Raw genomic sequence first — 41,677 nt, 5'->3', positions numbered from 1 at the left:
ACTCTGTTTGGATGGGGGAGATGTTTATGGTACACTTCACCTTATGGGTGCTCCTTTCTTTGTGGGTGATGTTCTCGTCAAACACCATTCTACCAAAGATTTGGAGCACTTTTTCGTTTGGTTAAGGAATGTTACTTTCGAAATTCAGGATTATTCTTTCTTTAGAGCAGGCAGAAGCCGAAAGAGATCGGATTATTGAGAGATTATTATTGCTTTCGTTCTCAAGCATTCCTAACTTTGCAGATACATTTGGCCGTACCTTTTTGGAGGCTGCTGCAGCACGTCAGACATCTTCACAAAAACTACCGCTTTCCGAATGGGTTTTGAATGAAGGTGAAATGCTTTGGGTGGTTTCGGTTTTAGATGCTTCGATTCCATCTATGCGCTCTGAAAGAAATAATTGACCAGGCTGGTCAATAAAATTTTCTATATTACACCTAGATACCTCTTCGGGAATAGGTGGACCACGCTCTAGAGTTAGCACCTATTCCTTTAATCATCTTTTAAAAAAATTGCCCTCCCGTTTATCCTTGCTTTGTATGCGGGAGGGTAATCTTATTTAATACTGATATAACACTTAAAACAAGCGAAGCTGTTTCATTCGTTTTTCGCTTTTGAGTTCATCCATCTCTTTGACTTCATATCCCATCACTCTATAACCTTTCAAGCGCTTTTCAAACATTTTTTGCAGGATAGGCACATGCGAATCCACATAATCATAAATGTGAACATCTGTTTTACGCTCATGCAAACGATGGAGCCGGCCGGCGTATTGCTGTAGAGTGCCATTCCAGGATATTGGCATAGTGAGAAACAGTGTATCCAGCCTAGGGTCATCAAAGCCTTCTCCAATAAAACGTCCTGTAGCGATCAACACTCGTTCCTCATCGTCAGGTATGGAGGAAAGAGTATGAAGTACGGAATGCATCCGTTTTTTACCCATCCCACCTTGCAGCACAATCACATTTTTGGCGAAACCCTTCAAACGTTTGGCAAAATACTCGACATGGCTGGTTCGCTCCGTTAATAGAAGTGGAGAACGCCCCGCTTCCAAGGCGAGAAGTACATCATCGAAAATCTGGTCATTACGCAGTTCATCTGTAACTATAGCAGCATAGAACTCCTGAATGCTTTTCTCATTAGAATCGGAATCCACCTGGAAGTCGGTATATCTGGGAATAACGATGTAATCAAAAGGGCTAATAGCTGCTTGTTCCTTTGGATTAACTCGATAGCGGATGGGGCCACACTGCATCGTAATGATTGGGTGGTGACCATCTTTTCTTGTTGGGGTGGCAGTTAACCCACATACAAATTTTGCGTTCACTTCTTTCAGCACTTGTTCAAATCCGAAAGCGGATACATGGTGGCATTCATCTACAATCACTTGACCGTAATCCTTTACAAAATCCTTTATCTGTCCTTTATTCCCAATACTTTGGAGGATGGCGATATCGATGATTCCTGTTCGTTTGTTCTTTCCCCCGCCGATTACGCCAATTGAAGTAACGGGAATATCCAGAAAGGCCGACAACTTTTCCTTCCATTGTTCAAGTAACTGCTTGCGATGAACAAGGATAAGCGTGTTCACTTTACGCTCTGCGATCAGATACGCGGCCAACACCGTTTTTCCAAAGGCAGTAGTCGCGAATAATACACCATGATCATGGGTCAGAAGAGCATTTGCTGCTTCTTGCTGCAGTGGCCTAAGTTCTCCTTGAAAGTTTACATGGATCGGGATACCCGAATTTCGTTCATCAACAACTTCAATCTGGATTTCATAGGATTTTACGAGATCAAGAATGTCGTTGAAACATCCTCGAGGGAGCGCAATATAATCCTCATATTCCTCTGCACATTCGATCATCCGTGGTTTTCCTGATGTAGATAGGCGCATCCGTTGTGCTTTATAATATTCAGGATTTGGAAATGCAGCAAGCTGTTTCATTTTTTGAATCAATGCGGGCTGTAATCCATGTTTTCGTAATAACAGCATGTTTCTTTGATGTATTGTTACACGTGAAGGAATTGGATTGGCAGAAGAAATACCTTGGATCATTCTGTTTTGCAAAGGCAGTGTTTCGTAATCAGCTCTTTGGATGAAATACTCTACATCATGCAGCTTCAACTTTTTTACGGTTGAGAGAAGATACCATTGGTCATCATAAGGTTCCAAGTTGTGATCGATAAAAACAGTATTGCCATTTTTCCGGGATAACCCTTGTAAGGGGAGGGAGATCAGGTTGCCAAAGCCACCCTTCGGCATGGCATCTTGATTCGGAAAAAAGCGATCATACGAATCAAAGTCAATCGCGTGCATTTTTTTCTTGGCTTGCTGCAAGATCACGAATCCAAGCCTACGTGCAACATATGCAGCGATTGGTTCTTCGAAGAATATCCAAACATGTGCACCGTTTCCTGAGCGGGATCTTTCTAAGATGGCAGGTATTCCAAGTTCCATACAAGTATTGAGGAATGATACTGAATCGGATCTCCACTTATGTCCATCGAAATCCGCTGCCAGGAACCAGCAAGTTTCATCGAGAAGCATCGGATAGACACCGATCGTATGCTTACCCGCCAAATGGTCGTAGATGACTTGGTCTGTCAGCGGTAAAAATGCATGATTTGCACAAGCGGGAGCATAGCCTGATTTACCGTTCTTTCCTTCCCAGCGAATGGCATAGACATCATCTCTACCTTTGAAGAGTGAACGAAACAATGCTATTTTTTCATCTGGAGTGGAGGTATTACTAACGATCCGGCTTGATGGTGCAGTTTGGTGAAGCAATCCAAGCTGATTACGCAATTGCTCATTTTCCTTTTTTAGCCGCTCACATTCAAGCAAAGCTTTTTTTAGCTCCATGTGCAGTTTTTCAAAATCCAGTGAACTTTTGTCCATGTTATCCCTTCTTGTATCAGAAAAAAGACTGATGGTTGAATTTCTCATATCCACCCCATATTGTTAAGTATAAGACGACAAACAAACTCTTGGAGATGATTTTTATGGAAGAGAAAATCAAAGAGTTAACGTTACTGTTACTGTACCTAACCTCTTGGGAGGAAGATGTGGGGTTGGGCAAACTGAATCGAAGCTGGAAAGGCTACCCTTTTGAAGTCTTGAATGAGTTGACTGAAGAGGGGTGCATTTCCGGCAGTATTCGAGCGAAATCCGTCTATTTTACTGAAAAGGGCATAGAAAGAGCAAAGGAACTTGTAAAGCGGTATGCGTAGCCTTCGATGCTCAAAGCGGCCATTCTTCGTCCTCTGGATTTTCAATGATGCTGTATAAATCATCTTGGCGATTGGCGTTTTTCCCACATCGCGGGCAGGCGATAAACTCTTCGTGGAAATATTCATAACCAACGTATCCATGTGTGCATTCTTGCAAATCGAAAATGATTTGCCAAGGTACTGAAAAAGTGTGGTCGCAATTTGGGCAGTAAGATTTCATACTCCCAAACTCTTCGAGGATTTGTTTTTGTTTCTTTTTTTTCATACGCATAGTCTAGTCTCCACAGATGAAAAAGTAGTGAATACCGTAATTTCAATATGAATCAACTATATAGTATAATGCGCTTTTGGTACACTCGTAGTAAAAAATGAGGGGGAAAGAAAATGATTTTTGAAGAGATTGATCAACTGAAGAAAACATTGGACTCGAAAAGACCCTTTCCTGCTCACATCATGCGAAACATAAGAGACCATCTGATCGTCGAGTGGACTTACCATTCCAACTCCATTGAGGGGAATACCTTGACACTGACGGAAACCAAGGTTGTTTTGGAAGATGGAATTACGATCGGGGAAAATCAGTGATAGAACATCTGGAAGCGATTTATTTACTCGAAGACATCGTGAAAGCAAACGAGCCCATCTCTGAAAGAATCATCCAAAGAATTGCACGGGATCATCTTGCGCGGAATTCACCAGGAACACGCGGGAACATATCGAAAAAACAACGTTTTGATCAGTGGTGCCGTTCATATTCCACCTAAAAGCGATTTGGGAAGGATTCCAAAGATGATTGTTCTTCGAGGAACAAGTCAGCAAGTTGATAGAGAGATGTCGGGGGGATTCGTAAAAAGAAGATTACGCTGTGCCGTTGCTGATGCCTGCCCCCGCCATGAATTCCACACGATTCCACGATCGTCATCTGTAATTTGTGCGGTATAATGAGAGAAAGTGAAATTTTCTGAAAAGGTGAAACCCTTGACGATCTTAAGTATTCTCCACCGGGATTACAAACTGTTGTTCGAAACAGAATGGAAGCGTAAGTCACTCCCTTTTGAATTCATGGAAAAAGGGATCTTGTTCATATGCAGTGCAGATGAAAAGGTGATGGGAGCAGTAACGAGAGAAAACCAAGCGAGGATGATTCCGGTTGGGTTCGCCACTGTCGAAATGTTTGAACATCAGGATTCGGAATGGGACGATTATTCCATCTGGATCGTTACGGATCGCGAAGGACGAATGATGGGCTGGATCGAACGTGATGCGATCTATCGTTACCTCTATCGCGCATCCCGGAAAAAGCAGAAGTTCTACGAGGCGATTCTGGCTTCACTCCCTCATCAGGTGACCGTGATTGATTCGGAATCGTGTATCTTTTTTATGAATCAACAAGCCTTGGACTCAAGCGGTGTACAGAAGGAACAGATCGTGGGACGGCATATCCAGGACGTGGATAAAGAAACTTCGCTTGAACAACTGCTGTTTTTTCAAGAAAAAAAGACGGTTGTCAAGGTAACGGATAATAAGCAGGGAATTGTGACACAAACCAATATCCTGGATCAGGGCAAGTCAATCGGTGCGATTCAGATCTATTGGGAAGCGGAAGAAATTGAGAAAATTGCCATGAAACTCGACAGCTATACCAACCTGGCCCTTGACCTAAAGGCAGTGTTTGACACCAGTTACGACGTGATCTACGTTTCCGATGGACAAGGGATCACGCTGCGGGTTAGTTCTGCATGTGAAAGACTCTTTGGATACAAACCGGAGGACATCATTGGAAAAAGCATTTATGAATTGGAGAAAAAAGGGGTATTTAAGCCGTCCATTACGCGTTTGGTACTGGAAAAGAAGGAAAAGGTTCAGGTTATCCAGACAACCAAGACGGGAAGAAGATTATTGGTGGTGGGAACGCCAATCAAGGATGAGAACGGCAACATCGTTCGCGTCGTAAACGCCTCGCGTGACATTACGCAGGAAAGCCGGCTTCAGATGGAGTTGGAGGATGCGAAAACGCTGATGGAAGGGTACAAGCGGGAACTGGAACGGCTCCGTCAATTGACAATGAACGATGAGCAATTTATCTACAAAAGCGAACAGATGCGTAATGTGGTTACTCTGGCCAGCAAGGTCGCAGAGGTAGACTCTACGGTGCTGATCCTGGGAGAATCAGGCGTCGGTAAAGAAGTGATCGCCTCATACATTCACCAAAACAGCGCAAGGAAGGACAAGCCTTTTATCAAAGTGAACTGCGGTGCCATACCAGAAAATCTGCTGGAATCAGAACTGTTTGGGTACGAAAAAGGGGCCTTTACGGGTGCATCCAAAGAAGGCAAGCTGGGCTTGTTTGAATTGGCCAACGAAGGAACGCTCTTTTTAGACGAAATTGGCGAAATTCCTCTCAACCTTCAGGTTAAACTTCTGCGGGTGCTGCAAGAGAACGAGTTGGTACGGATTGGAGGAATCAAGCCCGTTCGGATCAATGTACGCATTATCGCCGCGACGAATCGAAACCTGCAGGAGGAGACAAAAAAAGGAAATTTCCGGGAGGATCTGTACTATCGACTGAATGTCGTTCCCCTTTACGTCCCCCCGTTGCGTGAACGCAAGGAAGATATTTTGCCTTTGGTACTTCATTTCATTCAAAAATACAATGAAAAATATCAAAAGTATAAGACATTCTCTCAGGAAGCGCTGGAGTGCTTGCAAGCTTACCAATGGCCAGGCAATGTGAGAGAGTTGCAGAACATCGTGGAGCGGCTGATTGTGATTACTGACCAAAATATCCTTGAGGCTCACCACTTGCCCGATTCGCTGGTCAGTGCGAAACAAATGTTAACAGGGGTTAGCGTAACTGACATTATGCCGCTGAAAGACGCGATCGAAATCCTGGAAAAACAACTGTTGATTCTGGCTAAGCAAAAATATGTGACGACGACGAAAATGGCTGAGGTACTAGGGGTTAACCAATCGACGATTAGCAGAAAACTTAGCAAAATAGACGGTGTATAGAGTGGGGCATCCACTCTGTTTTTTTGGCATGACACTTGCTAGTGTGGTAATAGCAAAACACGATCAAGGTTATTGGTGGGAGGGTATCATGGGCAAAATCGTCGTGTTGACAACGGGAGGCACCATATCAAGCGCGCCGAACCAGACAAACGGCCTGCTGACAACAGGATCAATCAACGGTAAAGACCTGGTAAGGCTATGTGAAATTGATGAACGGATACAAGTAGATGTGGAGGAAGTATTTCGGATCCCAAGCAACCAGTTTACACAGAATGAAATTCTATGCTTGAAGCAAAAAGTTGAATCAGTTATTCAGAGAGAAGGGGTAGACGGAGTCGTCATCACGCATGGTACGGACACCCTGGAAGAAACCGCTTATTTTTTGGACTTGGTGATGGACGTAGCGAAGCCGATCGTGATCACCGGTTCGCAAAGAAGTTCAGCCCAAACAGGTTCCGACGCACAGGTTAATGTAAGACAAGCGGTTCAGGTGGCGGCATCCCAAAAAAGCAGGGGGATGGGCGTGCTTGTTCTTTTCAACGAGGAGATTTACACTGCTCGCGAGGCGGTAAAAATTCATGCCAGCAATGTTGTCGGTTTTCGTGCACTCGGTTACGGAAAACTGGGGATAGTGGACCGTGATGACGTCATTTATTACCGAAAGCCATACGATAGGAAAACCTATGCCTTATCCGGATCTTTAAGCCATGTCGACATGATTGCCTGTTACCAGGGCAGTGATGATAGATTCCTCGATTGTTCCATCAAGTCTGGCGTCAAGGGAATTGTCATCGAAGGGTTTGGCAGAGGTCACGTTCCGCCCGGGATTGTTCCGAAAGTGAGAGAGGCGGTTGAAAGCGGAATTGTCGTTGTCATTACCTCTCGAACCTTGGAGGGGCGGGTCTTCCCAGTTTACGACTTCCCCGGAGGAGCTCAGGATTTGCTCAACCAAGGTGTCATTCTGGGCGGCAGCCTCAGCGGTTGCAAAGCGAGAGTGAAACTGGCTGTTTTGTTGTCAGTGTTTGGGAACGATCGGCACAGGATCGCAGCGGAATTTTCAGAGTAAGAAAGTATTGAGGAGAATGGAAATGAATTTCCTGCATCTTAGAGTAGAAGAACACATCAATCACTTGGCGACCTTCACATCCACCCCGGGCCATGGAGTAACAAGACTGGTATACAGCGAAGAGGACAGACAGGCAAAATCGTACATCAAACAGGAAATGAGGAAGCTGGGTCTCGATGTGGAGGAAGATGAAATCGGCAATATCATGGGGATTTGGCATGGTAAAAATCCCGAACTCCCACAAGTGTGGACCGGCTCCCATGTAGATGCTCCTTTGCACGGCGGGAAGTACGACGGTGTAGTCGGAGTGATTGGGGGATTGGAAGCGATCCGAATTCTAAAGGAAAGAGGCGTACAACCGAAATGCGACGTGGTGTTGGCGGTGTTTTCGTCCGAGGAGCCAACCCGTTTTGGAGTTGGCTGTTTAGGCAGCCGGGCTCTGACCGGCATGATCCGGGAAGAAGACCTTGACCGGTGGTGCGACGATCATGGCCAATCGCTTAGACAAGTGCTTGAATCAAATGGAAAACAGCCGGAAAAAGTCCTGCGTCAACAAATCAATCCCGCCAAAGTGAAGCAGTTTATTGAACTCCATATTGAACAGGGGGATGTTCTCGAAAACAAGGGGATTCCCATTGGAATCGTCGATCGTATTGCCGCTCCCTCTGAGATACAGCTTACGATTTGGGGGGAGCAGCGTCACGCCGGAAGCACGCCGATGGACCTGCGCAAAGACCCAATGCCTGCGGCGGCTGAGGTGATCCTCTTGGTTGAGCGGTTGAACACCAGCGGTATTAGCTCATCAAGTGTTGGGACCGTGGGAAAACTTCACGTTACCCCTGGAGCAAGCAATGTCATACCAGGAATGGTCGAGCTGACCGTTGACATCCGTGACGTTGACAAAGCAAAAAAAGACGAGCTCATCATGGAATTGGAGAAAAGCGTGAATGACATTTGTGAACGAAGGGACTTGTCCTGGAAATGGAAAATCAACGGAAATGACTCTCCGGCAGTCATGGACGTGGAGACTCTGCATGTCATTAAGCAGTGTGCCAAGGAGCTGAATTACCCTTATTTGCTCATGCCAAGCGGAGCCTACCACGATGCCATGATCCTCTCTCGCAAGGTTCCCTCCAACATGATCTTCGTTCCCAGCCAGGACGGCATCAGTCACGCACCGGAAGAATTTACGTCCACTTTTTACATCGTGAAGGGGATTGAATTACTGGCTTTGACTTTGCAAAAAATAACCGCTTGACATTGCGCGTAGGGCATTCCCATTCACACTCCGTTTTCTGTCATGCATGACTGCATAACAGATTATGCGTGAATGCAAAGGCTCGATAATACAGTCATTTCATTTTTCTTTTATGAAAAGATTGAGAATCTTTGCTGATATGAATATGCATAAATGCATAAAATGCGGCTATTCAGACTTGGTACAGTAGTTGCATCTATATCATGCTGTGAAATGACCATATTTTGTGGAGGTGCTTTTTCATGATTAGTCAGACAGATAAATTCAATACACTGTTCTCTAAAGCAAGCATGGGTAACCTGCAGATCAAAAACCGAATAGGCCTGGCGCCAATGACACGAATTTCTGCCTCAGATACCGGTGAAGCAACCGATCTGATGGTAAAATACTATGCTAAATTTGCTAGAGGTGGATTTGGTTTTTTAATAACAGAAGGAACATTTCCAGATGAGGAATACAGCCAAGCTTATTTAAACGAACCAGGAATTGCAAACCAAAATCATGTTGAAGCATGGAAAAAGGTTACAAAGGCAGTACACAAGGAAGGCATCCCGATTTTTCTTCAACTTATGCATGCAGGTTCACAGTCTCAGGGAAACATTTTTCGAGACGAAACGATTGCTCCTTCCAGTGTAAGACCGAAAGGGGAACAACTTCCCATATATCGAGGAGATGGACCTTTTGCCGTACCGAGAGAAATGACAAAGGACGAGATTCATAGAGTCATTTGTTCCTTTGCTGATTCTGCATTACGAGCGAAAGAAGCTGGATTTGACGGAGTCGAAATCCATGGGGCAAATGGATATTTGCTGGATCAATTTTTAACAGACTATATGAATCAACGCCCTGACGAATATGGGGGTTCCACGGAAAATCGTGTCCGTTTGCTAATGGAAATCTGTGAAGCCGTCCGTAAAAAAGTAGGGGAAAATTATATCGTAGGCATTCGGATCTCTCAAGGAAAAGTAAGCGATCACAACCACAAATGGGCGGGGAAAGAGAAAGATGCAGAAATCATTTTTTCCGGTTTAGCGAAAACGGGAATCGATTATATTCACGTTACGGAGTATGATGCAACAAAACCTGCATTCGAAGGTACAGAACATACACTTGCCGCACTTGCAAAGAAGTTTGGGAAAATTACAGTCATTGCAAACGGAAATCTTGAAGACCCAAAAAAGGCTGAAGAACTGTTGCAAAAAGGTGAAGCTGATTTTATTACCCTTGGAAAAGGAGCGCTTGCCAATCAAGATTACCCGAATCGGGTGTTGAATGGGGAACAGATTCGAGATTTTGAGTTCTCATTGCTTCAACCTCTTGCCAATATAAAAGATATGGAAACGTAAAATATTGCAGCAGAAATACGGCACTGCGGCCAAGCTGAAAATCCGCAGTGTTTTTCTTTTTTCATACCATCTATCCATGCGTGTATGCATAATGGATTATGCACAAATGCATAGTTTCGTAAATTCCGGCATTTCATTTTGGTTTTTTGCTCATTTTATGAAGATTAGCCTATCATAATATGCGTTACTGCATAATTTCTCTTGAACTTTCTCCATGATGCCGTCTCCATTATTTTAAAAAATGTGTTTAATCAGACTTGGCACAGTAGTTGCAATATTTATGATGCAGAAATACCAGACAGAGGGGAGGGAAGACATGTCTGACGCAGTTACCCTTCATGTTTCTGCCATCCAGATGAATTGTATCTTGGGTAACAAGCAGAAAAACCTGCACAAGGCAAAAATGCTGATCGACGAGGCTGCCCGGAAAGGAGCAAAACTAATCGTTCTTCCAGAATTATTCAACACGGGATACCGTGTCGAAGAAAACGACGTAGAGTTGGCGGAATGGATTCCCGGAGAGACGACGGACTGGATGACGAAAATCTGTAAGGATAAGCAGGTATATCTCATCGGCTGCATCTTGGAAAAGAGCATAACCAACGGAATTGTGTACGACACTGCCGTGGTGGTGGGGCCAAAGGGACTGATTGGCTCCTATCGTAAAATTCACCTGTGGGATACAGAAAACACCAGATTTGCCAAAGGGGAAGAATACCCCGTCTTTGATCTGGGGTTTGTGCGTCTTGGGGTACAGATTTGTTACGAGGTTGGGTTCCCGGAAGGTTCACGCATACTCAGTCTGAAAGGTGCTGACCTGGTGGTGTATCCGTCCGCCTTTGGCAAGGCGCGTCTGTACGCTTGGGATCTCGCTACCCGCTCAAGAGCCTTGGAAAACGGTGTGTACGTAATTGCAGCCAACCGGACGGGGACAGAAAAAGGGGAAACCACGTTTGGAGGGACAAGCCGCATCGTCGATCCACAGGGAAAAGTGCTCGCCGAGGCGCTTGAGGAGAACGAAGTGATTACGGCGGAAATACGGCTTGATCTGGTTGCCAAACAGCGACGTACCATTCCGTACTTGCGTGATTTGAACAAAGGTCTTGTCGTTCAAGCATTTGTTGCCAAATAACAAGTGAGTGCAGATAGAAAAAAGGGGGCACATTCATGCAAAAAAATAAACTGGTTTCCAAAGATATCATCCCCGTCCAAGGAAAAGACCGGGTAATTACCGGGATCGGTTTCTTCAACATCTGGGTAGGAATGGCGGTCATTATCGCTACATTCATGATCGGTGGTAACGGGATTGACTCGATGTCCCTGTGGGAAGTAGCTGGCGCCATCTTCATTGCGAACCTGGTGATTGCACTCATTGGGAGTCTTAGCGGAGATATCGGGATTGAACATGGCTTATCGTTTGCCGCCTATTTGCGGGCACCGTTCGGAACGGCGGGTGTCCATCTGCCTGCGGTAAGCCGCGGGATCGTCGCAGCGATCTGGTTTGGTATCCAAACGTATCTAGGGGCGCTGGCGATCAATACGCTTGTGGCGAAAATGACTGGTTTTGACTCATGGTTTATCTGGTACGTGCTCTTCGCCGCCGTTCAAATCATCAACACGGCGATGGGGATCAAAGCGATTGACCGATTTGCCGTGATCGCCGCTCCGTCCATTATCGTCATTTCGTTCTGGATCTTGTTCAAAATGACTGGGATGGCGGAAGCCAAAGGAATCAATGTCTTGACTTATGAAGGAACCGCAAATACAACAAGCTGGTTCTTGATCATGGTTGCCAACATGGGATTCTGGTCTGCACTCGCGATCGACATTCCGAATATCACCCGCTACATCAAGGCTCCCAAAGGGGAAAAAAGCTGGATGAAACGCAATTGGAGCAGCTTTTGGCCGCACGTTACGGCATTGCCGTTTGTGCAGACGTTCATGGGCATTATCGGCGCCGTGAGTATTCTGGGTGCCGGCAACTGGAATCCGATTGAAGTCATTCAAGGTACGGCTTCCGGCTGGACGTATGTCATTCTTCTTCTAATGGTTATACTGGCACAGTGGTCTACCAATACTGCTGCGAACCTGATTCCCGCTGCGCTGACTTTTGTCAATGCCGGTGCCGGCATTCGGATGTCGATGGTGACGGGAATTGTGCTGGCCGGGGTGATCGGAACGATCGTTCAGCCTTGGGCCATTCTGAATGAGCTGTTTACCTATCTCGGCTATTACGGGGCAATCCTTTCAGCGGTAGCGGGAATTATCGTCTGTGACTACTACGTGATCCGCAAACGCCGCCTTAATGTAAAAGACCTTTTCCGTGAAGAAGGCCAGTTCAAATATGATGGCGGTTGGAATTTGGCCGGCCTGATCGCATGGGTGATCGGCGGAGGAATGGCGCTGTATTTTATGGAGTACATGTACCTTGTCGGCTTCCCGGTTGGCTTCATCGCCTACTATGCCTTGATGAAAGGCTGGTATTTAAACAAGCACAAACAAGCAGAGGTAGAATCGAACTACTCCGATGAATACCTCGGAACAACCGTAGGTCGCGATTGGGTGATTCCGTTGGAAGGGGATTCGGTTCACACTGGCAAAACAGCGTAAAAGGCTGCCATCCAGCGTAAAATCGTGCACCATTCCCATGATCATAAAGAAACATGAAAAGGAGATGTTGGAAATGACAAAGAAAAAAGAGATTCTCGTCGCTTACGGGGTTGACGTCGATGCCGTTGCCGGTTGGTTGGGCTCTTACGGGGGAGAAGATTCTCCTGACGATATCTCCCGCGGTCTGTTCGCAGGAGAAATCGGTACGCCTCGCCTGTTAAAGCTGTTTGACAAGTACAACCTGAAGACGACCTGGTTCATTCCCGGCCATTCGATAGAGACGTTCCCGGAACAAACCAAAATGGTGGTGGAAGCCGGTCACGAAATCGGCTTACACGGGTACTCCCATGAAAACCCGATAGCGATGACTCCTCATCAAGAAGAGACTGTACTGCTTACGTGTATCGATCTGATTGAAAAGGTTTCTGGCAAACGTCCGACCGGTTACGTTGCGCCTTGGTGGGAGTTCTCCAATGTTACCAATGAACTTCTCTTAAAACATGGCATTAAGTACGACCACAGTTTGATGCATAACGACTTCCATCCTTACTACGTCCGCGTTGGAGACAGTTGGACCAACATTGATTACGAAAAGCCCGCAACAGAATGGATGAAACCGTTGGTTCGCGGTGAAGAGACAGATTTGATTGAAATTCCGGCGAACTGGTACTTGGATGACCTGCCTCCGATGATGTTTATCAAGAAGTCGCCGAACAGCCACGGTTTTGTCAACCCGCGCGACATTGAGCAGATGTGGCGTGACCAGTTTGACTGGGTATATCGGGAACACGACTACGCAGTCTTTACGATGACCATTCATCCGGATGTAAGCGGCAGACCACAAGTGCTCCTGATGCACGAACGATTAATCGAGTACATCAACAGTCACGAAGGAGTGCGTTGGGTTACTTTCGACGAGATCGCTGATGACTTCAGACAACGTTTCCCCCGTAACAAGTAAACATCTGGAAGCGGTTTCAACGACCGATTTCGTGCTCGTGCGGGAAAAGGACAACCATCCTTTTCCTTGCACGGGTACAGCCAAATTTTTTTACCTTTTTCTGTCGGAAAATTCCAAAGAGTTGAGATTTAGAAGCAAAGTAAGGAGAGTTGAACGATGAGTTTAGCAGCCCAAGGCTATACGTTAGTAATTGCATCGGGGATTGGTCTGATCCTGCTGGCGATTTGGACAAACCGTTATTTTTCTGTAAACAATTCCGAATCATTCATGGTTGCCGGACGCTCTGTGCCAGCTGGAATCATCGCGGCATCGATTATCGCTACCGAGTTGTGGGCGGGAACGATCATGGCTTCAGCGGAAGGGGTATACAATTGGGGGGTAGCGGGCATCTGGATGTACGCCCTGCCCACCGGACTAAGCTACACGGTATTTGCCTTCATTGCACCGCGAGTACGAGACTTACTGCCAAGCGGGATGACGATCGGGGGATGGATTAAAACGAGATTTGACAGCAAAGCCCACATTACATTTACACTCGTCGCACTCTATATTTTAATCGTGTTTGCGCTGTTCCAAGTCGTAGGCGGAGCCATTATGTTGAACTCTTTATTTGGTGTTAACTATCAACTGGCTGCCGTTCTTGTGGCGCTCGTTTTTACTTTAAACGTGATTATTGGCGGTTTGTGGAGTTCCGTAGTAACGGATTACGTGCAGTACGTTGCGGTAGGGTTAATCGTCATCTTCATGGTTCCCTGGCTGTTCGTCGAAGCAGGCGGACCGGCCCAAGTGTATTCCGGCATCAGCCAGCTGGCCGATTCCGCGCTGAAAATGGATTTCTTCCGGGCAGACGCCTTCCTCGGCTACTTTGCTGTCACTCTTGGGGGATGGGGAGTGATTGCGACGTTAAGCAACAGTTCCTGGCAGCGCGTGTACGCTGTTGAGAAGAAGGGACTGCGTAAAGCACTCCTGTTCGGCGGTTGGGGTTGGGTTCCGATTGCTCTTACCTGCAGCCTGGTTGGCTTGATTGGGCTTTCCCTCGATCTCGATCTGAAAAACACGTCGGAAGTTTTTCCGCAAGTTGTTCAGCAACTGCTTCCGCAGTGGGCGATGGTGTTTTTCGCGACAGCTGTTTTGCTCGCCGTCTATTCTTCCGGTGACACCTATTTGAACGGCATCGCATCGATGATCACCAACGATCTGTACAAGGAATACATCAACAAGAATGTCACGGACAAACAAATGTTAAAGGTTGCCAGGATTACAGCTCTTGTGGTTGCGGTCGTCATAGTACTCTCTTCGATAAAACAGGTCTCCCTGCTGCAATTGATGCTTTCTACCGGGGTGATGATTTCAGCGCCGTTTTTCCCGTTGGTATTGTCGCTTTGGTGGAAAAAGACCAGTTCGTGGGCGGTCACCCTCGCCAATCTGGTCACCATTGGAACGGCTACCTATATGCTGTTGTTTACACAACTCCCGCTCTATGTAACCTACATCAGCAGCTATATCATTTCATTTGTGGTCACGGTGGTTGTCAGCCTGCTGGCACCGGATCAGTTTGACTTTGATCAGCTAAAAGAAGCAGCAATGCGTCAATCTGCTTAACAGGAAAGGAGTGGGCCCTTTGTTATCCCAGTCAGCTTTTACGTATATCATCTACTTTTGTTTCATTTACTTGTTTTTGACCATGGTCTTGTGTACCGGTTGGGTGATTCGCGACCGCAACAAATTGAAACGAAAACAACCAAACGCTTATGAATTACAGCAGGCGCAGGAGGTAAAAGCGCAATGAAACTGAAAGAAAAAGTTGCGATTATTACTGGAGCAGGGCAGGGCATCGGAAAAGCAATTGCCCTCGCGTATGCCAAGGAAGGAGCGCATCTGTCGCTCAATTGCTACGGACAGACCCCGCAGCAAATCGATGATCTGGTTCGCGATCTGTCTGCTTACGGTGGAAAGGTGATTGTGACAGAAGGGGATATCACGGATGTAAATCTCGTCAACAACCTCGTAGACAAGACGCTCGAAACATTCGGCCGTATCGATATCTTGGTGAACAATGCCGGTATACTGACACAAAGCCTGATACAAGACATGAGCATTGAGATGTGGGATCGGATGATCGAAGTGGACTTGAAAAGTGTCTTTCTGACGACAAGATTTGTTGTCCCACACATGATCGAGCAGCGCTCAGGCCGAATCATCAACATCGCATCTCAACTGGGACAAAAGGGCGGGATCGAGCTCAGTCACTACGCTGCGGCAAAAGCGGGCGTAATCGGCTTCACCAAATCGATTGCCTTGGAGTTGGGGAAGTACGGCATAACCGCAAATTGCATCGCACCGGGTCCAATCGAGACAGAAATGGTCGCCTCCATCGATGAGGATTGGAAAAAATGGAAAAAAGATCAATTGGCACTTCCCCGTTTCGGGCGAGTGGAAGAAGTTGCACCGACAGCCGTTTTCCTGGCTTCCGATCCCGATGGCAATATCTACACCGGACAAACGCTTGGGCCAAACAGCGGCGATGTCATGCTGTAATAAAAGAGAGAATCGGGGGGCATTGAGATGAGCTCAACCGCTATCGTAGTAGCACTGTACTTTCTGGCTCTGTTAGGCTGGGGGCTTTACAACTTTATTCAAAACAATAGGAAGGGCGGAGGTACGGTAGAAAGTCAGTTCGTCGGGTCCCGCTCCTACAGCGCCAGCCATCTGTTGGCCACCCTGGTAGCTGTGTGGGCGTCTAACTACACGCTTCTGGCTGCTGCTCAATCCGGATTTGCCAACGGAATTTCGGGCCCGATCTGGTATGCGATTGGGGTAGGACTGCCGCTCTTCCTGTTTGTCTGGCCGCTCAACATCGCTACGCGGATCCGTGAATTAATGCCAAATGGCGTAACGATGATTGAACTGATTGGCAAACGCTATGATGAAAAATCTCGTCTGGCGGCACTTGCCATTATTATTGTCTCCAATATTCTGTTTATTGTTTCCGTTGTTCTGGCAATCGGCATTGTGCTTAAAGCCCTGCTGGGCACAAGTCTGACGACCGCGATTATCATTGGCGGCGTGGTTATGGTTCTGTACACCGCTCTCGGTGGCTTTGAAGCTTTGATGTACTCGCACGTATTTCAGTTGGCATTAGCTGGCGGCGCGGTTGTGGTTTCCCTGATTCTCGCTCTCAGCAATTTTTCGCTATCGGAGATCATTGCAAGAGTATCCGCAGACAGCGACCGGATGCTGAATGTTTTGGCGTGGGGCCCCAACAGTATGCTTGACTTCTTCCTTGCTCTTACCGGATTTACAATCGCTGCCCCGGTTCTGTATCAAATCGCCTTTTCAGGCAAATCAGACAAGGATGTTACCCGCGCATTCAAGTGGTTTGGGCTCACCTGGGCACCCTTTGCCGTTGGTACAGGAATTATGGGGATGATTTGCTACTTGCTCTATCCCAGTACAGCCGCGCAAGATGCTGCGCCAACATTGGTTATGAATCTGTTCCCGGAATGGGCGGCGGTATTGTTCTTTCTCGGGGGAATGGCGCTTGTGTTTTCTTCTGCTGATGCGACCGTGAACAATGTCGCTTCGATCTTGATTTTTGACATCTACAAACAATACAGCAAGTCCGAACTGACGCCAAAGAAAGCGTTCCGCCTCAGCATCGTTTCCCAAATTGTGCTGGGTACGCTGGGAATTCTCGGGGCATTAAGCTTTGGCGACGGAATCCTTCAGTTACTCGTTGTCAACAGCATGGTAAACATCCCGCTGATTTTTACGATTATTTTCGGATTGTTCTGGAAGCGGACACACCCGACAGCGGCTTTCTGGGCGATGATTGTTGGCTTGGCGGCCGAATTCGTTCTCTACTACGGATTTGACAAGGCGTATGTCATGTACACCAACTTTGCCGGATTGATTCTGTCCGTTGCCATTTTGGTGATTGGAACTCTGGTTGCCACTCGTCAAAGTACCGATTATATCAGTTCGATGATCAAGCAAAATGTTGTAAGAGGTGAGGACGTTGCCTAAAGCTGTCGTAGGTTCAATAGCCATCGTCGTCGCATACGCGATTCTGTTCTTCGTGACCAAGGACAATAAAGGAGTGCTTCTTCTTCCCGCCGAAACCTTGTATCTCCTGTTGGCGTATGCCTTTATCGGCTGCTTGGGTCTCGTGTTTGTTTTGCCGTACATCCTGATTCGAGAAGAGAGGAGAAAAGATGACGCTCTTCAGACTCCGAATGCTTCTGCGCCAGGTGGCAAGAGATGAAGATACTGGTTTCCGGGTTTGAACCGTTTAGTAATTATCCGGTCAATCCGACAGGAGAACTGATCGCTTCACTAGCCGGGTTTGCCCTGGAAGGGGTCGAAATCATCACCGTTCTGCTTCCTGTAAATTACGACGAGTGTGTCGAGTTGATCGTCGAGCAAATGGATCGACATCGTCCTGACGTTGTCATCTGCAACGGACTGTACGCGGGAAGAACAACGATCAGCGTCGAGCGTGTTGCCATCAACATCAAAGACACGGTGGCGGAAGAGCCGATTCCCGACAACAAAGGGCGAAAACCGCGCGACGAGAAGATCGACCCGCACGGTCCCGACGGGCTGTTCGCTACTCTTCCCGTACGAGCGATCGTCAATCGCCTTTTGGAACAGCATATTCCTGCGACGATCTCCAACACGGCGGGTACCTACATCTGCAACAATACCATGTATGGGGTACTGCGATACATTCAACAAAAACAACTTTCAGCCTGGGCAGGTTTTATCCATTATCCGGCTTCGACCCGAATGTCCATATGGAATCCGACCTGGCCCAGCATGGAGCAGGAGAAAATGAACATGGCGCTTCAGTTAGCAATCGAAACGATTGTTTCGGAATGGAAAACCTATTATTCGAGGGAGGTTACCGTACGATGAGTGTAAATCTTGACACGGTTCTGGCCCAAAAAGGTGTACCGGCGCCGGAAGGATATATGAAGGCTGCTGTTTTCAGAGGCATCGGAAAACTTCAACTGGAATACAAGCCCATTCCCAAAGCCGGACCGGGCGAAGTCGTGATCCGGACTACGGCCACCACAATATGCGGTACAGACATTCACATTTTGCATGGTGAACATCCGGTCGAGATTGGACGGGTACTGGGGCACGAGCACGTCGGGGTGGTCCATGAAATCGGTGAAGGGGTAAAAGGCGTTAAAGTAGGCGACCGAGTGATGTGCGGATCTTGCACGCCGTGCGGGAATTGCTATTACTGTCAAAAAAATTTGCCTGCACAATGCGTAGGTCCGGAGGGGAACTTTAGCAAACCGGGTGGATGGCGGCTTGGAAACACAGTGGATGGAACTCATGCTGAATATTTCAAAATGCCGTTCCCGACCTATAATTTAACAAAAATTCCGGACGGATTGAGTGATGAAGAAGTTCTGTTGGTAGCCGATATCGGTTCGACCGGCATAGCCGCGGCGGAAAAGGCGAACATACAAATCGGGGATATTGTCGTGGTCTTTGCATGCGGTCCGGTTGGCTTGTGTGCCATTGCCGGTGCCCGCCTCAAAGGAGCGAGCCTAATTATCGGTGTGGACGGTAATCCGGCGCGTTTGGAACTGGCCAGAAAGATGGGTGCTGATATCACGCTAAACTTTAAGGAGACGGACGTCATCGCTGAAATCATGAGAGTGACCAACGGACGCGGAGCCGATGCAGCGATCGAGGCTTTGGGAAGCGAGCAAACATTTCAAAACTGCTTAAAAGTGATTCGAAGAGGCGGTACAGTGTCCAGCGTCGGTATTTATTCCGGCCACATTGAAATTCCGATCGAAAGTTTTGCAGGAGGGATGGGTGACCATCACATCGTAACCACGCTGTGCCCGGGCGGCCGTGAGCGCATGGCCCAACTAATCAACCTGGTTAAAACCAACCGGCTGAACTTAACCCCGATGGTGACTCACCGGTTTCATATTGACGAAATTGTTGAAGCTTATGATCTGTTTGAGCACGCCGGCGATGGCATTATCAAAGCGATGATCACGTTTTAACGAAAGGAGACATTCGACTCTCAGGCAGCCGAATGTCTTATCGTCTTTTCGTCGGGTTGCCTGCATTTCGATTCGAACTTGCAAACATCAAGGATTGCTGATACAACCGAACCAAGAAGGAATGTCACCTGGGGGAGGCGGAAAGCATGTGTGTACTGTGTGGGGAATACGTAATGAACGTCCATTGGACGGATCGTAAAAGCGATCGCAATGAAGATAACCGTAAAGTGGTGGCGGGTGAAAACCAGCGTTCACGAGTCCGCGACCGCCGCCATCGATCGCGATTGACAAATCAAATCTTGCGTTACTACGGACTGCGAGTCGAGGATTGGACCGGAAGCAAATATGTACTTTACGATAAAAAAGGGCGTTCCGTCATTGTTCAAGATCTGGGGGGGTTATGGCCTGCTGCCGAAAAGCTGATCAACCGTCCGTTAGACCCGTTGGACCCTGCACTGCTGGAAACCTTGGCGTCTGGAAAAAGTGGAGCAGGGAGGGATAGCCGATGAGCGTGCAGTCAACAAAACGGCCGGTCACGGTAATCACCGGATTTCTCGGCAGCGGCAAAACGACGCTGCTCTCCCGGGTTTTAGCCAATCCCGAGATGAAGAGAACGGCGGTCTTGGTAAATGAATTTGGCAAAGTCGGCCTTGACCATCACCTTCTTCAAAGGATTGACGAACAGACGATTCTGCTTGGCGGCGGCTGCCTTTGCTGTACCGTTCGCGATGATCTGGTCAAGGCGATCACCGGCTTGTTGAATCTGGATCAACGCGGGGAGATTGAACGGTTGGAGCGAGTTGTCATTGAAACTAGCGGTCTGGCTGATCCCGCTCCCATTCTTTTTACCATTCTCAGCAATCCGGTGCTTCAGCATCATTTTTATATTGATTGCGTCGTTGTCACCGTCGATGCCGTAAACGGTGAATTGCACCTGGACCGTCAACCGGAATCGCTGAAACAAGTGGCTGTTGCCGACAAAATTATCATCACCAAAACGGATATCGCGACACCTGAACAAGTGTCTCATCTGGTGGAACGGCTGAGTCGCATCAATCCCTCCGCAGAAATCAGGGAAGTCATATTTGGTGAGATCAAGCCGGATACGCTCTTTACTTCTGACAGGCAGACCGACCCTAATCCGGTTCTAGTTACGCAATCTGCAGAGGACCGGACACACTTTTCCGACACCCGCTCGATCTCACTAACATTTAACGATCCGCTCGATTGGACTGCCTTTGGTCTCTGGTTAAGCATGCTGCTGCATGCGCGCGGGCAGGACGTGTTGCGAGTAAAGGGAATCATCGACGTCGGCGAAGCAGGACCGGTTGTGCTCAATGGCGTGCAGCACATCATTCACCCGCCTGAACACCTCGACAGTTGGCCGAGTGAAGACCACCGCTCCCATCTTGTATTTATCATGAGGTCGATTGAACCACAGCAAGTGCTTCGTTCGTTAGATGCATTTCAACATATCATCGGCGCTAAGCCGAGTCTGCTTGAAATCAAAGAAAGTGTATTGTCGTAGCGAGCCTTGGCCTTATGCACACTGCAGCCAAAAAGCCGTCAGGAAAGTTTCCCTGACGGTTTTTTATTCCAGGCTGTTTCCAGCACCTTTATTGGTTCTCAGGTGTATCAGTATGTTTGGAACGACGAATTTTATGCTGGAGAGCAGGTGCCAATTAGTGTCAGATATCCCCAACCTACCTCTATTGAATTTTACCACCCCGCATACTGCCTGACCGCATCCATGTTAATTCTTTTCTCGGCCAGATCCGAGAAGGCCTGATCCAAAACCTCCACAGCCAGATCAATCTCTTCCCTGGAAATCACGAGCGGTGGGGTAATCTCGATCACATTGCTGTGAATCCCCACGTAAAACACAAGCAGCCCCAGTTCAAAGCAGCGGTAGCAGACGGCCGCCGTTTTTTCTGCCGCCGGCGCTTTGGTCACTCGGTCTTCCACCAGTTCTACGCCGATCGCCAGCCCTCGTCCCCTGACATCCCCGATCCATTCAACTTTCGCTTGAAGCTCTTTGAGCCGCTTCAGAAAATATTCCCCGCTCACCCGCGCCCGCTCGATCAACCCTTCCTCCTGGATGATCCGGATGTTTTCCAGGGCCGCGGAGCAGCTGACCGGATTTCCGCTGGCGGTAAACATATGGATGCCTGTACCGACGTCGAGAATCTCCTGCTTTGCCACAACAGCGCTGATGGGCAGGCCTGCGCCCAGGGATTTGCCCAGGACCACCACATCTGGCACGAGATTCCCATGATCAAAGGAAAACCATTTTCCTGTCCGCCCCAAACCGACCTTCACCTCATCAAAGATCAGTTCCATGTCATAGCGGCGGCACAGCTCCTGGAGGCCGGGCAAAAAATCGTCAGGAGGCACAATCAGCCCCCCGTCGCTTTGAATGCCTTCTACGATGATCCCGGCCGTATCTTCGGGAGGACAGATCGTCCGGAAGACTTCCTGTTCCACATATTGCAGAATCTGTTCCGTCAAGCGGGGCGTTTCACCAAACGGCGGTCGATAGGGATTGGGGTAAGGGATCTTGACCACATTCCCGCTTCCGATGAAACGGGTCTGCGCCGGATGCCCGGACAGGGAAAGGGAACCCATCGTCTGTCCGTGATAGGAGCCCATAAAAGAAATCATACGCGCGCGTTTTTTGGCGAGGGGAACCAGCTTGGCGACACAGTCATTGGCATCAGACCCGGAGTGGCCGAACCACACTTTCTTCGGAAAAGAGCCCGGAGTCATGTTCACCAGCTCTTGCGCCAGGGAAAGCATCGTGGGCTCAGGGGCCGACAGCTGGGAAGTAAACGACAGCCTTTCATAGGAAATCTTGATTTTGGAGCTGATGCGCGGGTGTCCGTAGCCGATGCCTGCCACGGCCCAACCTGCGGTCAAGTCCAGGTAACTCTTGCCATCCTGATCGGTGATGCGGGTCCCTTTGGCGGATTGGACGGCGATCGGATAAAAACGGATTTTCAGTGCATTGGCAATCAACTGATCTTCGGCGGCGAGAAACGGATGAGACATGGGGGATCCTCCTTTTCCTTACCCAAAAAATTTATATTTTTTCAGCTTGTAATTGAGATTCTGTCGGGAAATGCCCAGCTGTTCACTGGCTTTCGTGATATTGCCTCCGGATTCTTTCAAGGCCTGCTCGATCATCAGGCGTTCCAGTTTTTCAATCTGTTCAGGCAAGCTGCCGTCCAGTCTCGACAGCTGTTCTTCCGCAGGGGGTATCGCCCGCTGCAGCATTTTTTGCTTGAGGATCGGGGGCAGGTGGTCAAAGCAGATGGTCCGCTCGTCATACACCAGATTCAGGCACCCCTCAATCACATGCTCCAACTGGCGCACGTTTCCTGGCCACGGAAAGTTCATGAAAAACTGAAAGACATCCGGTTCGATTCCCTCCACCGTCACATCCAGGGCTTTGGCATGCTTTTCAATAAAGTGGCGGATCAATACGGGAATGTCGTCCTTCCGTTTCCGCAAGGGGGGAATCACCAGATTCACGACGCCCAACCGGTAGTACAAATCCTCCCGAAGCCGGCCGTTGGCGATCGCCTCCAGGGGATCTTCATTAATCGTCGCAACGACCCGGACATCAACATCCACCGTTTTTGATGAACCCAATCGCTGAATTTTCCGTTCCTGCAGCACGCGAAGCAGCTTCGCCTGCAGATCGATGCCCATCGAGTTGACCTCATCCAGCAAAAGGGTTCCCCCATGGGCCTGTTCAAACAGACCGGCGCGGTCCACTGCTCCCGTAAAACTTCCCACCGTCGTACCGAACAGCAATCCTTCCAGCAGTGTTTCCGGCAAGGCGGCACAGTTTTGGGCGATGAACGGCTTATGTTTCCGGGGGCTCTCATTATGGATGCTTTGGGCAAACAATTCTTTTCCGGTACCCGTTTCCCCTACGATCAAGATGTTTGATCCGGACCGTGCCGCCCTGCGGGCCTGTTCGACGGTTTGCCTCATATCCCGGCTGGAAAAGATAATGCTGGTAAAATGAAACCGCGTATTGTTCTTCGCCTGCAGGGAGGAGGGAGCGGCGGATTCGCCGGGATTCTGTTTCTGCAACTGCATGATCGTTTCCGTCAGCTGCTTTTGCTCAGAAATATCTTTGCAAATTTCCATCGCTCCGCTTTTCCGCGCCCCCATGTATAAAGGAACGGTTTTCGTCAGCGTGGTTACCGCCTTTCCGTTCGTGGCAAAATGCGTTTCCCGCTGGCTGAGAGTCCGTCCCGTCCTAAGAGCGGTCAACAGGGTGCTGGTCGTTTCATCTACGTTCCAGACATCCTGTACCCGCCTGTTGCGGACAGACTCCGGTTCCAAGAGATCGACTTCGCCCATTTTCCGGTTGTAGAAAAGGATTTTTCCGTGCTGGTCAATGACGCAGACCCCCTCATCCAGCTGATCCAGGATGAGATCGAACCTTTGCATGACCTCGTGCAGCTCCTGAATCTGATGCTGAAGCTGCTGGGTTTGGGTAATATTTTTCAGCGCGAGCAGATAGCATCCGCTCTCTTCCAGGAACGAAATATTCCCGACCAGCTGCTGGGTGCCTAAAGAGATGGGAACCCCCGTTTTTCCTTTCCTGTTCTGCAGGCTCTTTTTAAATTCTTCGGACGGAATCAACTCAAACACGGAAGAGCCGATGAGTGTATGAGGGCTCCCGGAAAACAGGCGGGCGGCAGGTCGATTGAGATCCAGGATGCTGCCCTCCTCATTGACGAGCAGGAGGCAGTCAAAAAACGTGTTCCAAACATTTTGCAGCAGAAGGTCCATTTGAATCACCTCCATACGAAAAAATGTGAACTGAAAAATATTTTTCGGTTACCAAGGGGATGCGGTTGAATCGACGATCTTTTTGAAAAGATCATATCAAATCAAAAACCAAATTTACATAATTCAAAATATTTTTACCTGACATTTCTCTGCCTCGTTGTGCAAGTGAAAAATATCTTTCAGCAAAATCTTTTTCGAATGCAAAATATTTTGCGAATTCAATTTCCTTCTCGTCTCAAAAACATGTCGAAATAACAACGATTTTTTAGAAAAGTAAATCATCTTCATGACTGGCACAATCCTTGCGTTCGGAAACAAACAAATACAAAGACGGGAGGGGTTTCATGTCAAACGTATCTTTAAAACAAAGCCCGGCCATCGATGTCCATGCACATCCGTATGTCGCCAATCGGGAACCGTACACGCCGGAGGAGTTCGTCCGCAAACTTTCCCTGGCGGTCATCCCGAACCGGATTCCGGAACATTACGTGAGGGTAAGCAAACAGCCTTTCCCCGGGAGCAATATGTGGGTGCAAATCCTGATCCAGCGCCTGGCCCGCTATTTTTCCTGTGAGTCGACTCTGGAGGCGGTCGTGGAGCACCGCAATGCCCGTGCCGCCAAGTTTCAGGACTATACCCGGGGGTTGTTCCGGGATGCGAACATCACGGGGATTGTCGCCGATTTCGGCTATCCGACCCCCATGTTGAGCAAAAAGGATTATGCCGAGCTGTGCGGGACGCGAATCTGGGAAGTTTACCGGATTGAACCGGTGATGGTCCGCCTGCGCCAGGAATGCGCCAGCTTTGGGGAGTTTACGGAGAGATACCGCGCCGATCTGGCCGCCGCGTTAAAACGGGAAGGGGTAGTCGGCTTAAAGACGATTATTGCCTACCGCAGCGGTTTGGAGATACTGCCGATGGATGAACAGGCTGCAGCGGAAGACTATCCCGCCTTCCAGGCCGATGAGCGCGCCAAGGCGAAGGCCTTGCGGGATTACTGCCTTCATATCGCCATGGAAGAATGCACGAAAGCGGAAAAAGTCATGCATATTCACACCGGTATCGGCGATGGAGATGTGGTTCTTCCGAAGGCCAGCCCGAGTTTTCTCTTGGATCTCTTAAGGGACAAAAAGTATCTCGATACGAAAGTCCATCTCGTTCACGGGGGCTATCCGTGGGTGGAGGAAGCGGCATTTATCGTGAGTATCCTTCCCAACGTCTATATGGATATTTCGCTGCAGAATCCGTTCAGCGGCCATGGGGTGAAGCGGATTCTCTCCCAGGTTTTCGAGTTCGCGCCGTTTGACAAGGTCATGTACGGATCCGACGCCTTTACTGTGCCGGAAATGAATTGGCTGGGGGTTCATCTGTTCAAGGAATGCTTCGAACAGGTGCTCAACACGTGGGTACAGGCCGATTACATGGACGCGGAGACCGCGCAGGTGATCGGAGAAATGGTGCTGTATCGCAATTTTGAAAATATGTATCAAAAGCAAATAAAGGAGGCTTATGTATGAGCAAACCCAATGCACTGGAGCTTTCTGTGGAACGGAAGCTGGGGTACTGGCAGATTTGGGCCCTCGGCGTGGGTGCAGTGATCGGGGACGGGGTATTCCTGTTGATGGGTCAGGGAATCGCCACGGCCGGTCCGGGGGCCATTTTGGCTTATCTGGTCGCCGGGCTGTCACAATTGTTTCTGATGGTTGCCCTCGGGGAGTTGGCAGTCGGCATGCCCAATGCCGGTGCGATGTCCCTGTGGGTTGAGCGGTTCATGGGAAAATGGTGGGGATTCCTGGCCGGATTCACTTTTGCGGCCGGGTGGGTGATTGCCGGCGGGAGCGTCGGTTTGGCCCTGGGGCAAATCACGATGTGGTTCTTTCCGCAGCTGGAAGGGGGCTTTTGGCCGGTATTATTCGCTATTTTCTTTCTATCGGTGTTTGCTGTCCTCAACATTTTGGGAACAGAGATTGCCGCAAAGACCCAGCTTTACCTGGTCCTGATCATGACGGGCGTGATGGCTCTGTTCTCTCTGATTGGTCTGAAGGAGATCAATCCAAGCCATTTCACGCCGTTTCTTCCCAATGGCATGGAAGGCTTCTGGGCCGCCATTCCGCTTGGCACCTACGCCTATTTGGGAGCGGTTACACTGGCCACAGCCGGCGGGGAGTGCAAAGATCCAAAGGATTTGCCGAAAGCCTTGGTCTGGTCGAGCATTACGTTTCTTGTTCTTTATACGTTGGCGCAGGCCGTACTGCAGGGCTTGATTCCTTGGGACAAGATGACCATGGACAGCTCTCCGTTTACGGCTGCCTCCGAGATGGTGTTCGGCTTTGCCGGCGCCTTCATCATGAACATGACCGCGTGGATCGCGGCAGCCACTTGTATTTTGATGGGGACGCTCTATTCCGCTTCCCGCATTTTCTATGCGCAGGCGCGTAAAGGATTTTTGCCTTCTTTCTTCGGCTACATTCATCCGAAGACCGGAACCCCGGTTTATGGCATTTTGGCCGTATGGGCTTGCTCGGTCGGCTTGGTGATCCTCGGTTCGATCAATCCCGATCTGCTCTATGTGGAGCTGTCGACGCAATTGGTGTTGGCCTGGATGGTTTCCTGGACCCTGGCTTTGATTGCTGCTGTGCTGTACCGGAAGCATCACATGCAGGAAATCCGGCAGCTCCCGTGGAAGCAGCCGCTCTATCCTCTGTTTCCGATCCTCGGTTTCATCGGGATCGGCATCGTCTGCTATGGAACGTTTGTCGGCTCTCCGATGACGCTGGTGAGGGGAGCCATCTGGATGGGAATCCTTTATGTTCTATTTAAAGTTTCCGGGAAGTCCAAGTCGCCGGGTACCGCTTCCCATGAACAAACAACGGTGTAGGAGGGTGCCAGATCGATGGGAACGTTCACGGTAGCGGATGTGGAAGTGAAGCCGGATTTGGCGGCGAGGCTCATCGAAATCCGCCGACACCTTCACCGGTATCCGGAGCTCTCTTTTCAGGAGTTTCAGACGTTTGAATATATCGCCTCCTGCCTGAAAGGGTGGGGGATTCCCTATCGTCAGGTGGGCGAAACAGGCATTGCCGTGGATATCATCGGTGAAAAAGGGGAGGGGCCCCACATCGGCATCCGGGCCGATATCGATGCCCTTCCGATTGAGGAGAAAACGGGGCTGCCTTATGCCTCGTGCCACCCCGGCGTGATGCACGCCTGTGGCCATGATGGGCATACGGCGATTCTGCTGGGAACCGCCTATCAGTTATATCATCGGAGAAAGGAATGGGCTGGTCGCGTACGCTGCATTTTCCAACCGGGGGAAGAAGCCGATGGTGCGGCCCAGCGGATGATCGATCAGGGGGTGTTGGAACATCCCCGTATAGACGGCATGCTGGGGCTGCATCTATGGCCCCATTTGCCCCACGGAACGGTCGGGGTGAAATACGGGGCGGTGACCGCTTCCTGCGATGATTTCGTCATTGAAATTGAAGGAAAAGGAGGCCACAGTGCCAGGCCTCACCAAAGCGTGGATGCGATTGCCATCAGCGCTCAGGTTTTGCAGGCACTTTCCGTGCTGGTCACCAAAGGGAATAATCCGGTGGATCCGGTGGTGGTCCATGTCGGCAAAATTCAGGGAGGGACTGCCAGCAACGTGGTAGCGGACCGCGTGGTGATGGAAGGGACGGCCCGGGCGGTAGCGTTGGAAACCCGCCGGAAGCTGAAGAGCCAACTGATTCAATGGGCGGAGAGCATCGCTGCTTCCTTCGGAGGAAAGGCCACGGTCCAATACACCGAGGGACACCCTCCGGTGATCAACGATGAACGGATGACCCGCGCCTTGGAGGAAAGTGCCGCAGAAATTCTCGGTCCGGGTTCGGTTCGACTCCTGAAGGAGCCGTCGATGGGGGCCGATGATTTCGGCGCGTTTGCGGAAAAGGTCCCGAGCACGTATTTCCGCTTAGGCGTTGGCCAGGAGGGCAGGCCGGTGTACGATCTTCATCACCCGCAGTTTCAGTTTGATGATTCCATTATCCCAATCGGGGTGAAGGTTTTGGTCTGGACAGTTTTAAGCAGGCTGCAAAAAGGAGCGGAGACAGGATGCTAACCAAAGAACAGGTATTGGAAATGGTAGAAAAGGAAAACATTGAGTTTATTCGCGTGGAATTTCTGGATTATGCCGGCGTGACCCGGGGGAGGACGGTCCGGCCCGGACAGCTGAAGGATGCGCTGGAAAAAGGGATTAACTTCAGTACGGCGATCATGAGTTTTGATGTGTTTGACGAATACATTCCCAATCCGACGTATGGGCCAAACGACGGGGACTTTTTCGCCGTGCCCGATCCGAGTACGTTTGCCATTCTTCCTTACCGCAAAAATACGGCGCGCATGCTGTGCGATCTTGTGGATGTGAACGGAGACCCCTGGCCTGGCTGCCCGCGAAGTGCCCTGAAGCGCCTGCTGAATGAGGTGGAATCCCTGCTCGGCGGGAAGATGTTCATGGCGTTTGAGCAGGAGGCTTATTTATTGAAGGAAGTCGATGGGCAGCTGGTGCCGGCTGACCGCAGCCACTGTTTCTCCATCGAAGGGGCGGATATCCAGGAAGATTTTATCCATCGCTTTGTTCATTCTCTTGAGGCCATGGGTGTGCAAACCGAGCAGATCTCCAGCGAGTATGGCCCCGGCCAACTGGAGGTCAACTTAAAATATGCTGCGGCCCTGAAAGCGGCTGATGATCAGGTTACATTCATGCACTTGTTCAAGCATATTGCCCGGGATCAGGGGATGGTCGGGACTTTGATGCCGAAGCCGTTCCAGCATCTGGCGGGGAGCGGACTGCATGTGCATATCAGCTTATATGATCATGCGGGGGACAATCTGTTTGAGGATCCGACGGACCAACGGGGCTTGGACATGTCGGAGAAAGCCTACCATTTTATCGGCGGATTGCTGAAGCATGCGCCTTCGCTGATTGCCATCGGGGCCCCGAGCATCAACTCGTATAAGCGCATGCAGCCCGGCTCTTGGGCGCCGGCGCATGTCTGCTACGGGGCAGGAAACCGTTCCGTTCTGGTGCGCATTCCGGAAAAGCGCAGATCAAGGCGCTTCGAATATCGGGGCGCAGATGGTACCTGCAATCCTTACCTGCTGGCGGCATGCCTGGTAGCGGCCGGCCTGGACGGCATCCAGAACCGCATCGATCCGGGTGAGCCCGCCGATTTCGATGTCAGCAAACTGAACGAGCAGCAGCTAAAGGAACGGGGCATTGGCTGGGTGCCCAGAAGTCTGAGCCAAGCGATCGACTATCTGGCGGAGGATACCATCCTGGCGGAAACCATCGGGCGCTCCATCTGGGAGGAATTCATCAAAATCAAACGGACGGAGTGGGATAAGTACTCCCGGTACGTCAGCGATTGGGAACGGGCCGTATTTACGTCGCGGTTTTAGAGCGCCTGTCGCTTCCCGATACAACATCTTGGTACTCTCGATAACGCAAAAAAACCGGCCGCTTTGGCCGGATGGGTTTTCTTACCAATCTTGCTGCTGAATCGGCTGTTGATGGCAATACTCGTATGGATTGGGGGCATCAGCACATGGTTGATAGCCTTGCCCCTGACCTTGATGACAGCCTAGGGGAGGGCCGATGAAGGTCGTGCTCCGAATGGGTGCAAGCGTATTTTTTACTTTGGCCTCATTCAGGCAGTATGTGTAAGCCAATACTTCACTTGGCGTCAATCTCAGGAGATCGGATCCTAAGATGACTTCGGGGATTGGGGCATTGAAGATGGCGAGCAGATGCGTGTTCTCTCTGGTTCCGATCTCCCAGTGCCAGACAAGCTCTGCAGCATTCTGATGGTAATGAGGCTCCACGACATTGCCCGTACTGAGAAAGATGTCCAGCAGAGACACATGATCCAGCGTATTCAACTGTTGGGTGGAGAGGACATTGATGTAGTTTTGATGATCCTTTTGGACGAGCAAGTTATTGTTTACGTCATCAAAGAACTGTGCAAAAGGAGATTTGTAATCCATATACAAAGTCATGTTGCATTCCATCCCGTTTCCCTTGGAATTTGACTACGAGATATGCTTATGTGACTCAGGATAGGGAAGTTCGCCCAGATCCAGCGTTCCCAAGCTGCGCAAGCTCCCGGAGGAGGCTAGAAAAAAGAAAAATTTGAAAGTCAGCATGCTTTCCATAAGTTGTAACCCTTGAGAAATTGAGGGTTTTTTTGTTTTTTTAAGTTTTGATGGGAGAGAGAAATTGTTATGCTACACTGAAAAAAACGCCAAGGAGAAAGAGTGGATAAGGGGAAAGTAACCATTACGATTACGCAAGATAACAAAGCTGGACTACAAAGGAGGATTTATCACTGCGGTTGATAGAATAAAGGGGAACGAAAAAAACAACTGGTCGGTGTAAATGGTGAGGCAAGGGATGATCGAGAGGAGAGGACAAAATTGAAACGTGTGGGACTATCTTGGAGCGGCGGCAAAGATGCGACGATGGCACTCGATAAACTGATCAAACAGGGTTGCGAGGTAAGTTGCCTGATGACAGCGGTTCCAATGAATTCGGATCGAAATTATTGGCATAGTGTAAAACTAAGTCTCCTTGAGGAACAAGCGAAAGCTCTGTCCATCCCTCTTGTACAAATCAGTTGTACGGAAGAAAAGTACTCGGAAGCGTATGTTCAGGGGCTGGGAAACCTGAAAGAACAGTACAATCTTGACGCAGTTGCGTACGGTGACTTGTACATAGAAGGGCATAGAGAGTGGGGCGAGGCTGTAACAAAAGCGGCAGGACTTGAGGCTCTTTATCCGCTTTGGTTGAAGAAGGAGCAAGCACCTCAAGCGCTCGTTGAATTCGTGGCGTCGGGATATAAAGCGGTCATTATTATGACCTATAACGGGAAGTTATCGACAGATTGGTTAGGTCGAGAATTGGATCAATCATTTTGCGAAGACATTCAGAAGGTTTACTCTTGTCCGATGGGTGAAGGCGGAGAGTACCATACGTTTGTCTACGACGGGCCTCTTTTCCAGAGAAAAATTGAATTGAAACTAGGTGAGATTGTCCCCATGACAGTCACTCATCGAGTCGAGATCATAGATTTTCATACCAAATGTAAATAATTTTTTATCTCAGCCTCACAATGCTTGCCCATCACACCGGTGTTCTTACACTTCCGTACACTTCACGACTTCCTCTAGGGAAGCATGACAAGTAAAATGGTATGACATGAAACATCGCGCATACCACCTATGATCGAAGGAGGACGCAAGCATGTCCAAACGACTACGCGATATCCCATTCTCGGTGCTCGATTTGGCCCCAATCGTGGTTGGCGGTACGCCCGCTCAATCTTTCCGAAACAGTCTGGATCTTGCCCAGCATGCTGAAAAATGGGGCTACCACCGCTACTGGCTTGCTGAACACCACAATATGACCGGGATCGCCAGCTCGGCGACATCCGTCGTGATTGGATACATCGCAGGTGGAACTTCCACCATCCGTGTAGGTTCCGGCGGGATTATGCTGCCGAATCATGCACCGCTCGTGATTGCGGAACAGTTCGGTACGCTGGAATCTCTGTATCCGGGACGGATTGACCTCGGTCTGGGCCGCGCACCTGGATCCGATCAGGTGACGATGCGTGCCCTGCGTCGCGACCCAAGCAGACATGGTGAGGACTTCCCTGAACTGCTGGATGAACTGCGCTATTATCTGAATCCGCCCGTGGATCCGCATACCATGCCGGTACGGGCGATTCCCGGTGAAGGCCTGAACATCCCCATCTGGCTGTTGGGTTCGAGTGGTTTTAGCGCGCAGTTGGCTGGTCAGTTGGGTCTGCCATTTGCGTTTGCCAGTCATTTCTCGCCGAATCATACCCTGCCTGCACTGGAGCTGTATCGCAATCATTTCCGTCCTTCCGAGGTGCTAGATGAGCCGTACGCCATGGTTTGTGTCAATGTCATTGCGGCCGATACGGACGAGACAGCCCGCTGGCTTGCTACCTCGATGCAGCAGCAATTCCTCGCTCTTGTACGCGGTCGACCAGGTCAGCTAAAACCACCGGTGGAAGACATGGACGCCCTGTGGAACGAGTACGAAAAGGCTGCTGTTCAACAGCAGTTGCGCTACACGTTTACCGGCAGTCAGGAGACCGTTGCGAAACAACTGCAATCGTTGCTGGATGAAACCCAGGCGGACGAGATCATGGTCAATGCCAATATTTTTGACCACCAGGCAAGACTGCGCTCGTTTGAACTGGTGTCCCAGATTGTCGGGTCATAAGGTAAAAACGGAGGTATCATGTCAGATTTGCGGTGAAACCCTTGAGAAATCAGGGGTTTTTTTTATGGTTATCCTTATTTTGTTTTTTCTGATCGGATTACCGCTAGTAATCGTAGGACTTTTTAGAAAGAGTAAGACATTGGAAAATAATCGGCATGATAGTAATAGGGCTGTCATTCATTATGACATTTACCCTTTGGATGGCATTATCGAACATGTGATTGGAACCGAAAAAATTGCCAATATTTGCTCATTGATCCTGGTGCCTCTGATTTGGAAAAATAAAGATGGGAGTTCGTTCCCATCCAGATTCTAGGAAAATTGATCTTGGGGATTTGAGGCAGCCAAATGGTGCAGACGGTTGTCTCCTTTTTTGTACAAACTAGAAAAAAAAGGCCTAGCCAAGAAGGCTAGGTGAAACATGAACCAAAGTCTAGCTACATCCATTATTGAGTTTCGAGCATCACGCTTCAAGAGGTAATTTTTTCATATCTCAGAAAGGAAAGCAACATCGTAAACTGGCAAGATTTTATTGTCAAAATGTCGAATTGGATTTGATATAGTAGTACTACTAGGACTCAAGAATCTTTTTGAGCCCGATGCCGACCTAATAATGCAGATGGGTCGGCGCTTTTTTTTTTCACTCCCTTGGCAATCTCAGATTATCTGTTGACATTATTTTTTCTCTGAAATATTCTGAATCATATGAATAAATATGCAAGATTACGACAACATGCAAGGAGAGATCATATGAACAAGGGCATTGCGGTATTGACAAGTCTTTCGTTATGTTTCGGTATATTGACGGGCTGCAGCTCGACAACGCAGGAGGCTTCCAAACAACAGCAAACCCCGGCAAACAACTCTACCTCGCCCTCGTCAGAGACAGCAAAAACGGAACCGATGGTACTGCATTGGAGCATCAATAGCGAACCTCCGTCGCTAGACCCCGGAATTGCCACGGATGCCGATTCGTTTGACATGATCTATGCCTGTTTTGAAGGCTTGACCAGCTACGATCTGAAAGGGCAGCTGACCAACGCGACAGCGGAGAGCTATGAAAATTCGCCTGACTTTAAAAAGTTTACATTTAAGATTCGCAAGGACGCCAAGTGGAGCAACGGTGATCCGGTAACGGCCCACGATTTTGAATACGCCATCAAGCGGAATCTGGATCCGAAAACGGCTTCGGAGTATGCCTACCAACTCTATTACATAAAAGGCGGGGAAGAATTCAATACCGGCAAGGGCAAGGCAGAAGACGTTGGTGTAAAGGCTCTGGATGATTATACGGTGGAGTTTACGCTTAAATCGCCGACACCGTTCTTCCGTGAGCTTACCTTTTTCCCCACACTGTTCCCGCTTCACCGGAAAACGGTTGAGGGCAACCCTCATTGGGCAGCCGAAGCGAAAACCATCGTCGGCAACGGTCCCTTCAACATGGAAACCTGGGAGCACAAGAGCAAGATCGTCTTTGTGAAGAATCCAAATTACTGGGACAAAGACAACGTGAAGCTGGATCGACTCGAGATCGCCATCATCGAAGACAACAATACGGCATTTTCCATGTTTGAAGGCGGAGAGATCGATTGGGGCGGGTATCCTGCATCCACACTTCCGCCGGATGCCATTCCGAAGCTGAAAGAGGAAGGCAAGCTGATGGTCGCCGACAACCCGGGTACGCAATCCGTCGTGTTCAACACGGAAAAGCCGCCTTTCTCCAACAAGAAAATCCGTCAGGCCTTCGCCTACGCGATGAACCGCCAGGAAATCATCGACAACATCCTGCAGACAGGCGTTCCGCCGGCGTACGGCTGGGTGCCAACCTCCATGGGTCTAAAATCAGACGGCTACTTCCGCGAGGACGCTGAAAAGGCAAAGCAGCTATTGGCCGAGGGCATGAAAGAGCTGGGATTGACCCAGTTTCCGACGGTCACCTATACATTTGACACAACCGATGTCAACAAAAAGGTAGCCGAGGCGCTGCAGGATCAGTGGCGCAAAACCCTTGGCGTCGAAGTGAAGCTGTACACGGCAGAGTTAAAAGTATACAGAGACATGCGGTCCCAGGGGAATTTTGACTTGATTCGATTCCAATGGGGGGCAGACTTTAACGATCCGATCAACTTTTTGGAGATGTTCCGAGACAAGACCGGGGGCAACAACCATCCGAACTGGGAGAACGCCAAGTTTAAAGAGTTGATCGACAAGAGCTATCAGGAACCCGATCTGGAAAAACGAAAACAGATTCTGTTGGAGGCGGAAACAATTCTCATGGACGAAATGCCGCTGGCTCCCCTGAACTTCCGCGGCAACCCGTACGTGAAGAACGACAAGGTGAAGGATTTCATCATCTTCCCGCTTGGTGGCGCTTACTTCAAATACACCTCTGTGGTGAAGTGATTTCAACAACACTTGAAACATTCAAGCCCTCGTCGGTTGCCGGTTGGCAAACCCGAGGGCTTTGTTTCATTTTTAATAAAAATTTATCACTCCAAATATGTACAGATCGTTAGAACTATTTTGTAAACGATAAAAAATGTAAAAATATGAAAATATTACCAAGGTGGTTTTCGCAACATCCTAGAAATCTTACGTAACGTCGAAAGGAGGTTGTTTTCTTGAAACGAGCAGCTTTCACAGTTTTGACAGGCATTTTGTTGCTGACCACACCCGGATTGGTTTCGGCCAACCCCGGCCCGACAGGAACGACCGAATACCGCCTGCCTGGATTGAAAAGTCAGGCGGAAATTATCGTCGACCGCTGGGGAGTGCCTCACATCTACGCTTCCAGCCAGGAGGATGCCTTTTTCGTTCAGGGCTTTAATGTCGCCAGGGACCGTCTGTGGCAAATCGATCTATGGCGGAAGCGGGGATTGGGTGAATTGTCCGATGTATTGGGTCCCGAATATGTAGAACAGGATCGGGCCGCTCGGCTGTTCCTTTATCGTGGGGACATGAAAAAGGAGTGGAAAGCATACGGCCCAGAGACACAGAAAATCGTCACATCTTTCGTCAATGGAATCAACGCCTACGTGGAAAAAGCCTGGGAAAATCCGGAGCTGATTCCGGAAGAGTTTCGGATCCTCGGCTACAAGCCGTCCAAGTGGTCACCGGAGGATGTCGTGCGAATCCGCAGTCACGGGCTGACGAGAAATGTGAAAAACGAAGTGGCCCGGGCACGGACGATTAGTCAATTTGGCAACGATATTGAGGTGATTCGCCAGCGGCTGGAACCGGAATGGGAGATGCAAATTCCCGAGGGAGTAGATTACGACGATATCCCCAAAGACATACTCAAGGTATACGACCTGGCCACTCAGGGAGTTGTGTTTGATCAGGCTGCAAAAACGTTAAAGCGAACGAGTCTGGTGGAAGACCTGCACCAACAGGCCAATATTGGCAGCAACAACTGGGTAGTAAGCGGGTCGCGTACGGAGACCGGGCGGCCCATTTTGGCTAACGACCCTCACCGGTCGTTGTCACTGCCTTCCTTGCGCTACATCGCCCACTTGTCCGCGCCGGGCATGGATGTAATCGGAGCAGGCGAACCGATTTTACCAGGTATCTCGATCGGCCATAACGGAAAAATCGCCTTTGGATTAACGATTTTCGCCATCGACCAAGAGGACCTGTACGTTTACAAAACGAATCCAAAAAATCCGTCGGAGTACTGGTATAAAGGAAAATGGGTTCCGATGGAGGTAGTGAAAGAAGCAATCCCTGTGAAGGGCGGACAAAAGCAGGAGGTGGCACTGGAATTCACTAAACACGGCCCCGTCATCTACAAAGATGCCGCCAAAAATAAAGCTTATGCCGTCCGGGCGGCATGGTTGGAGCCCGGTATGGCGCCGTATCTTGGCAGCTCCTCCTATATGACTGCAACGAATTGGAAAGAATTCTCGAAAGCAATGAACCAGTGGGGCTCTCCTTCAGAAAACCAGGTGTATGCTGATATCGAGAACAATATCGGCTGGAAACCGGGCGGCTTGACGCCGGTCCGAAAAAATTGGGACGGTCTTCTACCTGTACCGGGAGACGGGAGCTATGAATGGGAGGGCTTCCTCAATCAGGAGAAACTGCCATCCGAACACAATCCGTCACGCGGTTATATCGGTACTGCTAACCAGATGAATCTGCCCGATGATTACGACTCCGGTAAATACAAAATTGGCTTTGAGTGGGCTACTCCATTCCGGTTTAACCGGGTTGACGAGGTGCTCGGCAAAGACGACAAGGTGAGCTTGCAGGATGCACTGAGGCTGCAGACCGATTATCAGTCGGAACCGGCGATGCGGGTCAAGCCGTTGCTAGCCAAACTGCAACCGGCTAATGAAAAGCAGAAGCAGGCTTTGGAGCTGATGAAAAACTGGGATGGTCAACTGTCTGCCGACTCAGCGGCTGCTGCCCTGTTTGAAGTTTGGTATCAACAACATGTCAGACCGGCAATGGTGGAGAAGCTGGTCCCGGCAGAAGCCAAACCGTTGATCGGAGCTGGCGATCCCGTAGTCATCCTGAATCTGGTGGAGAAGCCGGATAAGCGATTGGGCGACAATCCTACACAGGTGCGGGACGAACTGCTGGTATCTACTTTGGATGAAGCGATCCAGCACATCGAGAAGTTGCTCGGACCCGATATGACCAAGTGGAAGTGGGGAGATTTACACCATGCCGAACTGAAACATCCGCTCACCTCGTTCGTGGACGAACAGACTGCGGAAAAGATGAACATCGACCGATTGCCCCGAGGTGGGAGTGGTGATACCGTAGGGAACACAGCCTATTCGTCGAGCAACTTCTCCCAGATCAGCGGGGCATCGTTCCGTATGGTCATCGACGTGGGCAATTGGGATCAATCTCTCGCCGTGAACAGTCCCGGCCAATCCGGGGACTACCGCTCACCGCATTACCAAGACTTGTTCCCGCTGTGGGCGAACGACCAGGCGTTCCCGCTGCTGTACACGCGCGAAAAGGTTGAGGAGGCTGCTGAAAAGCGATTTGTGCTGTATCCCCAAAAATAAGTGAAAAAAGTTGTAAAACGGTAAAACCTCGGCTTCGGCCGGGGTTTTACTCGTAAGAGTTGAAAATTCCCCCAAACACCAACCCTTTACATTTCCAGGCTTGAGCTTATATCGTCCCGTATTGGTCAAATGAACAAGAATGCGGACGTTGCGTAAAGAATCTTCGCTTAAAACAAAATGATCCTCGTCCGCAAGCCGATGCCATGCCGATGGATTGCGTCGAAACAGCGACTCTCCCAGATTGTATACATCCACCTTCCGCTCCTGAAAAAAAAGAATCACCATCAATTCCAGAAGTCCTCCCGCGGCATAAAAGACGCCTTTCCATATGGGTTCCGCTCCAAACTCCATTACCGGAAACAGTTTTAAAAAAAATACGCCAAATCCGAGCAAAAAGTGGAAAAACGGCTTGACTCTCTGCTGAAAAAATATGTAGAAACGGATACCATTTCTGAAAACGTCACTGCTCCGGCTTAGCGGAGGTCAGGTGATCTCATTTCTGATAAACTAGATTCCATAACAAATAAATGAAGGGGGGTTAATAAAATGACAGAACCTAGCAGCACAGACCATAATGATTTCCCTTGCCCTTTTTGCGATCGTCAATCCTTGCAAATCATTCTGGAAAACCGTAACGCCATTGCCTTCTATGATAAATACCCCGTTCAACGGGGACACCTGCTGATCGTACCCAAACGTCATGCAGCCACCTATTTTGATGCCACCGACGAGGAGATCATGGCCATTCACGAGCTTGTCAAGAAGGGAAAAGAACTGCTGGATCACGAATACTCCCCGGACGGATACAATATCGGCGTTAATGTGGGAGAATACGGAGGCCAGACGGTCATGCACCTGCATGTTCACTTGATCCCCCGTTACAAGGGAGACATCGATGACCCGCGCGGCGGAATCCGCAAAGCCATTCCCAATCTCGTACCCTATCCATAAAGGAGAATTGATCATGCCGCTCTACAACAAACTGATCCGAGACCGCATTCCCGACATCATCGAAGCAACTGGCAAACGCTTTACCACGAGCGTTCTGTCCGACGCCGAATATCTCGTTAAACTCCGTGAAAAGTGTCAGGAAGAGTTGAACGAGTACAACGCAGCGAATACCGACCAGGAGTGTCTGGAGGAGCTGGCGGATCTGTTGGAAGTCATCTATGCGCTCGCCCAGATCCATGGAGCTTCCCCTGCGGACCTCGAAGCGATTCGCAGATCCAAAGCGGAAAAGCGTGGAGGTTTTGAGAAAAAGCTGTTCCTGCATGAGGTCGAAGATTGATGTCAGGAGTCAGACTTGTAACGGAAAATCTGCTGGAAGAAATGGTTGCGGAAATGAAGAAATCTTCCGCCATTTACATCCTCACTTCCTTTGTCATGTACTCCGGTGTTCGCCTGCTTGAGCCGCATTTGAAAGAGGCAATCGAACGGGGAGCGGAAGTAAAGCTTCTGGCAGGGGATTATTTGTTTGTGACGCAACCACATGCATTACGGGCGTTGCTCGATATTGACCCAGGTATCGAGGTGCGCTTGTGGCAAAGCGGCGGAACATCCTTTCATCCAAAAGCGTACCTATTCCAATACGAAGACAACGATGGAGTGTTGATGGTAGGCTCATCCAATACGTCCCGTTCTGCTCTCACTTACGGAGTCGAGTGGAATCTTTCCATGCAGGCACATGTTGCACCCATGACGTTCGAAGAAGCGCAAACCAAGTTTATCCACCTGTTCTACCACGAGCAGACGGTTTCTCTCAACAGGGAAACTTGCTTGTCCTACGAGAAGGAGTATGACGATTATCACCGTCTTCATCCTTCCCTCGTGAAAACGTGGACAGAAACGGAAGAATTGGAACTCACCATGCCGGTGGTCGAGTATGTCGATGACAAGAAGAATCTGGTCGTCAATGAAGAACAGGGTACCTATCGCGCTGTCGTTCCTCGACCAGCACAGCAGATCGCACTCGAAGAATTGGAAAAAACAATGAGTGAAGGCTATAACAAAGCGATGGTCGTGATGGCTACCGGTCTGGGAAAAACCTATCTGGCTGCCTTTTTTGCGAAGAACTTTAACCGGGTTCTCTTTATTGCCCACAGGGAAGAGCTTCTCTACCAGGCTCGCCGCTCCTTCTCGGATGTGATGCCGGAACGAACCGGAGGAATCTATGACGGCGCCACCAAGGAAGGACACTCTGATTCTGTTTTTGCCTCTATTTATACATTAAGCATGAAGCGGCATCTGGAAACCTTCCGTCCCGATGAGTTTGACCTGATTATCGTGGACGAGTTTCACCATGCGGCTGCCCAGTCATACAAACGTGTGCTGGAATATTTTCAACCCTCCTTTTTGCTGGGAATCACGGCAACACCGCACCGGACAGATGGGAAGGACGTATATGCAATCTGTGATGGCAACGTTGCCTTCCAGCTGGATTTTATGGAAGCCGTGCAGCGTGGATGGCTGGCTCCGTTTCATTACTATGGTATCTACGATGATACGGATTATGCGGAGCTTACCTGGCTGGGAAGTCGCTATGACGATCAGGAATTGCTGCAGGTTCAACTGAAGACAGAGATGGCAGCAAAGATATTTCATGCCTGGAAAAAGCATAGACAGACCAGAACGCTCGCGTTTTGCTCATCAATACGGCAGGCTGAATTTTTGAAATCCTTCTTTCAGGGTCAAGGGGTCCAGGCTATTAGTCTGCACTCAAAGACAAGAGAGATATCAAGATCGGAAGCGATCCGAAGGTTGGAAAAAGGGGAGCTGGAGGTCATTTTTACCGTGGATCTCTTTAACGAGGGCACTGACATTCCTGCGGTGGACACGCTGTTGTTTGTTCGGCCAACCGAATCTCTAACGATTTTTACCCAGCAAGTCGGTCGCGGACTGCGTTTGTATCCTTCCAAAGAGTATTGCACTATTATTGATTTGATTGGGAACTATCGCAATGCGGACGTGAAACTCAGCCTGTTTGACACAAGAATTGGTACAGAGAGAAAGGATCTTGATTGGAAACCTGTCGTGCCCATGAATTGTGCCATTGAACTGGAAACAGGAGTAATCAATCTGCTTAAAGAAATGTCACTGAAAAAACAGCCTCGCAAAGAAAAACTTCTTCGGGCTTTTGAAGACGTAAAAAGAGATGTAGGACGGATCCCTTCGTATTTGGAACTTCATTTGTACGGAAGGGAGAACAGCCGTGAGTACAGACAGGAATTTAAGTCGTATGTCCGTTTTCTGGATTGGGCTGGTCAGTTAAGTGAACAAGAGAGCGACATCCACAGAAAGTATGAGTCCTGGATCAACGAGGTCGAAGGGACTGGAATGGCCAAAAGCTACAAGATGATTGTTCTTCTTTATATGCTGGAGCGCGGTGTAGGCAGATGGCATCAGTCGGTGACCCCACAGGAGGTGGCGCCATTCTTCCACCGTTATCTGACGGAAAAGGAATATCGAAAACGGATCGATTTTTCCGACAAGTCATCACAGAGATTATGGACGTACAACGAGGAACAAGTCAGCAAGTTGATAGCCGAGATGCCGATGAGCAAGTGGAGCAGCAGTTCAAAGGGGTTGGTTTCCTTTTCTGATGGCGTATTTTCCCTGCAGTTCGATGTTGACTCCGAGGACAGTCCGATCCTGTATCGCTGGACGAAAGATATATGCGTGTACCGACTGCACCACCATTTTGAAAAGAAAAGCGGAAACGAAACAAGCTGACGTCAGTTGGGTACCGACGCCAGCTTGCAGCCTGGGTGTATTTTTCTGTGTCCACTACATGGGGACTTGACCATCTTTTAGTATATAAGAATTTATAACATTGGGACATCGAATACAGCCACAAGGAAAAGGTTCGGGGCCCCAGCCGACACCAGCGTTAGCTAGTTACTCCTGAAAAAATCGTTTTTTGGCAGAAGCATCTCATTGTGGTGAATCTCAGGGGGCTACCGTGTAACTGTATCCGTTAATCGTTGCTTATTTGGCCATTTGGGCTGCTCTTCTGAGGTTATGAGCCCAGATTCCGAA

Annotated in this window: 35 protein-coding genes; 30 read left to right on the top strand and 5 right to left on the bottom strand. The window is 49.2% G+C overall.

From position 1 onward, the window contains the following. Positions 1-128: 128 nt before the first annotated feature. Positions 129-404, top strand: coding sequence for a hypothetical protein (locus tag ACE99V_RS16150; RefSeq protein ID WP_400492258.1), 276 nt, complete (start codon positions 129-131; stop codon positions 402-404). 173 nt (positions 405-577) lie between these two features. Here ACE99V_RS16150 and ACE99V_RS16145 read toward each other — a convergent pair whose 3' ends face one another. Next, positions 578-2,902, bottom strand: a complete 2,325-nt coding sequence (locus ACE99V_RS16145; RefSeq protein WP_400492257.1) for a TOTE conflict system archaeo-eukaryotic primase domain-containing protein — start codon at positions 2,900-2,902, stop codon at positions 578-580. Positions 2,903-3,006: 104 nt separating this feature from the next. Between ACE99V_RS16145 and ACE99V_RS16140 the strand changes: the two genes are divergently transcribed. After that, positions 3,007-3,234, top strand: coding sequence for a DUF6429 family protein (locus tag ACE99V_RS16140; RefSeq protein ID WP_400492256.1), 228 nt, complete (start codon positions 3,007-3,009; stop codon positions 3,232-3,234). 10 nt (positions 3,235-3,244) lie between these two features. On the opposite strand, the gene ACE99V_RS16135 is transcribed toward ACE99V_RS16140, so the two are convergent. Beyond that, the gene (locus ACE99V_RS16135; RefSeq protein WP_400492255.1) at positions 3,245-3,505 is read right to left on the bottom strand and encodes a hypothetical protein; all 261 of its coding nucleotides are present in this window, start codon (positions 3,503-3,505) and stop codon (positions 3,245-3,247) included. 113 nt (positions 3,506-3,618) lie between these two features. Between ACE99V_RS16135 and ACE99V_RS16130 the strand changes: the two genes are divergently transcribed. From ACE99V_RS16130 to ACE99V_RS16050, 17 genes are all read left to right on the top strand, one after another. Further along, complete coding sequence (locus ACE99V_RS16130; protein WP_400492254.1) at positions 3,619-3,819, top strand: hypothetical protein; 201 nt, start codon at positions 3,619-3,621, stop codon at positions 3,817-3,819. 393 nt (positions 3,820-4,212) lie between these two features. Next, positions 4,213-6,246 carry a sigma 54-interacting transcriptional regulator gene (locus ACE99V_RS16125; RefSeq protein ID WP_400492253.1) on the top strand — a complete coding sequence of 678 codons (2,034 nt, stop codon included), beginning with the start codon at positions 4,213-4,215 and terminating at the stop codon, positions 6,244-6,246. Between the two features lie 88 nt (positions 6,247-6,334). Then, on the top strand, positions 6,335-7,312 hold the full coding sequence (locus ACE99V_RS16120) for an asparaginase (RefSeq protein ID WP_400492252.1): 978 nt from the start codon (positions 6,335-6,337) through the stop codon (positions 7,310-7,312). Between the two features lie 22 nt (positions 7,313-7,334). After that, positions 7,335-8,570, top strand: coding sequence for a M20 family metallo-hydrolase (locus ACE99V_RS16115; RefSeq protein WP_400492251.1), 1,236 nt, complete (start codon positions 7,335-7,337; stop codon positions 8,568-8,570). A 242-nt stretch (positions 8,571-8,812) separates the two neighbouring features. After that, positions 8,813-9,916 carry an NADH:flavin oxidoreductase gene (locus ACE99V_RS16110; protein ID WP_400492250.1) on the top strand — a complete coding sequence of 368 codons (1,104 nt, stop codon included), beginning with the start codon at positions 8,813-8,815 and terminating at the stop codon, positions 9,914-9,916. Positions 9,917-10,232: 316 nt separating this feature from the next. Next, positions 10,233-11,048, top strand: coding sequence for a carbon-nitrogen hydrolase family protein (locus tag ACE99V_RS16105; protein WP_400492249.1), 816 nt, complete (start codon positions 10,233-10,235; stop codon positions 11,046-11,048). Between the two features lie 35 nt (positions 11,049-11,083). Next, positions 11,084-12,526, top strand: coding sequence for an NCS1 family transporter (locus tag ACE99V_RS16100; protein WP_400492248.1), 1,443 nt, complete (start codon positions 11,084-11,086; stop codon positions 12,524-12,526). A gap of 73 nt (positions 12,527-12,599) precedes the next feature. Next, entirely contained in the window at positions 12,600-13,487 is an 888-nt protein-coding gene (locus ACE99V_RS16095; protein WP_400492246.1) for a polysaccharide deacetylase family protein, read from the top strand. A gap of 156 nt (positions 13,488-13,643) precedes the next feature. Beyond that, on the top strand, positions 13,644-15,089 hold the full coding sequence (locus ACE99V_RS16090; protein WP_400492245.1) for a sodium:solute symporter family protein: 1,446 nt from the start codon (positions 13,644-13,646) through the stop codon (positions 15,087-15,089). 19 nt (positions 15,090-15,108) lie between these two features. Continuing rightward, positions 15,109-15,276 carry a hypothetical protein gene (locus ACE99V_RS16085; RefSeq protein ID WP_400492244.1) on the top strand — a complete coding sequence of 56 codons (168 nt, stop codon included), beginning with the start codon at positions 15,109-15,111 and terminating at the stop codon, positions 15,274-15,276. Further along, a complete protein-coding gene (locus ACE99V_RS16080) occupies positions 15,273-16,025 on the top strand; it encodes an SDR family NAD(P)-dependent oxidoreductase (protein WP_400492243.1) in 753 nt (250 codons plus the stop codon). The genes ACE99V_RS16085 and ACE99V_RS16080 overlap by 4 nt, the downstream gene beginning before the upstream one ends. Positions 16,026-16,052: 27 nt before the next feature. Then, the gene (locus tag ACE99V_RS16075; protein WP_400492242.1) at positions 16,053-17,513 is read left to right on the top strand and encodes a sodium:solute symporter family protein; all 1,461 of its coding nucleotides are present in this window, start codon (positions 16,053-16,055) and stop codon (positions 17,511-17,513) included. Continuing rightward, the gene (locus ACE99V_RS16070) at positions 17,506-17,751 is read left to right on the top strand and encodes a hypothetical protein (protein ID WP_400492241.1); all 246 of its coding nucleotides are present in this window, start codon (positions 17,506-17,508) and stop codon (positions 17,749-17,751) included. The genes ACE99V_RS16075 and ACE99V_RS16070 overlap by 8 nt, the downstream gene beginning before the upstream one ends. After that, positions 17,748-18,404 (top strand): pyroglutamyl-peptidase I, encoded by a 657-nt coding sequence (pcp, locus tag ACE99V_RS16065; protein ID WP_400492240.1) that lies wholly within the window; start codon positions 17,748-17,750, stop codon positions 18,402-18,404. Before ACE99V_RS16070 ends, pcp begins: the two co-directional genes overlap by 4 nt. Continuing rightward, complete coding sequence (locus ACE99V_RS16060; RefSeq protein WP_400492239.1) at positions 18,401-19,522, top strand: zinc-binding dehydrogenase; 1,122 nt, start codon at positions 18,401-18,403, stop codon at positions 19,520-19,522. Before pcp ends, ACE99V_RS16060 begins: the two co-directional genes overlap by 4 nt. Before the next feature lie 146 nt (positions 19,523-19,668). Continuing rightward, the gene (locus ACE99V_RS16055) at positions 19,669-20,031 is read left to right on the top strand and encodes a hypothetical protein (RefSeq protein ID WP_400492238.1); all 363 of its coding nucleotides are present in this window, start codon (positions 19,669-19,671) and stop codon (positions 20,029-20,031) included. Continuing rightward, a complete protein-coding gene (locus tag ACE99V_RS16050) occupies positions 20,028-21,050 on the top strand; it encodes a CobW family GTP-binding protein (protein WP_400492237.1) in 1,023 nt (340 codons plus the stop codon). Before ACE99V_RS16055 ends, ACE99V_RS16050 begins: the two co-directional genes overlap by 4 nt. A gap of 191 nt (positions 21,051-21,241) precedes the next feature. Here the strand turns inward: ACE99V_RS16050 and ACE99V_RS16045 are convergent, their stop codons facing one another. Together ACE99V_RS16045 and ACE99V_RS16040 are read right to left on the bottom strand one after the other, a co-directional pair. Continuing rightward, positions 21,242-22,570 carry an aspartate aminotransferase family protein gene (locus ACE99V_RS16045; RefSeq protein ID WP_400492236.1) on the bottom strand — a complete coding sequence of 443 codons (1,329 nt, stop codon included), beginning with the start codon at positions 22,568-22,570 and terminating at the stop codon, positions 21,242-21,244. 18 nt (positions 22,571-22,588) lie between these two features. Then, entirely contained in the window at positions 22,589-24,331 is a 1,743-nt protein-coding gene (locus ACE99V_RS16040) for a sigma-54 interaction domain-containing protein (protein ID WP_400492235.1), read from the bottom strand. 344 nt (positions 24,332-24,675) lie between these two features. On the opposite strand from ACE99V_RS16040, the gene ACE99V_RS16035 reads away from it, so the two are divergent. The 4 genes from ACE99V_RS16035 to ACE99V_RS16020 are packed head-to-tail and all read left to right on the top strand — an operon-like array spanning position 24,676 to position 29,770. After that, entirely contained in the window at positions 24,676-25,848 is a 1,173-nt protein-coding gene (locus tag ACE99V_RS16035; RefSeq protein ID WP_400492234.1) for an amidohydrolase family protein, read from the top strand. Continuing rightward, positions 25,845-27,209, top strand: a complete 1,365-nt coding sequence (locus tag ACE99V_RS16030) for an APC family permease (RefSeq protein WP_400492233.1) — start codon at positions 25,845-25,847, stop codon at positions 27,207-27,209. The genes ACE99V_RS16035 and ACE99V_RS16030 overlap by 4 nt, the downstream gene beginning before the upstream one ends. A gap of 15 nt (positions 27,210-27,224) precedes the next feature. Further along, positions 27,225-28,430 carry a M20 metallopeptidase family protein gene (locus tag ACE99V_RS16025; RefSeq protein WP_400492232.1) on the top strand — a complete coding sequence of 402 codons (1,206 nt, stop codon included), beginning with the start codon at positions 27,225-27,227 and terminating at the stop codon, positions 28,428-28,430. Then, entirely contained in the window at positions 28,424-29,770 is a 1,347-nt protein-coding gene (locus ACE99V_RS16020) for a glutamine synthetase family protein (RefSeq protein WP_400492231.1), read from the top strand. The genes ACE99V_RS16025 and ACE99V_RS16020 overlap by 7 nt, the downstream gene beginning before the upstream one ends. A gap of 81 nt (positions 29,771-29,851) precedes the next feature. Here ACE99V_RS16020 and ACE99V_RS16015 read toward each other — a convergent pair whose 3' ends face one another. Then, positions 29,852-30,367: a cupin domain-containing protein gene (locus tag ACE99V_RS16015; protein WP_400492230.1), complete on the bottom strand. Its 516-nt coding sequence runs from the start codon at positions 30,365-30,367 to the stop codon at positions 29,852-29,854. 426 nt (positions 30,368-30,793) lie between these two features. Between ACE99V_RS16015 and ACE99V_RS16010 the strand changes: the two genes are divergently transcribed. The 7 genes from ACE99V_RS16010 (at position 30,794) to ACE99V_RS15980 (ending at position 41,371) form a co-directional block, all read left to right on the top strand. After that, positions 30,794-31,459 (top strand): Dph6-related ATP pyrophosphatase, encoded by a 666-nt coding sequence (locus ACE99V_RS16010; RefSeq protein WP_400492259.1) that lies wholly within the window; start codon positions 30,794-30,796, stop codon positions 31,457-31,459. A gap of 151 nt (positions 31,460-31,610) precedes the next feature. Continuing rightward, entirely contained in the window at positions 31,611-32,621 is a 1,011-nt protein-coding gene (locus ACE99V_RS16005; RefSeq protein ID WP_400492229.1) for an LLM class flavin-dependent oxidoreductase, read from the top strand. A gap of 750 nt (positions 32,622-33,371) precedes the next feature. Continuing rightward, the gene (locus ACE99V_RS16000; RefSeq protein ID WP_400492228.1) at positions 33,372-35,024 is read left to right on the top strand and encodes a peptide ABC transporter substrate-binding protein; all 1,653 of its coding nucleotides are present in this window, start codon (positions 33,372-33,374) and stop codon (positions 35,022-35,024) included. 218 nt (positions 35,025-35,242) lie between these two features. After that, on the top strand, positions 35,243-37,642 hold the full coding sequence (locus ACE99V_RS15995; protein ID WP_400492227.1) for a penicillin acylase family protein: 2,400 nt from the start codon (positions 35,243-35,245) through the stop codon (positions 37,640-37,642). A gap of 546 nt (positions 37,643-38,188) precedes the next feature. Next, positions 38,189-38,593: an HIT family protein gene (locus tag ACE99V_RS15990; protein ID WP_400492226.1), complete on the top strand. Its 405-nt coding sequence runs from the start codon at positions 38,189-38,191 to the stop codon at positions 38,591-38,593. A 13-nt stretch (positions 38,594-38,606) separates the two neighbouring features. Further along, the gene (locus ACE99V_RS15985; protein WP_400492225.1) at positions 38,607-38,930 is read left to right on the top strand and encodes a pyrophosphohydrolase domain-containing protein; all 324 of its coding nucleotides are present in this window, start codon (positions 38,607-38,609) and stop codon (positions 38,928-38,930) included. Continuing rightward, complete coding sequence (locus ACE99V_RS15980; RefSeq protein WP_400492224.1) at positions 38,930-41,371, top strand: DEAD/DEAH box helicase family protein; 2,442 nt, start codon at positions 38,930-38,932, stop codon at positions 41,369-41,371. Before ACE99V_RS15985 ends, ACE99V_RS15980 begins: the two co-directional genes overlap by 1 nt. The last annotated feature ends 306 nt before the right edge of the window (positions 41,372-41,677 follow it).

This window comes from Brevibacillus soli (genome assembly GCF_044759095.2).
Classification (GTDB): Bacteria; Bacillota; Bacilli; order Brevibacillales; family Brevibacillaceae; genus JBIYSM02.
Note: the sequence above shows the minus strand (reverse complement) of the source record. Positions and strands in the feature narration are given on the sequence as shown.

What these genes read in the sequence shown, in the direction of transcription:
- ACE99V_RS16150 (WP_400492258.1), top strand. Translation starts at nt 129, where the DNA reads ATGTTACTTTCGAAATTCAGGATTATTCTTTCTTTAGAGCAGGCAGAA.
- ACE99V_RS16145 (WP_400492257.1), bottom strand. Translation starts at nt 2,902, where the DNA reads ATGGACAAAAGTTCACTGGATTTTGAAAAACTGCACATGGAGCTAAAA.
- ACE99V_RS16140 (WP_400492256.1), top strand. Translation starts at nt 3,007, where the DNA reads ATGGAAGAGAAAATCAAAGAGTTAACGTTACTGTTACTGTACCTAACC.
- ACE99V_RS16135 (WP_400492255.1), bottom strand. Translation starts at nt 3,505, where the DNA reads ATGCGTATGAAAAAAAAGAAACAAAAACAAATCCTCGAAGAGTTTGGG.
- ACE99V_RS16130 (WP_400492254.1), top strand. Translation starts at nt 3,619, where the DNA reads ATGATTTTTGAAGAGATTGATCAACTGAAGAAAACATTGGACTCGAAA.
- ACE99V_RS16120 (WP_400492252.1), top strand. Translation starts at nt 6,335, where the DNA reads ATGGGCAAAATCGTCGTGTTGACAACGGGAGGCACCATATCAAGCGCG.
- ACE99V_RS16115 (WP_400492251.1), top strand. Translation starts at nt 7,335, where the DNA reads ATGAATTTCCTGCATCTTAGAGTAGAAGAACACATCAATCACTTGGCG.
- ACE99V_RS16110 (WP_400492250.1), top strand. Translation starts at nt 8,813, where the DNA reads ATGATTAGTCAGACAGATAAATTCAATACACTGTTCTCTAAAGCAAGC.
- ACE99V_RS16105 (WP_400492249.1), top strand. Translation starts at nt 10,233, where the DNA reads ATGTCTGACGCAGTTACCCTTCATGTTTCTGCCATCCAGATGAATTGT.
- ACE99V_RS16100 (WP_400492248.1), top strand. Translation starts at nt 11,084, where the DNA reads ATGCAAAAAAATAAACTGGTTTCCAAAGATATCATCCCCGTCCAAGGA.
- ACE99V_RS16095 (WP_400492246.1), top strand. Translation starts at nt 12,600, where the DNA reads ATGACAAAGAAAAAAGAGATTCTCGTCGCTTACGGGGTTGACGTCGAT.
- ACE99V_RS16090 (WP_400492245.1), top strand. Translation starts at nt 13,644, where the DNA reads ATGAGTTTAGCAGCCCAAGGCTATACGTTAGTAATTGCATCGGGGATT.
- ACE99V_RS16080 (WP_400492243.1), top strand. Translation starts at nt 15,273, where the DNA reads ATGAAACTGAAAGAAAAAGTTGCGATTATTACTGGAGCAGGGCAGGGC.
- ACE99V_RS16075 (WP_400492242.1), top strand. Translation starts at nt 16,053, where the DNA reads ATGAGCTCAACCGCTATCGTAGTAGCACTGTACTTTCTGGCTCTGTTA.
- pcp (WP_400492240.1), top strand. Translation starts at nt 17,748, where the DNA reads ATGAAGATACTGGTTTCCGGGTTTGAACCGTTTAGTAATTATCCGGTC.
- ACE99V_RS16060 (WP_400492239.1), top strand. Translation starts at nt 18,401, where the DNA reads ATGAGTGTAAATCTTGACACGGTTCTGGCCCAAAAAGGTGTACCGGCG.
- ACE99V_RS16055 (WP_400492238.1), top strand. Translation starts at nt 19,669, where the DNA reads ATGTGTGTACTGTGTGGGGAATACGTAATGAACGTCCATTGGACGGAT.
- ACE99V_RS16050 (WP_400492237.1), top strand. Translation starts at nt 20,028, where the DNA reads ATGAGCGTGCAGTCAACAAAACGGCCGGTCACGGTAATCACCGGATTT.
- ACE99V_RS16045 (WP_400492236.1), bottom strand. Translation starts at nt 22,570, where the DNA reads ATGTCTCATCCGTTTCTCGCCGCCGAAGATCAGTTGATTGCCAATGCA.
- ACE99V_RS16040 (WP_400492235.1), bottom strand. Translation starts at nt 24,331, where the DNA reads ATGGACCTTCTGCTGCAAAATGTTTGGAACACGTTTTTTGACTGCCTC.
- ACE99V_RS16035 (WP_400492234.1), top strand. Translation starts at nt 24,676, where the DNA reads ATGTCAAACGTATCTTTAAAACAAAGCCCGGCCATCGATGTCCATGCA.
- ACE99V_RS16030 (WP_400492233.1), top strand. Translation starts at nt 25,845, where the DNA reads ATGAGCAAACCCAATGCACTGGAGCTTTCTGTGGAACGGAAGCTGGGG.
- ACE99V_RS16025 (WP_400492232.1), top strand. Translation starts at nt 27,225, where the DNA reads ATGGGAACGTTCACGGTAGCGGATGTGGAAGTGAAGCCGGATTTGGCG.
- ACE99V_RS16020 (WP_400492231.1), top strand. Translation starts at nt 28,424, where the DNA reads ATGCTAACCAAAGAACAGGTATTGGAAATGGTAGAAAAGGAAAACATT.
- ACE99V_RS16015 (WP_400492230.1), bottom strand. Translation starts at nt 30,367, where the DNA reads ATGACTTTGTATATGGATTACAAATCTCCTTTTGCACAGTTCTTTGAT.
- ACE99V_RS16005 (WP_400492229.1), top strand. Translation starts at nt 31,611, where the DNA reads ATGTCCAAACGACTACGCGATATCCCATTCTCGGTGCTCGATTTGGCC.
- ACE99V_RS16000 (WP_400492228.1), top strand. Translation starts at nt 33,372, where the DNA reads ATGAACAAGGGCATTGCGGTATTGACAAGTCTTTCGTTATGTTTCGGT.
- ACE99V_RS15990 (WP_400492226.1), top strand. Translation starts at nt 38,189, where the DNA reads ATGACAGAACCTAGCAGCACAGACCATAATGATTTCCCTTGCCCTTTT.
- ACE99V_RS15985 (WP_400492225.1), top strand. Translation starts at nt 38,607, where the DNA reads ATGCCGCTCTACAACAAACTGATCCGAGACCGCATTCCCGACATCATC.
- ACE99V_RS15980 (WP_400492224.1), top strand. Translation starts at nt 38,930, where the DNA reads ATGTCAGGAGTCAGACTTGTAACGGAAAATCTGCTGGAAGAAATGGTT.